The sequence below is a fragment of the Shewanella sp. N2AIL genome (assembly GCF_022690845.1).
Taxonomy (GTDB): Bacteria; Pseudomonadota; Gammaproteobacteria; order Enterobacterales; family Shewanellaceae; genus Shewanella; species Shewanella baltica.
This window is the reverse complement of record NZ_JALBYT010000014.1, coordinates 57,672-115,342: the sequence shown is the minus strand read 5'-3', so window position 1 is coordinate 115,342 and position 57,671 is coordinate 57,672. Positions and strand designations below refer to the sequence as shown.

Annotated in this window: 45 protein-coding genes, 3 tRNA genes, 1 other RNA gene and 3 pseudogenes (2 of these 52 cut by a window edge); 28 read left to right on the top strand and 24 right to left on the bottom strand. The window is 45.1% G+C overall.

Annotated elements, in window-relative coordinates:
* Positions 1 to 31 carry the 5' end (the start) of an MtrB/PioB family decaheme-associated outer membrane protein gene (locus MO387_RS10605; RefSeq protein WP_107947037.1) on the bottom strand. It extends 2,120 nt beyond the left edge of the window, so the window shows 31 of its 2,151 coding nt (coding positions 1-31); it begins with the start codon at positions 29 to 31; its stop codon lies off the left edge, out of view.
* Between the two features lie 13 nt (positions 32 to 44).
* On the bottom strand, positions 45 to 1,010 hold the full coding sequence (locus MO387_RS10600) for a DmsE family decaheme c-type cytochrome (RefSeq protein WP_107947038.1): 966 nt from the start codon (positions 1,008 to 1,010) through the stop codon (positions 45 to 47).
* Between the two features lie 435 nt (positions 1,011 to 1,445).
* Between MO387_RS10600 and MO387_RS10595 the strand changes: the two genes are divergently transcribed.
* The 3 genes from MO387_RS10595 (at position 1,446) to glnS (ending at position 5,858) form a co-directional block, all read left to right on the top strand.
* Entirely contained in the window at positions 1,446 to 1,685 is a 240-nt protein-coding gene (locus MO387_RS10595) for a FeoA family protein (protein WP_006081114.1), read from the top strand.
* Positions 1,678 to 3,972, top strand: a complete 2,295-nt coding sequence (gene feoB, locus MO387_RS10590; RefSeq protein WP_107947039.1) for a Fe(2+) transporter permease subunit FeoB — start codon at positions 1,678 to 1,680, stop codon at positions 3,970 to 3,972. The genes MO387_RS10595 and feoB overlap by 8 nt, the downstream gene beginning before the upstream one ends.
* Positions 3,973 to 4,187: 215 nt before the next feature.
* A complete protein-coding gene (glnS, locus tag MO387_RS10585) occupies positions 4,188 to 5,858 on the top strand; it encodes a glutamine--tRNA ligase (RefSeq protein WP_107947040.1) in 1,671 nt (556 codons plus the stop codon).
* A gap of 183 nt (positions 5,859 to 6,041) precedes the next feature.
* On the opposite strand, the gene MO387_RS10580 is transcribed toward glnS, so the two are convergent.
* Positions 6,042 to 6,638, bottom strand: coding sequence for a Yip1 family protein (locus MO387_RS10580; RefSeq protein ID WP_006081117.1), 597 nt, complete (start codon positions 6,636 to 6,638; stop codon positions 6,042 to 6,044).
* Positions 6,639 to 6,921: 283 nt separating this feature from the next.
* Between MO387_RS10580 and miaE the strand changes: the two genes are divergently transcribed.
* The gene (gene miaE, locus MO387_RS10575; RefSeq protein ID WP_012588031.1) at positions 6,922 to 7,692 is read left to right on the top strand and encodes a tRNA isopentenyl-2-thiomethyl-A-37 hydroxylase MiaE; all 771 of its coding nucleotides are present in this window, start codon (positions 6,922 to 6,924) and stop codon (positions 7,690 to 7,692) included.
* Positions 7,693 to 7,818: 126 nt separating this feature from the next.
* Here the strand turns inward: miaE and MO387_RS10570 are convergent, their stop codons facing one another.
* Together MO387_RS10570 and MO387_RS10565 are read right to left on the bottom strand one after the other, a co-directional pair.
* Positions 7,819 to 8,541 (bottom strand): UDP-2,3-diacylglucosamine diphosphatase, encoded by a 723-nt coding sequence (locus MO387_RS10570; protein ID WP_063883151.1) that lies wholly within the window; start codon positions 8,539 to 8,541, stop codon positions 7,819 to 7,821.
* 9 nt (positions 8,542 to 8,550) lie between these two features.
* Complete coding sequence (locus tag MO387_RS10565) at positions 8,551 to 9,045, bottom strand: peptidylprolyl isomerase (protein WP_006081120.1); 495 nt, start codon at positions 9,043 to 9,045, stop codon at positions 8,551 to 8,553.
* A gap of 140 nt (positions 9,046 to 9,185) precedes the next feature.
* Between MO387_RS10565 and cysS the strand changes: the two genes are divergently transcribed.
* Positions 9,186 to 10,565, top strand: coding sequence for a cysteine--tRNA ligase (gene cysS / locus MO387_RS10560; RefSeq protein ID WP_107947041.1), 1,380 nt, complete (start codon positions 9,186 to 9,188; stop codon positions 10,563 to 10,565).
* Positions 10,566 to 10,688: 123 nt separating this feature from the next.
* Here cysS and folD read toward each other — a convergent pair whose 3' ends face one another.
* Positions 10,689 to 11,543, bottom strand: coding sequence for a bifunctional methylenetetrahydrofolate dehydrogenase/methenyltetrahydrofolate cyclohydrolase FolD (gene folD, locus MO387_RS10555; protein WP_107947042.1), 855 nt, complete (start codon positions 11,541 to 11,543; stop codon positions 10,689 to 10,691).
* Between the two features lie 361 nt (positions 11,544 to 11,904).
* On the opposite strand from folD, the gene MO387_RS10550 reads away from it, so the two are divergent.
* The 9 genes from MO387_RS10550 to MO387_RS10510 all read left to right on the top strand — a co-directional run bounded on the left by MO387_RS10550 (position 11,905) and on the right by MO387_RS10510 (position 21,003).
* Positions 11,905 to 11,981 (top strand) — tRNA-Pro (locus MO387_RS10550).
* A gap of 117 nt (positions 11,982 to 12,098) precedes the next feature.
* Positions 12,099 to 12,175, top strand: a tRNA-Arg gene (locus tag MO387_RS10545).
* A gap of 9 nt (positions 12,176 to 12,184) precedes the next feature.
* Positions 12,185 to 12,260, top strand: a tRNA-His gene (locus MO387_RS10540).
* Positions 12,261 to 12,522: 262 nt separating this feature from the next.
* Complete coding sequence (gene tig, locus MO387_RS10535; protein ID WP_006085365.1) at positions 12,523 to 13,827, top strand: trigger factor; 1,305 nt, start codon at positions 12,523 to 12,525, stop codon at positions 13,825 to 13,827.
* Positions 13,828 to 13,916: 89 nt separating this feature from the next.
* Positions 13,917 to 14,525, top strand: a complete 609-nt coding sequence (gene clpP, locus MO387_RS10530) for an ATP-dependent Clp endopeptidase proteolytic subunit ClpP (protein ID WP_006081124.1) — start codon at positions 13,917 to 13,919, stop codon at positions 14,523 to 14,525.
* Positions 14,526 to 14,609: 84 nt separating this feature from the next.
* A complete protein-coding gene (gene clpX, locus MO387_RS10525; protein ID WP_006081125.1) occupies positions 14,610 to 15,890 on the top strand; it encodes an ATP-dependent protease ATP-binding subunit ClpX in 1,281 nt (426 codons plus the stop codon).
* A 132-nt stretch (positions 15,891 to 16,022) separates the two neighbouring features.
* Complete coding sequence (gene lon, locus MO387_RS10520) at positions 16,023 to 18,380, top strand: endopeptidase La (protein ID WP_071938997.1); 2,358 nt, start codon at positions 16,023 to 16,025, stop codon at positions 18,378 to 18,380.
* 259 nt (positions 18,381 to 18,639) lie between these two features.
* Positions 18,640 to 18,912 (top strand): nucleoid-associated protein HU-beta, encoded by a 273-nt coding sequence (hupB, locus tag MO387_RS10515; protein ID WP_006081127.1) that lies wholly within the window; start codon positions 18,640 to 18,642, stop codon positions 18,910 to 18,912.
* Positions 18,913 to 19,137: 225 nt separating this feature from the next.
* On the top strand, positions 19,138 to 21,003 hold the full coding sequence (locus MO387_RS10510; protein WP_107947043.1) for a SurA N-terminal domain-containing protein: 1,866 nt from the start codon (positions 19,138 to 19,140) through the stop codon (positions 21,001 to 21,003).
* A gap of 188 nt (positions 21,004 to 21,191) precedes the next feature.
* Here the strand turns inward: MO387_RS10510 and MO387_RS10505 are convergent, their stop codons facing one another.
* From MO387_RS10505 to pspF, 8 genes are all read right to left on the bottom strand, one after another.
* Positions 21,192 to 21,404, bottom strand: a complete 213-nt coding sequence (locus tag MO387_RS10505; protein WP_006085368.1) for a molybdopterin-binding protein — start codon at positions 21,402 to 21,404, stop codon at positions 21,192 to 21,194.
* Positions 21,405 to 21,536: 132 nt separating this feature from the next.
* The gene (gene fabV / locus MO387_RS10500) at positions 21,537 to 22,739 is read right to left on the bottom strand and encodes an enoyl-ACP reductase FabV (RefSeq protein ID WP_006085369.1); all 1,203 of its coding nucleotides are present in this window, start codon (positions 22,737 to 22,739) and stop codon (positions 21,537 to 21,539) included.
* A gap of 105 nt (positions 22,740 to 22,844) precedes the next feature.
* Positions 22,845 to 23,630, bottom strand: coding sequence for an ATP-binding cassette domain-containing protein (locus tag MO387_RS10495; protein ID WP_107947044.1), 786 nt, complete (start codon positions 23,628 to 23,630; stop codon positions 22,845 to 22,847).
* Positions 23,611 to 24,618: an oligopeptide/dipeptide ABC transporter ATP-binding protein gene (locus MO387_RS10490; protein ID WP_006081132.1), complete on the bottom strand. Its 1,008-nt coding sequence runs from the start codon at positions 24,616 to 24,618 to the stop codon at positions 23,611 to 23,613. Before MO387_RS10490 ends, MO387_RS10495 begins: the two co-directional genes overlap by 20 nt.
* A 3-nt stretch (positions 24,619 to 24,621) precedes the next feature.
* Positions 24,622 to 25,512, bottom strand: coding sequence for an ABC transporter permease subunit (locus MO387_RS10485; RefSeq protein ID WP_006081133.1), 891 nt, complete (start codon positions 25,510 to 25,512; stop codon positions 24,622 to 24,624).
* Positions 25,499 to 26,530, bottom strand: coding sequence for an ABC transporter permease (locus MO387_RS10480; RefSeq protein ID WP_006085371.1), 1,032 nt, complete (start codon positions 26,528 to 26,530; stop codon positions 25,499 to 25,501). The genes MO387_RS10485 and MO387_RS10480 overlap by 14 nt, the downstream gene beginning before the upstream one ends.
* Positions 26,530 to 28,155 (bottom strand): ABC transporter substrate-binding protein SapA, encoded by a 1,626-nt coding sequence (gene sapA / locus MO387_RS10475; protein WP_115335019.1) that lies wholly within the window; start codon positions 28,153 to 28,155, stop codon positions 26,530 to 26,532. Before sapA ends, MO387_RS10480 begins: the two co-directional genes overlap by 1 nt.
* Positions 28,156 to 28,224: 69 nt before the next feature.
* Positions 28,225 to 29,316, bottom strand: coding sequence for a phage shock protein operon transcriptional activator (pspF, locus tag MO387_RS10470; protein ID WP_242326263.1), 1,092 nt, complete (start codon positions 29,314 to 29,316; stop codon positions 28,225 to 28,227).
* 177 nt (positions 29,317 to 29,493) lie between these two features.
* Between pspF and pspA the strand changes: the two genes are divergently transcribed.
* The 8 genes from pspA to ffs all read left to right on the top strand — a co-directional run bounded on the left by pspA (position 29,494) and on the right by ffs (position 36,111).
* Positions 29,494 to 30,177 carry a phage shock protein PspA gene (pspA, locus tag MO387_RS10465; protein ID WP_006081137.1) on the top strand — a complete coding sequence of 228 codons (684 nt, stop codon included), beginning with the start codon at positions 29,494 to 29,496 and terminating at the stop codon, positions 30,175 to 30,177.
* A 17-nt stretch (positions 30,178 to 30,194) separates the two neighbouring features.
* A complete protein-coding gene (pspB, locus tag MO387_RS10460) occupies positions 30,195 to 30,434 on the top strand; it encodes an envelope stress response membrane protein PspB (RefSeq protein ID WP_006081138.1) in 240 nt (79 codons plus the stop codon).
* A complete protein-coding gene (gene pspC, locus MO387_RS10455) occupies positions 30,421 to 30,807 on the top strand; it encodes an envelope stress response membrane protein PspC (RefSeq protein WP_006081139.1) in 387 nt (128 codons plus the stop codon). Before pspB ends, pspC begins: the two co-directional genes overlap by 14 nt.
* A 113-nt stretch (positions 30,808 to 30,920) precedes the next feature.
* Positions 30,921 to 32,381, top strand: coding sequence for a YcjX family protein (locus MO387_RS10450; protein ID WP_242326262.1), 1,461 nt, complete (start codon positions 30,921 to 30,923; stop codon positions 32,379 to 32,381).
* Positions 32,378 to 33,598 carry a TIGR01620 family protein gene (locus MO387_RS10445; RefSeq protein ID WP_242326261.1) on the top strand — a complete coding sequence of 407 codons (1,221 nt, stop codon included), beginning with the start codon at positions 32,378 to 32,380 and terminating at the stop codon, positions 33,596 to 33,598. The genes MO387_RS10450 and MO387_RS10445 overlap by 4 nt, the downstream gene beginning before the upstream one ends.
* Before the next feature lie 331 nt (positions 33,599 to 33,929).
* A complete protein-coding gene (megL, locus tag MO387_RS10440; protein WP_242326260.1) occupies positions 33,930 to 35,123 on the top strand; it encodes a methionine gamma-lyase in 1,194 nt (397 codons plus the stop codon).
* Between the two features lie 227 nt (positions 35,124 to 35,350).
* Positions 35,351 to 35,719, top strand: a complete 369-nt coding sequence (locus tag MO387_RS10435) for a ComEA family DNA-binding protein (protein ID WP_006085377.1) — start codon at positions 35,351 to 35,353, stop codon at positions 35,717 to 35,719.
* 294 nt (positions 35,720 to 36,013) lie between these two features.
* An RNA gene (ffs, locus tag MO387_RS10430) (signal recognition particle sRNA small type) lies at positions 36,014 to 36,111 on the top strand.
* Between the two features lie 219 nt (positions 36,112 to 36,330).
* Here the strand turns inward: ffs and MO387_RS10425 are convergent.
* The 6 genes from MO387_RS10425 to dinG are packed head-to-tail and all read right to left on the bottom strand — an operon-like array spanning position 36,331 to position 41,807.
* On the bottom strand, positions 36,331 to 36,621 hold the full coding sequence (locus MO387_RS10425) for a late competence development ComFB family protein (RefSeq protein ID WP_006081144.1): 291 nt from the start codon (positions 36,619 to 36,621) through the stop codon (positions 36,331 to 36,333).
* Between the two features lie 33 nt (positions 36,622 to 36,654).
* On the bottom strand, positions 36,655 to 37,563 hold the full coding sequence (locus MO387_RS10420) for a histone deacetylase (RefSeq protein WP_242326258.1): 909 nt from the start codon (positions 37,561 to 37,563) through the stop codon (positions 36,655 to 36,657).
* A 29-nt stretch (positions 37,564 to 37,592) separates the two neighbouring features.
* Positions 37,593 to 38,282, bottom strand: a complete 690-nt coding sequence (locus MO387_RS10415) for a DUF2057 domain-containing protein (RefSeq protein WP_242326256.1) — start codon at positions 38,280 to 38,282, stop codon at positions 37,593 to 37,595.
* A gap of 10 nt (positions 38,283 to 38,292) precedes the next feature.
* On the bottom strand, positions 38,293 to 38,955 hold the full coding sequence (locus MO387_RS10410; protein WP_006081147.1) for a primosomal replication protein: 663 nt from the start codon (positions 38,953 to 38,955) through the stop codon (positions 38,293 to 38,295).
* The gene (locus tag MO387_RS10405; protein ID WP_006081148.1) at positions 38,952 to 39,725 is read right to left on the bottom strand and encodes a TSUP family transporter; all 774 of its coding nucleotides are present in this window, start codon (positions 39,723 to 39,725) and stop codon (positions 38,952 to 38,954) included. Before MO387_RS10405 ends, MO387_RS10410 begins: the two co-directional genes overlap by 4 nt.
* A 9-nt stretch (positions 39,726 to 39,734) precedes the next feature.
* Positions 39,735 to 41,807, bottom strand: a complete 2,073-nt coding sequence (gene dinG / locus MO387_RS10400) for an ATP-dependent DNA helicase DinG (RefSeq protein ID WP_242326254.1) — start codon at positions 41,805 to 41,807, stop codon at positions 39,735 to 39,737.
* 120 nt (positions 41,808 to 41,927) lie between these two features.
* Here dinG and MO387_RS10395 point away from each other — a divergent pair, with 120 nt between their 5' ends.
* The 4 genes and pseudogenes from MO387_RS10395 to MO387_RS10380 form a co-directional block, all read left to right on the top strand.
* Positions 41,928 to 44,357, top strand: a complete 2,430-nt coding sequence (locus MO387_RS10395) for a DNA polymerase II (protein ID WP_242326252.1) — start codon at positions 41,928 to 41,930, stop codon at positions 44,355 to 44,357.
* 223 nt (positions 44,358 to 44,580) lie between these two features.
* Positions 44,581 to 45,807, top strand: coding sequence for a porin (locus MO387_RS10390; protein ID WP_242326249.1), 1,227 nt, complete (start codon positions 44,581 to 44,583; stop codon positions 45,805 to 45,807).
* 644 nt (positions 45,808 to 46,451) lie between these two features.
* Complete coding sequence (locus MO387_RS10385; protein ID WP_063883133.1) at positions 46,452 to 49,250, top strand: TonB-dependent receptor; 2,799 nt, start codon at positions 46,452 to 46,454, stop codon at positions 49,248 to 49,250.
* Between the two features lie 211 nt (positions 49,251 to 49,461).
* Positions 49,462 to 49,719 (top strand): annotated as a pseudogene (locus MO387_RS10380) (IS30 family transposase); the annotation flags it as partial.
* Positions 49,720 to 49,928: 209 nt separating this feature from the next.
* On the opposite strand, the gene MO387_RS10375 reads toward MO387_RS10380, so the two are convergent.
* From MO387_RS10375 to MO387_RS10360, 4 genes and pseudogenes are all read right to left on the bottom strand, one after another.
* Complete coding sequence (locus MO387_RS10375; protein WP_063883131.1) at positions 49,929 to 52,559, bottom strand: TonB-dependent receptor; 2,631 nt, start codon at positions 52,557 to 52,559, stop codon at positions 49,929 to 49,931.
* Between the two features lie 905 nt (positions 52,560 to 53,464).
* Positions 53,465 to 53,835: pseudogene (locus MO387_RS10370) on the bottom strand (transposase); the annotation flags it as partial.
* Between the two features lie 26 nt (positions 53,836 to 53,861).
* Positions 53,862 to 54,785 carry an IS5-like element ISSod12 family transposase gene (locus MO387_RS10365; RefSeq protein WP_242326247.1) on the bottom strand — a complete coding sequence of 308 codons (924 nt, stop codon included), beginning with the start codon at positions 54,783 to 54,785 and terminating at the stop codon, positions 53,862 to 53,864.
* 79 nt (positions 54,786 to 54,864) lie between these two features.
* Positions 54,865 to 55,123 (bottom strand): annotated as a pseudogene (locus tag MO387_RS10360) (IS982 family transposase); the annotation flags it as partial.
* 629 nt (positions 55,124 to 55,752) lie between these two features.
* Here MO387_RS10360 and MO387_RS10355 point away from each other — a divergent pair.
* Positions 55,753 to 56,535: a DUF3450 domain-containing protein gene (locus MO387_RS10355; protein ID WP_006087403.1), complete on the top strand. Its 783-nt coding sequence runs from the start codon at positions 55,753 to 55,755 to the stop codon at positions 56,533 to 56,535.
* Positions 56,535 to 57,671, top strand: partial view of a MotA/TolQ/ExbB proton channel family protein gene (locus MO387_RS10350; protein WP_011846482.1) — the 5' portion only. It continues 219 nt past the right edge of the window; the window shows 1,137 of its 1,356 coding nt (coding positions 1-1,137); its start codon is at positions 56,535 to 56,537; its stop codon lies beyond the right edge, outside the window. The genes MO387_RS10355 and MO387_RS10350 overlap by 1 nt, the downstream gene beginning before the upstream one ends.

The window sequence follows — 57,671 nt, the reverse complement described above, 5'->3', positions numbered from 1 at the left end:
CACTAGGGTGAGACATTTTAGCTGTTCGCATGATCATTCCCTTGTTATCTCTGTAGCAATTTGCCAGAAGGATGGTTAGAACCATGCACTTGCCCGTGGCAATTCATACAGGAATTACCTGAAGTGAAGGCATTGGTTTGATTGCCAAAGTAGGCATTGCTGCTATGACCATCCGAGGCGTGGCATTGTTGACAAAGCTGCGGAGGCTTACTGTTCAGCATGGCGTCGTTTACGCTGCCATGGGGGTTGTGACAATTCGCGCAGTTGTCGGTGACGGGGGCATGTTCCCATAATTTAGGACCACGTTTTTCGGCGTGGCAGCTATAGCAATTTTCGTTGACGCTCATTTGCTTCAAGCTTGAATCGTTCAAACTGCCGTGGGGATTATGGCAGTCACTGCACACCATCTGTTGCCACTGTAATGGATGGGCTGAGCGTTTGTGCATATCGGCTTTTTGTTGGGTATGGCACTGAGTACAAATGGCGACTTCATTGGCTTTATCGCTGATAGGATCCTTGGCGGTATGAACTTGATGGCAACTTGCGCAGGCAACATCGGCGTTATCGTGGTGATTGCCTTTCCACGCGATACGTTGACTGTCATTGTGGCAGCTCATACAAACACTGTTTTGCTTTTGCGCGGGAACAGGATAGTTTTCGCCAAAGGTGATCATTGGCTCTTTGCCACCTTTGTTATGATTCCCTAACGGACCGTGGCAGGCTTCACACTGTAAATCAGCCATGGGCGAAGCGTTCACATTGGGATTACCATGAACCCCATCAAATATCGCCATGACCACGGCACTTTTTTTGTGGCACATCAGGCAAGTGTCAGCCCCTTTGGCAGAATACTTACCTTCGGCGAATTTTTTGTCTAATGTCGCGACAACGTCCTCTGGTTTTTTGTCATCCCAAGGCGTCGCCGAGGCCAAAATACTCACGATTGATAACAAAATACATAGCATAGCCTTAGCTATGCTTTTGAACTTTAGCCTTATTTCCATGTTCATCTTTTCCCGAGTGCATTTATATTTGTTATTTTTACGCTTTCGATATTGCTAATTTAGCTTATTCAAGCCGATTAATATTAGAACAAATGTGTGACACTCGCTTAACATCGGAGCGTCTTTTCACTGTAAAGAGGGATGATTTTACTGGTGATATAGAGGAAGCGTGACCTTGATCACGTTTGCTTCGGTAGGGGATTTGTTCACAGCTTTTTGACTTCTGTCGATCGCATAACCGTCTTGGGCACTTGGGCGTGAATTTTTATTTTCAGTTGGCCGTTTATTCATTGGTATTTTTGTCACATAATACCCAACACAATTGAAAACTATTATCGTTACCAGTCAAAAATCTTGATCTAGGTAAAGTTATTAGGGTCATCGCTCAGTTACAATGGGCGCAGTTTTTCGAGCTGAACCTGTTGCAAGGTGGAATACGTAATGAAGTTAAGCGAACTCAGTCCCGGTGATCGCGGTATTATTTCTGAAGTGGGACGTTTAGCGTTGCCACAAACCGTGAAGCGTAAGTTGTTGTCCATGGGGATCACGCCGAATACGCGTTTTTCATTGATCCGATACGCACCTATGGGCTCTGGTCTCGAACTGGATATTCGTGGTAGTAAACTTTGTATGCGCAGAGATTTGGCAGACATCATTGAGGTGGAAAAGGCGAATGACTAAGCAGTTTCATTGCGTCACAGTCGGTAACCCGAATGCGGGTAAATCGACGCTCTTTAACGCGCTAACCGGCGCGAATCAACAAGTCGGTAACTGGTCTGGTGTGACGGTCGAGAAAAAGACTGGTCATTTCACCTTAAACGGTGCCGATGTCTATCTAACCGATTTACCTGGTATTTACGATCTTCTGCCTGCGGGCAATAGTTGCGATTGTTCGCTCGATGAGCAAATTGCGCAGCAATATCTCGCCGAGCAACGCGTCGATGGCATTATCAATCTAGTCGATGCCACTAACATCGAACGTCACTTATACCTCACTGCCCAATTGCGTGAACTCGCGATCCCTATGGTGGTGGTGTTGAACAAAATCGATTCTGCAGTCAAACGCGGTATCAAAGTCGATTTAAAGAAAATGAGCAAAGAGCTGGGTTGCCCCGTGATTGGTGTGTGCTCTCGCGATCCTGCCGATGTGGAAAAAGTGCAAGCGCAGGTACTCGATTTACTGCAAGGCCGAGTCTCTGAAGCGCCATTGATGCTGCATTATGATGAACAAATTGAAGCGGGCGTGCAGTTACTTTGCAGCAAAGACGCGCAATTAAGCCGTGGCCGCGCATTGGCTATGTTAGGCAATGGTTCAGGTTGTGGCAGCTGTCAGAATGCTGAGCTGCAGGATGAAGTGAATACCTGTACCCAGATTATCTCTTCGCAAGGCCATGATATTGAAGTGATGGTGGCTACCACGCGCTTTAATTTCGTTGAGAAAGTGTTTCAAGGTTCAGTGAAAGAGTCGGGATTTCTCACCCTCAGTGACAAATTAGATAAACTCGTATTGCATCCGGTGCTTGGCATTCCTGTGTTCTTGTTTGTGATGTATTTGATGTTTATGTTCAGCATCAACATTGGCAGTGCTTTTATCGATTTCTTCGATGTCTTTGCGGGTGCGTTGCTTGTCGACCACTTTGGTGCATTCTTGACGAACATGGGATCTCCAACTTGGTTAGTCACTATCTTAGCGGGTGGGGTTGGCCAAGGTATTCAAACCGTTACTACTTTTATTCCGGTGATCGCTGCTTTATTCCTTGGTTTGTCGGTGCTTGAAAGCTCTGGCTATATGGCGCGCGCCGCATTTGTGGTCGACGGTTTAATGCGCCGTATCGGTCTGCCCGGTAAAGCTTTCGTGCCTATGATTGTCGGCTTTGGTTGTTCTGTGCCGGCGATTATGGCGACGCGGACCTTAGGCAGTGAACGTGAGCGTATTGTCACGGGTATGATGGCGCCATTTATGTCTTGCGGTGCACGTCTGCCAGTATATGCGTTATTTGCTGCGGCTTTCTTCCCCGATTCTGGGCAGAATTTAGTGTTTTTGCTTTACGTTATTGGTATCTTTGCCGCTATCGGTACGGGTTTATTACTCAGAAGTACGCTGTTACCGGGTACCAGCAGTGCTGTGGTGATGGAATTGCCAAGCTATGAGATGCCAAAACTCAAAGCCGTAATGGTACGTACAGGTAAACGCACTAAGAGCTTTATTTTAGGTGCGGGTAAAACCATTGTGCTGGTGGTGACGCTATTAAACTTTATCAATGCCATTGGTGTTGATGGTACTTTCGGTCATGAAGACAGCCAAGCATCTTTGCTGAGTGTAGCGAGCCAAAAAATCACGCCTATCTTCTCGCCTATGGGCATAGAGCAGGATAACTGGCCAGCAACGGTTGGTATTATCACAGGTATTTTTGCCAAAGAAGCCGTGGTCGGCACCTTAAACAGCTTGTACAGCACTGCAGCGCCCGCTGATGAAGAGCTTACGCCATTGAGTGAAAGCTTTAATGCGGCTCTGGCGACGATTCCTGCAAACTTGTTTGGAATTGATCTGGAAGATCCGCTAAAACTGTCGGTTGGTGATTTGACTAATAAAGAAGCGATAGCAGAAGAGCAAGGCGTGGCAACATCGACCTTCGGTGCCCTGCAAGCCGGTTTCAGTGGTAAAATTGCGGCGTTCTCTTACTTGCTGTTTATCTTGTTGTATACCCCTTGTGTCGCGGCGATGGGCGCTCTAGTGCATGAGTTTGGTTCCCGTTGGGCGACATTTGCGGCTACGTGGACTTTCTCTCTGGCCTATGGCTCTGCGACTGTGGTCTATCAAGCGGCAACCTTTACGCAGCATCCTGTGCAATCGAGTCTGTGGATTGGTTTCTTCCTCTTTGCGTTAGTGGCCTTTTATCAGTGGCTGAAACGTAAGGGCAGAAGAACCCAGCAGATCATTCCGGGGATCCGCATCATTACCGAGTAAGATTTACTGAGTCAGCATGACTGAGTAATAAATGTCAGCTTAGTTAGGTCAAAGATAAAAGCAGCTTTCATGGCTGCTTTTATTGCTTTACTATCGCGGCTATAACCCAGCCGGTCAAAAACCATAGTTTTTAGCACTAGGCATTGTAACTAGTAGTGATCTGTAGGATCATGCTGGTTTTCTTAAAATTGCCATTGTTCGCAAAGAGGAATTCCATGAGTCATGTGGACACTGAAGTACGTCCGAGTAACTTTATTCGTAATATCATAGATGAAGATTTACAAAGCGGTAAGCACACGAGTGTACAGACTCGTTTCCCGCCGGAACCGAATGGCTATCTTCATATTGGTCATGCTAAATCTATCTGCTTAAATTTTGGGATAGCGCGAGACTATAACGGTCTGTGTAATTTACGTTTTGACGATACTAATCCTGAAAAAGAAGACATTGATTATGTGAATTCTATTCAGGCGGATGTGCGTTGGCTTGGATTCCAGTGGGATGGCGACGTGCGCTATTCATCAAACTATTTTGATCAGTTACACCAATATGCGGTTGAACTGATCAATAAAGGTTTGGCTTATGTGTGTTTCTTAAATGCTGATGAAACCCGCGAATACCGTGGCACGTTAAAAGAGCCAGGTAAAAACAGTCCTTTCCGCGACACATCAGTCGAAGAGAACCTCGCCTTATTCGCTAAGATGCGCGACGGTGGTTTTAAAGAAGGTGAGTGTGCGCTGCGTGCCAAAATTGATATGGCGTCGCCATTCATGTGTATGCGCGATCCTATCATCTACCGTATTCGTTTTGCCCATCACCACCAAACGGGTGACAAGTGGTGCATTTACCCAATGTACGACTTTACCCACTGTATTTCTGATGCGTTAGAACATATTACCCACTCTTTATGTACTTTAGAGTTCCAAGACAACCGTCGTTTATACGACTGGGTATTGGATAATTTAAATGATTTTCAAGCGCCGAATCGTACTCGTCAATACGAGTTTTCACGCTTAAATCTTGAATATACCTTGATGTCTAAGCGCAAGCTAAACGACCTTGTGACTCGCAAATTAGTGTCAGGTTGGGACGATCCACGTATGCCAACGATTGCTGGCTTACGTCGCCGTGGTTATACGCCAGCATCAATTCGCGAGTTCTGCCAACGTATCGGCGTGACTAAGCAAGAGAATATGATTGAAGTCGGCATGTTAGATGCGTGTATTCGTGAAGAACTGAACGAACATGCACCGCGTGCTATGGCCGTATTACGTCCATTGAAAGTGATCATCGAAAACTATGCTGAAGGTGAACTTGAGTACATTCAAGCGGCCGCTCATCCAAATGATGAGAGCATGGGGACGCGTGAATTAGCCTTTGGCCGTGAAATATTGATTGATGTGGCTGACTTTAGAGAAGAAGCCAACAAACAATACAAACGCTTAGTTACAGGTAAGGAAGTGCGTTTACGAAATGCCTATGTGATTAAAGCTGAACGTTGTGACAAAGACTGCGAAGGCAATATCACGACGGTTTACTGCACTTATGATCCTGAAACCTTAGGGAAAAACCCTGCTGATGGCCGTAAAGTCAAAGGCGTGATCCACTGGGTTGAGGCATCTACTGCCAAGCCTGCTGAATTCCGTTTATATCAGCGTTTATTTACCGATCCTAACCCAGCAGCGGCTGAGACTGTGGACGAAGTATTAAACCCTGAATCATTAGTGGTTGTGCACGGTTTTGCTGAAGCAAGCCTAGTAAATGCACCAGCAGAAAAAGCTTATCAGTTTGAGCGTGAAGGTTATTTCTGTGCTGACAGCAAAGATTCATCAGTTGATAAACTCGTGTTTAACTTAACCGTAGCGCTGCGTGATTCTTTCGAATGATTTGATAGAATTGGTTTGATGGAATGAGTCAAACAGTTCAACTCAACTAAGCTAAGTTGAATTAAGCTAAGTCGTTCTGATCATTAATCAGACCCCTAAAAGAAGGCCTAAAAGGCCTTCTTTTTTATTTTATGAATCAGCGATAAAGCTATTGTCTGGTGTGGTTACAGTTAATTTGAGTTGTTATTGATACATAGGACCAAAGCCTAGGCTCCATAAGATAACGCTGGTTGCCATTAGCCCCACTAACAGCACTAAACCTGCGGTCACCATGGAACTGGCGTAGATAAAGCCTTTCTCTTCAGGGATATTCATAATGATCGGCACACCCGCGTACAGTAAGTACACTGAGTAAGCCAAACCAATCAATCCCACTATCATGATAAACCACAGCACTGGATACAATGCGGCTAAACCGACCATGAACAATGGCGTAGCGGTATAGGATGCGAGTTCTAACGCTTGGGTGTAGGTTGGGTTTGCATCGAAGGTTTTTGCCATCCAATAGGCCAAATAGGCGAGGGCAAATACGCCCGCAATCAGACCTAAATACATGCCAGCTGACATAAACATGGCGCTTTGAGGTGTGAGGTAAATCGGATCGCCAGCGCCTGGGTTCCAGCCAATATAAGCCGTAGCAATATAACTGCAAATCGCAGGGATTAAGGCGATCAGTACCACATGACTTAAGCTACTTTTTAGTGCCTCATGGTTTTTTTCAATTGTGTGCCACTCTTGTTTAGGATGAGTGTATAGCCCCATTAAGTGATTCAATATCATTATAATTATCCTTGTTCAGCATTGATGAATGGCTCGCCAAACGTCAGACGAGCTGATAACAGCTCCACAATCGAGGTTAAAATGGTGTCCTGTCCCTTTAACTGCCGATTGGTGACACATACAGAAGTGAGAAGCTGTGTGATCAGGATCTCAGTTCTTTAGAGTGTAGATTATTTATTGAACAAAAAGTTCGGCGCGTCAAGTTTACTGAAGCCTAATGCTATAGCTTATGAGTAAATATGCGTAAAATAGCGCGATATTCAGAATGATATTGAGTGAGTCCATGCAGCAACTTCTTGCCCCCATCCACGCGTTTCTTCGCTGTGAAACACCGCAAACTTGGATTGATGTCGCGATAAAATCAGATTCCTTGGATGAGTTGCTTATCGATCATTGTAACTGTGAGTTAAAAGCGGCCCAGACGGCGATATTTTTGCTACGAAAATATGCGTTAGATAAAGACAGTGGTCGAGCTCTGTTGGCGTGGGCTAAACCCTATGAAGAGTTTATCTATTCGCAAGATCATGATGTGGTGAGCTTTCTGGCGCGCGATGTGAAAAAGAATGAGCTGGTGGCCGAACTTATGCCTAAGCCAAACTTTAAGTTTGCCGCTAATTTGGTTTCACCTTTAATCCGCTTGATTAAAGAAGAGTTTCATCATTTTGAGCAAGTATTGGAATTGATGCACAAACGCAGCATTGAGTATCGTAATATTCGCGCAGGCCGTTATGCCAAAGGCATGATGAGCTATGTAACCACCCATGAGAAAGATATCCTGCGGGATAAGCTGATTGTGGGGGCGTATATTGAGGCGCGTTCGTGCGAGCGTTTTGCTAAGTTGGCGCCCTATTTAGACGGTGAGCTGAGTAAGTTTTATGTGTCACTGCTGCGCTCTGAAGCCCGCCACTATCAAGATTATCTTGCATTAGCACAGTTGGTTTCACCTGAGGATATTAGCGAGCGCGTAAAGTACTTTGGTGAGTTAGAGGCTGAGTTGATTCTGGCGCAGGATGATGAGTTTCGTTTCCATAGTGGATCGCCGCTAGCAAATTGATTTGAAGCACCTTCTTTTTAAAAATTGATGAATTAAGTCGATATAGCTAAAACGATTAACGGTTCGCTCGAACCGTTAATATAATGCGTCTTTAACCTCAAACAAGGTCAATAAAAGCAAGCTAACTTAAGTTGTATGCTCGAAGGGTAAGGACTGTAAGTTAATCCCTTCGGCGCTCACACTCAGCACACTCCCTTGCTCATACCAATCGCCAACCACAATACGTTGACAGCCATTAGCAAGTTGATGAATGGCGGGTCTATGGGTATGACCGTGGATCATATGTTTGGTGTGGGTCTTGGCAAATAACGCATCGACCGCATTGGGCTCCACATCCATGATGGTATAGCTTTTTTGCTGATTGCTGCTTTTGCTATTGCTGCGAATTTTATCGGCAATACCCTGACGGGTTTTCTTGGATAAACAACCATATAGCCAACGCGCCAGTGACAAACTGCGCAGTTTTCGAAAGCGTTGGTAGGCCTTATCCAAAGTACACAAGCTGTCGCCGTGTAAGATAACTGTGTTTACGCCGTATAAATTCAGGCACGTCACTTCGGGTAAGATTTGCATTCCTGCGGCACGCGCAAATTGCTTGCCTAACATAAAGTCACGGTTGCCGTGGATGAAATACACCGGCAGCTTTTGCGACACTTGCTTGAGTTTTTCGGCGAGTTCGAGGGCAAAAGGTAAGGCAATATCATCGCCAACCCAGACTTCAAACAAATCACCTAGGATATAGAGGGCGTCGGCATCATCGAGTTCAGTGTCGAGGAAGCGAGTGAACGCTTGGGTGATATCAAGACGATCTGCACTCAGGTGCAGATCGCCTATAAATAAAGTTCGCATTCGCAGGAATTATGCCGCAACGCTGACTTTTTCAATCACAATGGCTTCTAATGGCACATCTTGATGCATGCCACGGTTGCCAGTGCTAACGGCTTTGATTTTTTCGATAATGTCCATGCCTTCAACGATTTCGCCGAATACGCAGTAGCCCCAGCCCTGTGAGGTTTCTGATTTAAAATCGAGGAAAGTGTTGTCGTTCACGTTAATGAAGAACTGTGCAGTGGCCGAATGTGGATCAGAAGTACGTGCCATAGCGACAGTACCAGTACGGTTTGATAAACCGTTATTGGCTTCGTTTTTCACTGGCTCGTTACAACGTTTTTGGCTCATGTCTTCGTTGAAGCCACCACCTTGGATCATGAAACCGTCAATCACACGGTGGAAGATAGTGCCGTCGAAGAAACCTTCGTCAACATATTTCATAAAGTTTGCTACTGTTAATGGCGCTTTTTCAGCGTTCAGTTGCAGTTTAATGTCGCCCAAATTGGTGTGTATTGTGATCATGTTTTCATACTCTCTGTAAATAGTGGCGCGATTCTAACTTATCTCGGATTGCGCGCAAAGTGCAGTATTCAAAACCTGTCAGGCCGTGGTAGACTGACTCCTTGATTTTACACCTGAATGTATCATTGAAGAGAATATCGATGTTGAAGATTTACAACAGTATTACCCGCCAAAAACAGGAATTTAAGCCGATTACTCCCGGCAAAATCGGGATGTACGTGTGTGGTGTGACCATATACGATCTCTGTCATATTGGTCATGGCCGTACTTTTGTTTCCTTTGACATGATAGTGCGCTACCTGCGTTACGCGGGTTATGAAGTGAATTTTCAGCGCAATATTACCGATGTTGATGACAAAATCATCAAACGCGCTAACGAGAATAACGAAAGCTGTGAAGCCTTAACCGAGCGTTTGATCGGTGAAATGCATCAAGACTTCGATGCCTTAAATATGTTGCGCCCCGACTTTGAACCGCGCGCAACCCTGCATATTGCCGAAATCATCGACATGGTTGAGTTATTACTCGCCCGTGGCCATGCCTATGTTGCTAGCGATGGTGATGTGCTTTTCAGCGTGGCTTCCTATCCTGATTACGGCCGTTTATCGGGTCAGAATTTAGATCAACTGCAAGCCGGTGCTCGGGTTGAAGTGGACGAAACCAAACAAAATCCAATGGATTTTGTGTTGTGGAAAATGTCTAAACCTGGTGAACCGACGTGGGAATCACCTTGGGGACCGGGTCGTCCTGGCTGGCATATCGAATGTTCGGCCATGAACAGCAAACATTTGGGTCTGCATTTTGATATTCATGGCGGCGGCTCTGACTTACAGTTCCCGCACCATGAGAACGAAATCGCCCAGTCTTGCTGTGCCCATGACACGCCATACGTGAACTATTGGATGCACACTGGCATGGTGATGGTTGACCGTGAAAAAATGTCTAAGTCGTTAGGCAATTTCTTTACCATTCGCGATGTACTTGGTCACTATGATGCTGAAACTGTGCGTTATTTCCTGTTATCTGGCCATTATCGTAGCCAACTGAACTATTCAGAAGATAACTTGAAACAAGCTCGTTCAGCTTTAGAGCGTTTGTATACCGCCATTAAAGATGTCGACTTGACTGTCACTGCAGCGCCAGCAGAAGAGTTTATCGCGAAATTTAAAGCGGCGATGGATGATGACTTTAATACACCTGAAGCCTACTCAGTCCTGTTTGACATGGTGCGTGAGATCAATCGTTTAAAACTGACCGATATGGCACAGGCATCGGCATTAGCAGTCACCTTGAAGCAATTAGCGGATGTTTTAGGCTTATTAAGCCAAGAGCCTGAAGCTTTCTTCCAAGGCGGCGGTAGTGATGATGAAGTGGCTGAAATCGAAGCTTTAATCGTTGAACGTAACCGTGCTCGTACTGAAAAGGACTGGGCTGCTGCGGATGTGGCGCGTAACCGTTTGAATGAGTTAGGCGTTGAGCTCGAAGATGGCCCGAGTGGCACCACTTGGCGCAAGAAATAAGCTTAGTTAGTTGTTTTCTCTCATCTAGATGAAATCTTCAGCCATAAAAAAACCTGCATCATGCAGGTTTTTTTTATGCTTGCAGAACTTAGAACTTAGAACTTAGAACTTAGAACTTAGAACTTAGTCGTGATATTGCTCAGCAGCGTATAAGGTGTTTTCCAATAGACTCGCAATCGTCATCGGGCCAACACCGCCGGGGACTGGAGTGATAAAGCTGGCATTTTGCGCCGCAACGCCATATTGCACATCGCCGACTAAGGTGCCGTTATCTAAACGGTTAATGCCTACGTCAATGACGATAGCGCCGGGCTTGATCCACTCACCAGGAATGAAGCCGGGTTTACCGACTGCGACAACCACGAGATCTGCGATACGAATTTTTTGCTCAAGATTCTTAGTGAAACGGTGGCAAGTGGTCGTAGTGCAACCCGCCAACAGTAATTCTAACGTCATAGGGCGGCCGACAATATTAGACGCACCAACCACGACAGCATCTAAACCATAGGTATCAACGCCGGTGGATTTGATGAGTGTCATTATGCCCATCGGCGTGCAAGAGCGCAGCACAGGAATACGCTGGGCTAAACGGCCAACGTTGTACGGGTGAAATCCATCGACATCTTTATCTGGGCGAATACGTTCGATGACTTTTGAATCTTCGATATGGGCGGGTAGTGGCAGTTGCACTAAAATGCCATCGATGGTCGGATCATCATTCAGACTATCAATAAGGCTCAGCAACTCATTTTCACTGCAACTTGTTTCTAAATCGTATGAACGAGAAATAAATCCAACTTCCTCACAGGCCTTACGTTTGCTTCCAACATAAACCTGTGATGCCGGATCGGCTCCCACTAATACTACGGCTAAACCTGGAATGCGCTGTCCAGCCTCTTTGCGGGCGGTGACTTTTTCGCTGAGCTTAGTGCGGATGGATTGAGCAATCGCCTTGCCGTCGATTATTTGGGCTGTCATGGGTGTAGGATATCCTTTATATGGGCGATGGTTAAAACAGTAGTTAACACAGAGATTGGCAATCGCGGCTATTTTAACAGGGCACAGCTACTGTGTCATGGTTAAAGCCGTCGCCAAATGGATAAAAAAAAACGGATTAGCCTGATAATTCAGCACCTAGAGTCAATCAATAAAAAAATCGTTGACGGTTGTAAAGTGAGGGGATAAGATGCGCTCCGTTCTCAGGCAGATGTGTTCATCTAGCACTGAAAATGTTATGTAAGACCTTCGGTGATTAGCGCGTCCGGTAGTGTATCCAGTTTTTGGATGAGAGCGGACCAGAGGGAACCCTCTGAGTTGATACCAAAAAATGTAAGACTTTCGGTGATTAGCGCAGCCCGGTAGCGCATCTGGTTTGGGACCAGAGGGTCAGAGGTTCGAATCCTCTATCACCGACCACTTTATTGTCGTTTGCTTCAATGAATTTAAAGCTAATTTGAACTCAAATAAGCGAATGGTAGGGTCAGCTAAGTGCTTTCCAAAATCGGTTAGGATGCAGAAAGTTCTGTAAACCATGCGCCCGTAGCTCAGTTGGATAGAGCACCCGCCTTCTAAGCGGGTGGTCGCAGGTTCGAATCCTGCCGGGCGTACCAGTTTCAGTGGTGATTGTAGCTCAGTTGGTAGAGTCCCGGATTGTGATTCCGGTTGTCGTGGGTTCGAGCCCCATCAGTCACCCCATTTTTTAGTACTTTGAGTACAAACTAAAAAAAGCGACCTTGTGTCGCTTTTTTTATACCCCAGATTCGGCTGTTGAGGCTCGACTCTGCAGAAAACGGTGGCTATAATGTCGCGTCTTGATAGATATCAACTATGAGCGACCTGTGCCTAAAGCCAGTAGTGGTGGGCATTGTAGTCAAATTTAATGATCAAGAAACGAATACCTGAATAGTTGATGAATCGGCTATTACAAAGGACGTTAGACAAATTTCGAGGTAAAACAATGCAAGTTTCTGTTGAAGCAACCCAAGGCCTAGAGCGTCGCCTGACCATTTCTGTTCCTGCTGAACAAATTGAAAAGCTGGTTAAAGACAGTTTACAACGTGAAGCTAAGCGTGCTCGTATCCCAGGTTTCCGTCCTGGTAAAGTGCCTATTACTGTGATTAACAAACGTTACGGCGCAGCGATTCGTCAAGACATCATGGGTGAAGTGATGCAACGTAACTTCATCGAAGCAATTATTGCTGAGAAGTTAAACCCAGCCGGTGCACCGACTTTTGTTCCTGGTTCTACTGATGGCGAAAAGTTCGAATTTATCGCTACCTTTGAAATCTATCCAGAAGTTGAGCTGAAAGGCTTAGATGCAATCGAAGTAGAACAACCAAAAGCTGAAGTGACTGACGCTGACGTTGACACTATGATTGAAACCCTACGTAAACAACACGCGACTTTCGCTGCTGTTGAACGTGAAGCTGCCGATGGCGACAAAGTGAAAATGAACTTTGTTGGCTCAGTTGATGGTGAAGAATTTGAAGGCGGCAAAGCTGACGATTTCGAACTGCAATTAGGCAGCGGACGTATGATCCCTGGTTTTGAAGCGGGTATCTTAGGTCACAAAGCGGGTGAAGAATTTGTTATCGACGTGAACTTCCCAGAAGAATATCACGCTGAAAACCTGAAAGGTAAAGCAGCTAAGTTCGCGATTACGCTGACTGAAGTTCAAGCTGCTAACCTGCCAGAAGTAAACGATGAGTTTGCTGCTCTGTTCGGTATCAGCGAAGGTGGCTTAGAAGCCCTTAAAGCTGAAATCCGTAAAAACATGAACCGTGAACTTGAGCAAGCGTTAAAAGCTAACGTGAAAGAGCAAGTGATCAACGGTCTGTTAGCGAACAACGACATCACTTTGCCAAAAGCACTGATCGATGGCGAAGTTAACGTACTGCGTCAACAAGCAATGCAACGTTTTGGCAATCAAACGGCAAACATGCCTGAACTGCCAGCTGAATTGTTCACTGAACAAGCTGCACGTCGCGTTAAAATCGGTCTGTTATTAGGCGAAGTCATCAAGACTAACGAACTGAAAGCAGAAGACGAACGCGTACAAGGTTTGATTGCTTCTATGGCTTCTGCCTACGAAGATCCAAGTGAAGTTGTTGCTTATTACAACAGCAACAAAGAGCTGATGCAAAACATGCGCAACGTTGCTTTAGAAGAGCAAGCGGTTGAAGCACTGTTGAAATCTGCCAAAGTGACCGAAAAAGAAGTCGCTTTTGAAGAATTTATGAACAAGGCTACTGGTCGCGCATAAGCTAAGCTTGACTTGATTAGCTGTTCGCCATTTATAATGGCTCGTATGAGGCTCCTCATGCGAGCCATTTTTATTTAGGGAAGTGAATAATGCATAATGCGTCAGACATACAAAGTGCTTTAGTGCCTATGGTGATCGAACAGACTGCTAAGGGTGAACGCTCATACGATATTTATTCTCGTTTGTTGAAAGAGCGGATTATCTTTTTGGTAGGTCAAGTTGAAGAACACATGGCAAACCTTATCGTGGCGCAACTATTATTCTTAGAATCAGAAAGCCCAGATAAAGATATCTTTTTATACATTAACTCTCCTGGTGGCTCAGTCACCGCAGGCATGGCGATTTATGATACCATGCAGTTTATCAAACCGAATGTTAGCACTGTCTGTATCGGCCAAGCGGCCAGCATGGGCGCTTTCTTATTAGCCGGTGGTGAGAAGGGCAAACGTCACTGTTTACCAAACTCTCGCGTGATGATCCATCAACCACTGGGTGGTTTCCAAGGTCAAGCTTCTGACATCGCTATCCATGCCAAAGAAATCTTAGGCATTAAGAATAAGCTTAACCAAATGTTAGCCGAGCACACTGGCCAACCGCTCGAAGTGGTTGAACGCGATACCGATCGTGACAACTTCATGAGCGCGACTCAAGCCGTCGAATATGGCTTAGTTGATTCTGTGATGACGAAACGCGGCTGATTTTTGCTTTTGACTGAGCTATGCTCTGTAAAGGTTAAGCAAATTTAAGACAGGCAGTAGAGCAGACTGCAAATGAGGTAATTAATGGGCGACAACAAAAATAATGGTGACAGCGGTAAATTGCTGTACTGCTCTTTTTGCGGAAAGAGCCAGCATGAAGTCAGAAAACTCATTGCTGGCCCATCAGTGTATGTATGCGACGAATGTGTTGAGTTATGTAACGACATCATTCGTGAAGAGATTAAAGAAATCTCTCCAAAGCGCGATAGCGATAAGTTACCGACACCACATGAGTTGCGTGCACATTTAGACGATTATGTGATTGGCCAAGACAGGGCGAAAAAAGTGCTGTCTGTGGCAGTGTATAACCACTATAAGCGTTTAAAGAATGCATCGCCTAAAGATGGTATCGAGCTGGGTAAGAGTAACATTTTACTTATCGGTCCAACGGGTAGCGGTAAGACGCTGTTGGCTGAAACCCTTGCGCGCTCACTCAATGTACCTTTCACTATGGCCGATGCCACGACACTGACTGAAGCGGGTTATGTGGGTGAAGACGTTGAAAACATCATTCAAAAGTTGCTGCAAAAGTGCGACTACGATGTAGAGAAAGCGCAGCGTGGTATCGTGTATATCGATGAAATCGATAAAATTAGCCGTAAGTCAGACAATCCATCGATCACCCGTGACGTATCGGGTGAGGGCGTGCAGCAAGCGCTGCTTAAGCTGATTGAAGGTACTGTTGCCGCGGTTCCACCCCAAGGTGGCCGTAAGCATCCACAGCAAGAATTCTTACAAGTCGATACTTCTAAGATCCTGTTTATCTGTGGCGGTGCGTTTGCAGGGCTTGAGAAAGTGATTGAGCAACGTGCACACGTTGGTTCGGGTATCGGTTTTGGTGCTCAGGTAAAAGGCGAAAAAGAGAAGGCGACGATTTCTGAAACCTTAACTCAAGTTGAACCTGGCGATTTGGTCAAATATGGCTTAATTCCTGAGTTTATCGGCCGTCTACCTGTGGTTGCGACTCTGACTGAGCTGGATGAAGAAGCCCTAGTGCAAATTCTATCTCAACCTAAAAATGCCCTGACTAAACAGTACAGCGCGTTATTTGAGATGGAAGGCGTTGAGCTTGAGTTCCGCGAAGATGCACTTAAAGCGATAGCACACAAGGCGATGTCACGTAAGACAGGTGCCCGTGGTTTACGCTCAATCGTTGAAAGTATTCTACTGGATACTATGTACGATATTCCTTCAGTCGATGGTGTAGTGAAGGCCGTTGTCGATGAATCAGTCGTGAAAGGTGAATCTGCACCTATCCTGATTTATGAGCACAATGAAGCCCAAGCAGCCTCTGGCGAGCAATAATTGTACTGATTGCTAATAAACTGAAAAACAAGGAGTCCAATGGACTCCTTTTTTCGTATTAGCCATTGAAACTCAATAAAGCGTCCCAATATACTCCAGTATTAATCCATTTCACCAAAACGGAATCGAACTATGACCCAAGAGCGTGAAGCGCATATCGAACTCCCCGTGCTGCCACTGCGAGATGTGGTGGTCTATCCCCATATGGTAATTCCGTTATTTGTCGGACGAGAAAAATCTATTCGATGTCTCGAAACCGCAATGGCGCAGGATAAGCAAATTATTTTAGTGGCGCAGCGTGATGCCGAACTCGATGAACCATCAAAAGATGACATCTTCGAAGTGGGTACGGTTGCCTCTATTTTACAGTTACTTAAGCTGCCAGACGGCACAGTCAAAGTGTTGGTAGAAGGCGGTCGTCGCGCCCGTATTACCCGTTACACCCAAGAAACAGAATTCTTTGTGGCTAAGGCTGAGTATCTGGAATCAGAACCGCTGGAAGACAAAGAAGAAGAAGTGTTAGTGCGCAGTGCTATTGGTCAGTTTGAAGGTTATATCAAGCTGAACAAAAAGATCCCGCCAGAAGTCTTGACCTCTTTATCGGGTATCGATGAAGCGGCGCGTCTGGCAGATACTATGGCTGCACACATGCCACTTAAGCTTGAAGATAAGCAATCTGTGCTTGAGATGATCAACGTTGGCGAGCGTCTGGAATATTTAATGGCGATGATGGAATCGGAGATCGACCTATTGCAGGTTGAGAAACGTATCCGTACCCGCGTTAAAAAACAGATGGAAAAAAGTCAGCGTGAGTACTATCTGAACGAACAGATGAAAGCCATCCAGAAAGAACTGGGTGACTTAGACGAAGGTCATGACGAGTTTGAAGCCTTAAATCGTAAGATTGAAGAGGCTAACATGCCCGCCGAGGCGAAAGAAAAAGCCCTGGCTGAGCTTAACAAGCTACGTATGATGTCGCCAATGTCGGCAGAAGCCACAGTTGTGCGCAGCTATGTGGATTGGATGACGTCAGTGCCTTGGAGCCAACGCTCTAAAATCAAACGTGATTTAGCGAAAGCCCAAGAAGTGCTCGATACCGATCATTTTGGTCTGGAAAAAGTTAAAGAACGTATCTTGGAATATTTGGCAGTCCAAAGCCGAGTGCGTCAGCTTAAAGGACCAATCCTGTGTCTCGTTGGACCTCCAGGTGTGGGTAAAACTTCCTTGGGTCAATCGATCGCTAAGGCGACCGGTCGTAAGTATGTGCGTGTTGCTTTAGGCGGCGTGCGTGATGAAGCGGAAATCCGTGGTCATCGCCGTACCTATATTGGTTCTATGCCAGGTAAAGTCATTCAAAAAATGGCTAAGGTGGGCGTGAAAAACCCATTATTCTTGCTCGATGAAATCGACAAGATGAGTTCAGACATGCGCGGCGATCCGGCTTCTGCTTTATTAGAAGTGTTAGATCCTGAGCAAAATGCGACCTTTAACGATCATTACCTCGAAGTCGATTACGACTTATCCGATGTGATGTTTGTGGCAACGTCTAACTCTATGGACATTCCTGGTCCACTACTGGACCGTATGGAAGTGATCCGTTTGTCGGGTTACACCGAAGACGAGAAGTTGAATATTGCTAAGCAACATTTGCTGAATAAGCAAATTGAGCGCAACGGCTTAAAAGCGGCTGAAATTAAAGTCGAGGATAGCGCTATCGTTGGCATTATCCGCTATTACACCCGTGAAGCGGGCGTGCGTTCGCTTGAGCGTGAATTGTCTAAGATTTGCCGTAAAGTCGTGAAAATGATTTTGCTCGATAAATCAGTAAAATCTGTCACTGTGAATCAAGAGAATCTTAAGTCATTCCTTGGCGTGCAGCGCTTCGATTACGGTAAAGCCGAGTCGAAGAACCAAATCGGTCAAGTGACAGGCTTAGCGTGGACACAAGTAGGCGGTGATCTGCTAACGATTGAAGCAACGTCAGTGCCTGGTAAAGGTAAGTTAACTTATACCGGTTCCCTTGGCGACGTCATGCAAGAGTCGATTCAAGCGGCGATGACAGTTGTTCGCGCCCGTGCGGAACAATTAGGTATCAATGCGGATTTCTACGAGAAGCGTGATATCCATGTGCATGTGCCAGAAGGTGCAACGCCAAAAGATGGTCCATCAGCCGGTGCGGCTATGTGTACCGCTTTAGTATCCAGCTTAACGGGTAACCCAGTGCGTAGCGACGTGGCCATGACAGGTGAAATAACCTTACGTGGTGAAGTGTTACCTATCGGTGGTTTGAAAGAAAAACTGCTGGCAGCACACCGCGGCGGCATAAAATTAGTGCTTATACCAAAAGAAAACGAGCGTGATCTGGAAGAAATTCCTGCCAATGTGATTGCCGATTTAGAAATTCGTCCCGTGCGTTGGGTCGATGAAGTGTTAAAACTGGCCCTAGAAAGACCGGTTGAAGGCTTTGAAGTGGTTAAAAACTTGGCATAACGCAAGAAATTGCGCTATCACGTTAAAAAAAATGAAAAAAGGGGCTTAACAAAGCGTAGACCTGTGGTAGCCTAGGTCTGTGGAGAGCCAGCTGCTCCAAGCCCTTGGCGCAACTGGCTTTGAGCTGTATCCAGTTTTATTTCTTTGGTTTTCGAACTCAGCTTGAACTTTGAATTCAAGCTTGTTATAAAAGCCTCCGCAGACCGCTCTAGAGACGGATTTGGTTGCGGCGCAAAAAAATTACATTCAAGGGGATGACATGAACAAATCTGAACTAATCGAGAAAATCGCATCTGGTGCTGACATTTCTAAAGCCGCTGCCGGCCGTGCACTGGATTCTTTTATCGCTGCTGTGACCGAAGGTCTGAAAGAAGGCGATAAAATTTCTCTTGTTGGTTTTGGTACTTTTGAAGTGCGTGAACGCGCTGAGCGTACTGGTCGCAACCCACAAACGGGTGAAGAAATCAAAATCGCAGCAGCTAAAATTCCAGCATTCAAAGCTGGTAAAGCACTGAAAGACGCTGTTAATTAATCATTAATATCGTAGCCTTTGTAAGGCATTCGTAATGACAAGCACTGTTTATCAGTGCTTTTTACGAATTGAAAGTAATGGAATATGAAGCTTAATTTCTACCATTACTCGGGGTTTTAGAATTTACCAGTGGTAGCGTCTGAATATTCCCCATAAATTACAGAAAGGCGCATCTCAAACTGATGCGCCTTTTTATTTTGTTAATCGCAACAAGCGAGAAATCTGATGTTAGAAAAGATCCGCGATGGTTCGCAAGGCGTGATTGCTAAAGGCATTCTCGTACTTGTGATTTTATCTTTTGCATTTGCAGGAGTCAGCAGTTACTTAGGTTCTACAACTGATGTGCCAGCAGCAGAAGTGAACGGTGACATAATCACTAAAGCCGAGCTTGAGCAGGCTTACCAAAGCGAGCGCTCTCGTATGGAGCAACAGCTAGGTGAGATGTTTGCTGCGTTATCTGCTGACGAAAAATATCTACAAAGCATTAAGCAGAGCGTATTAGAGCGCTTAGTGGCTGACAAATTGATTGATCAAGCGGCTAAGGCTATGGGGTTGCGTGTATCTGACGAACAGATCATTGCAGCCGTGAAAACTGAACCTGCATTCCAAACCGATGGCAAATTTGATAACGATCGTTATCAAGCGATTCTACGTCAGTTAGGTTATCAACCACAGGCGTTCAGAGACATGATGCGTGTCGATATGACCCGTCGTCAGTTAACGGCAGCGCTAGTTGGTACTGAATTTGTGTTAGCTGGCGAAGCTAAGCAGTTAGCTGAGTTACAAGGCCAAACTCGCGATGTGCGTTATTTAGTTGTTGATTCTGCGCCATTCTTAGCGACAGCGGTTGTGACTGACGAGCAAGTGAAAAACTATTATGACGCAAACCAAGGGCAGTTTATGAGCCCTGAAATGGTGAGCTTAGAATATGTTGAGCTGAATGCGGCTGATTTTGCTAAAAATAACCCAGTTTCAGATGAAGAAGCGCAAGCTTATTACGAAGAACATAAAGCGCAGTACGTGTCTAATGAGAAGCGTCTTGCCGCACACATTCTGGTTATGCCAGGTAGCGATGAAGCTGCTGCAAAAGCCAAGGCTGAAGATTTAGCGAAGCAATTAGACAGCGGTGCCGATTTTGCTGATCTGGCTAAAGCGAACTCTGACGATACCTTGAGTGCAGAGCAGGGCGGTAAACTGGATTGGTTTGAACCAGGCGTGATGGACCCCGCTTTCGATGCCGCATTATTTGCATTGAACAAAGGCCAACATTCAGCGGTAGTTAAAACTGACTTTGGTTTCCACATTATCAAGCTATTAGATGTGCAACCTGGTGTGACTGTACCGTTTGCCGATGTGAAAGCTAAGATAGTAGCGCAATTGCAAGATAAGAAAGCGGTTGATCAATTCTACAGCTTACAAAGCAAATTGGCTGATACTAGCTATGAAGTGCCAGATACGTTATCTGAAACCGCTAAAGCTGTGGGCGTCGATATTAAGACGACTCCACTGTTCTCTCGCGATAACGTTCCTGCTGCGCTGAACAAGCCAGACTTAGTTAAAGCTGCGTTCTCTGAAACTGTTATGCTAAAAGGGTTAAACAGTGAAGTGATTGAGCTTGAACCTAACCACGTGGTGGTGGTTCGGGTGAAGGAACATCACGATGCGGGCACTTTGGCCTTAGCGGAAGTGAAAGCCAATATCACAGAACGTTTGAAGCAAGATCAAGCAAACGAAGCTGCCCGTGCGAAAGCACAAGAGCTGATGGCCCAAGTTAAAGCCGGTGCAACGGATCTTGGTTTAGTGGCTAAAACGAAACTAGGCCGTGGCGCGCAAGATGTTGATCCTGCGATTGTAGGCAAAGCGTTCCAAATGCCAACGCCAAGCACTTCTCCTGTTGTCGATACCGTGGGTTTAGCAAATGGTTATGCCGTGGTTGCGCTAGATAAAGTCAACGCTGCTGAAGGTGTGAGTGATGAGCTGGTTAATGCGCTTAAACAACGCCTGAACGCACAATACAGCGAAGCAGACTACCGTGGCTTGATAGATTCACTTAAAGCCAATGCCAAGGTGCTTTACCCTGTAGAAGAATGAGTTAAGTGAGGATAGCGCGTTGAACTGGCTACCCTACTTATAAACTTCGATTAAAAGGCCAAGTGATTTCACTTGGCCTTTTTGTTTTTCAATGCGATGAAGTGTGTCGATGAGTTTGAAGGGGATCTGCCACAGCAGCCCCGTCAGATTTACTCTTCCATCACATCAAGCGCGACGTTACAGTCGCGCTAATCATCAACGCCTATCATCACGCTGCTGGCTTTGATAAGTGCATAAGCCGAATCCCCCACTTTAAGCCCTAGGCGCTCACAGGACGCTTTAGTTACCACTGAGGTCAATACGACACCTGGTGCAAGTTCGATCGTTACTTCATTGTTTACCGCGCCCATTTCTATGGATTTGATCGTGCCGCTGAGCGTATTTCTTGCGCTAATTTTCATCGTCTTTCCTTATTGAGGGAGTGATTAGTGGAAATGAGTGTAGCGCATCTTAGTGTGGGCGTTGCAAATAAAAACGCCACTAAAAAGTGGCGTTTAACGGTGTGATAAGCAGTGATTAGCTATCGCAGTCGATTAGAGCTCGATAACGTCAAACTCAACGTATGGGTTAACGTCGGCATCGTAATCAATACCTTCGATACCAAAGCCGAATAATTTAATAAATTCAGCTTTGTATTCACGGTAATCCGTTAATTCTGACAAGTTTTCTGTGGTCACTTGTGGCCACAGATTACGGCAGTGTTGCTGAATATCTTCACGCAGTTCCCAATCGTCTAAACGGATGCGATTGTCGCTGTCAGTTTCTGGCTTAGCCCCATCGGCGCGGAATAGACGCTCACTGAACATGCGATAGATTTGCTCCATACAACCTTCATGGAGACCTTCCTGACGCATTTTCTTGAATACCATAGCGATATACAAAGGCATGACTGGAATAGCCGAACTCGCTTGAGTTACAACGCTCTTCAGTACCGCTACGTTAGCGCTACCGCCAGTGGCTGACAATTGCTCATTTAAGGCTTTTGCTGCGCGGTCTAAATCCATCTTGGCCTTGCCAAGGGCGCCGTGCCAGTAGATTGGCCACGTCAGTTCAGTACCGATATAGCTATAGGCTACGGTTTTGCAGTTATCCGCTAATACACCGGCTTCAGATAAGGCTTTGATCCACAGTTCCCAATCTTCGCCGCCCATAACCGTTACTGTATCGGCAATTTCTTGCTCAGTTGCTGGCTCAACGGTGGCTTCAATGATGCAATCTTTATTGGTATCAACCGCAGTCGCAGTGTAAGTTTCACCGATTGGTTTTAATGCAGAACGGATAAGTTCACCAGAATCTGGCAGTTTGCGCACAGGTGATGCCAGTGAGTAAACGACCATGTCGATTTCACCGAGATCTTGCTTAATAAGCTCGATCACTTTTTGTTTTGCTTCATGGCTAAAGGCATCGCAGTTAATGCTCTTAGAATATAAGCCTTCAGCTTTAGCAAATTTGTCGAAAGCGGCAGAGTTGTACCAACCCGCAGTACCTGGTTTCGTTTCAGTACCTGGCTTTTCGAAGAACACGCCAATCGTTGCGGCATCGCTACCGAAAGCGGCTGCGATACGTGAAGACAGACCGTAACCGCTTGATGAACCAACCACTAATACCCTTTTCGGGCCGTTAGCAATTTTACCTTTAGCTTTGGTTAGCGTGATTTGTTCTTGAACGTTTGCTTCACAACCGACTGGGTGTGTAGTGGTACAAATGAATCCACGAATTTTTGGTTTGATAATCATGTTTAAGCTTCTTCTATCAAAATGACCAATAGGATAAATATTTCGGCGGGTAAATGGCACCTATTTTTAGCCAATTCACCTGATTATTTAAGTGGTTGGAGCAGTTTAACGTTTATGGACAAACAGACTTTGCTCTTGGATCAACCTCTGGGTATATTCATGTTGTGGCGAGTTAAATATCTGTTCTGTAGGCGCTTTCTCGACCATAACACCTTTGTGCAGCACCATGATTTTATCGCTAACATGGCGAATAATATTGAGATTATGGGATACGAAGATATAAGACAAGCCGAGGTCTTTTTGCAGTTTCAGCAGCAAATTAAGAATTTGTGAGCGTACTGAAAGGTCAAGCGCGGTCAAGGCTTCGTCGGCAATAATAATTTTAGGATTGAGCATTAAGGCTCGCGCTACCGCAACGCGCTGTTTCTGGCCTTCGGAAATCATGTGCGGATAAAACTCCGCATGCTCAGGTAATAAGCCCACTTTACGCAATGTGTCGACCACTTGGGTGTGCCGCGATTTCGCCGACATTTTGGTATTAAAACGCAGCGGCTCATCGAGCAACTGGCCAATTGTCAAACGCGGGTTTAGTGAGGTATTCGGATCTTGGAAAATCATTCGAATCAAGCGGCATCTTTGCTTGATATCGCGGCTGTCTAAGGCTTCACCTTCGAAAAAAATCTCGCCGCCGCTGCGGGGCTCAGCACCGACCAAAATGCGGGCTAAGGTACTTTTACCCGAACCCGCTTCACCCACTATGGCTAAGGTTTCGCCGCGCTGGAGCTCGAAGGATACGGGCGCTAATGCATCGTTATATTGGCGGGAAAAGCCTCGATAACCGGTATCGTATCTTTTATAAAGATCGTTAACTTTAAGCAGTGGGGTCGTCATTGTGGGTTTCGCCGTGATAAGGGAAATGACAGGCAAAATAGCGGTCTTTAATATGACTTAAATTTGGCTGATTAACGCATTTTTTTTGGGCTTCGGGGCAACGAGGCCCTAAGCGGCAACCGATTGGCAAATGCTGTAAGGCAGGCGCAGACCCTGGAAGGGTAGGCATAATCGCCTTGTGGCCACCTGAGCCTGAATAGTCGGGCATGTTGTCAAGCAGCGCCTTAGTGTAAGGATGATAAGGCTGCTTAATCACTTCGTCTGTCGGCCCTGATTCCATAACCTGACCGCAATAGAGCACGGATAAGTGATCGCACCATTGGGCTAAGGTTTCAAGCTCGTGGCTGATCAATAGAATCGATACATTTTGTAATTGATTTAATTGAGATAATAATCTGAATATCTGCGCTTGAGTGCTGAGCTCCATCGAGCTTGTGGGTTCATCGGCAATCAAGAGGCGAGGCTGATTAGCAACCGCCATCGCAATCATCACCTTTTGGCATTCGCCTTCGGATAATTCCCACGCATAGCTAGACATTACCTGTCGAGGATTTTTAATCCCGACTTTATGCAGCCATTTTTGCGCTGTCAGCCGTGCATGTCGACGTTTTTGCCAAAAATAGGCATTGGGATTCTTAGGCATAGCTTGCATCAGCTGACTGCCGACGGTTTGCGCCGGATCTAAGCTGCCCGATGGATCTTGGAAGATCATCGCCATGTCTGAACCCATTAGATTGCGGCGCTCTTTTGAGCTCATAGCCATCAAGTTATTGCCATCCCACATCATGCGATCGGCTGTGATGGTCCAGTTGGGACCTGGGATCCCAAGAATCGCTCTGGCTAACAAACTTCGTCCAGAGCCTGACTCACCGACTAGGCCATGAATTTCGCCCGCATTGAGCGTTAAGCTGACTTTTTCGAGCGCCCGCACTCTACCGTGGGGCGTATCGAGTTCAATCGTGAGATTTCGTACGTCGAGTAAAGGCATAAGTTAGTTTCTGATGGGCGCAAGCGCCGACCGTAGGCCATCGCCAACCAAGTTAATGGAAAGCACACTGAAAAGAATCGCTAAGCCCGGGATAGTTACAGCCCAAGGCGCCGTTAATAAATTATCCATACCTTGGGCGACCATAGCGCCCCATTCTGGGCTTGGTGCCTGCGCGCCCAAGCTTAAAAAACCGAGGGCGGCGATATCTAAAATGGCGGCAGAAATGGCAAGCGTGGTTTGAATGATCACCACTTCCCACACGTTTGGCATGATGACATACCAAAAAATTTGCATTGAGTTCGCGCCATCTAAACGCGCCGCTGTGACATATTCTTTTTGTAACTCTTCATGCACTGACTGGTGTATCGAGCGCACAAATTGCGGGGTTAAGGCAATTCCGACGGCCCAGAACACATTTTCAAGCCCTGGCCCCATTACCGCCACCACTAAAATGGCCATCAATAATGAAGGGATTGATAACAATGCATCGAGTAAGTGCCCGAGAATACTGGATTTTAAGCCCCGCATCATGCCTGACAGCGACCCTATAATAAAGCCTGTGAATAATGCGGTGACGACGATCAGCAGCGCCATACCAAAGGTCAAATGTGCGCCGTGTAATAATCGGCTGAAGATATCGCGGCCTAAGTCGTCTGTGCCTAAAAAGTGCGCTACTGTGCCTGAAGGGTCCCACGAGGGGGGCAATAGCAAGGCTCTTGGATCTTGTGCCTCTGGCGGGAAGGGCGCAATCATAGGGCCAAATAGCGTTAGCAAGAGTAGAAATGCAATCGTCCACAGACCTGCCAAGGCGAAAGGGTTAGCCGAAAAGTTAAGCCAAACCCGCATAGTCGGGGAGGCAATCTGATCTTCTTGATAAATTTTAACTGGTGGCATAAAGGTCTTTTCTGCTCAGTGGATTAAAGACTGTATGCAGCACTTCAATCAAGATACTTAGGAAGATAATCAATAGGGCTACGGCCAAAATACCACCTTGGATGACAGTGTAGTCCCGTTGGTAAATCCCTGAAACCAGCCAAGAACCCACGCCAGGCCAAGAGAAAATCATTTCGACCACTATGGCATAACTGGCAAAGGAACCTAGCATTAACCCTAAATGTTTCAGCACGGGGATCAAGGCGTTAGGTAGGGCGTGGCGCAGTATAATAGTCCCAGTATGCATGCCTCTGGCTTCGGCGGCGCGGATAAAGGTTTGATTCATTACATTCATCATCGCCGAACGAGTGCTGCGAACCACCACAGTAAAAGGTAACACTGCGAGTGTTGTGGCAGGCAAAATGATGTGCAGCAGCGCATCTTTAAATGCCGACATGCCGTATTCAGACTCTGACAACAGGGTATCTACCAACATAAAGCCAGTGACAGGTTTGATTTCATATAACAAATTGATTTGGCCAGAAATCGGTAACCAACCGAGATCGACACCAAACCAGAGCGAAAGATAAAGACCTAACCAGAACACGGGCACAGAGTAGCCCGTTAGCGTGATCGCCATAATGGTATTTTGGGTGAGCTTATGTTGGCTCTGGGAAGCAAGCACACCTAAGGGCACACCGAAGCAAATCGCGATAATGGCCGCCATCACAGCAAGTTCGAAGGAGGCGGGTAGGACAGCGCTGAGTTCTTCGGCCACTTCTTGATGTGAGGTGACTGAAATGCCTAAATTACCGCTAAGCCTTTGTTGTAGATAAGCGATAAATTGCCACGCTTGGTTTTTATCTAATTTGTAGTCCTGCTCGATTTGAACCAGTTGACTCGCCGTCGGTGTATGTATGCCAGTGAGTGCGTGGGTGCGATCTACCGGAAATAAGCCGGTGGCGTAAAATAAGACACCCACCATGACTAACGAAGTGGCAAGAAACAAATTGAGGCGGCGCAGTAGGTATTTAAACATTAATTCGCCTCCTCTTGTGCTTGGCTAGTGTGGGCGAAGGAAATGCCACCAAAAGGCGTGAGTTGCATGTCTTTGACATCATGGCGAGTTAACGCCACACGCTTGGCATGGGCCAGACTCAGCATAGGCACTTGTTCAGCTAAAAAGGCTTCTGCTTGTTGATAAATCACTTTACGTTCGCTCTGATCTGACACTTCCCTTGCGCTATCTAAGATGGCATCAAACTCAGGGTTACACCAGCGAGAACGATTGTTGTTCGACTGCATTGCGGCGCAGCTCAGCAGAGGAGTAAAGAAGTTATCGGGATCGCTGTTATCAGCATTCCAGCCAATTAACACTGAATCATAGTCGTCGCGGCTGAGCCGCTGACTAAACACGCTCCAGTCGTAACTGACGATATTCACTTTGACGCCTATGTTGGCCAGATCCGATTGAATTAATTCAGCCGTTTTCAACGCATTGGGGTTATAGGCGCGGGCAACTGGCATAGCCCAAATATCGATACTGAGATTTTTAATGCCTGCTTCTTTTAATAGGTCGCGCGCTTTTTGCGGATTGTAATCCACAAGCCCTTTGTTGTTGTCGTAGGCCCAAGACGCTGGCGGCAGAACGCCTGTGGCTTCAATGGCAGTATTTTGATAAACCGCCCGCAGGATATTTTGTTTATCGACCGCATAGGCCAGTGCGCGGCGTACTCGGACATCATTCAGTGGCGGCTTTTGCGTATTAAAGGCCCAAAATGCTACGTTGAGTCCAGGTTGTGACTCAATATTCAATTCTTCATGTTGCTTGATAACGGGCAGCTCACCCGCTTTGGGCAGCGCAGATACACTGCAATCGCCCGCGATCAGTTTCGCGAGTCTGACGGTACTTTTTGGCGTGATATCAAATACCAGCATATCAATTTTTGCTGGTTCGCCCCAAAAGTCAGGATGACGGCGATAGCGAATATATTCGTTTTTCGCGTATTGCACTAAGGTGAACGGCCCAGTGCCAATGGCAAAGTGGTCGACGTTTTCAGGATGACCCAAGGCTAACTGCTGCTGCGCATATTCATCGGATAAGATCACCGCAAAGTCGGTGGCCAGATTTGACAGAAAAGAAGCGTCTTTGCGGGTTAAATAAAAGACCACTTCATGATCGTTTATCTTTTCTATCCCTTTAACTTGTTCAGAAAAGCCAATACTTTGGAAGAAGGGATAACCCGTGCGGGAGACAAAATGATAAGGATGCTGGGTATCGATAATACGCTTAAAGGAGAACAACACATCGTCGGCATTGAAGGGTCGTGTCGGGGTAAACCGCTTCGAATGCTGGAACTGCACGTTTTCCCTGAGGGTGAAGCGATAGCTTAAGCCATCATCGGACATAGCCCAACTCGTCGCCAAGGCAGGGACAAGCTTGCCTGACTGGGTATCATAATCCACTAAGCGACTATAAATTTGGTGCGAGGTGGCATCGATTGTCGTGCCAGATGTCACCAATTGTGGATTAAAAGACTCAGGGTTCCCTTCGGAGCAATACACCAAACCGGAAGGGAGTCGTTGGGGGCCACACGCGACCAACAACCAACTCATGCAAGAAACTGCAGTTGTTAGGCACAGGCGTCTAATTAGCACACTCATTTATAAATCATTATTTTATCGACTATGAACGGCTATTTTAGCAGTGCATCTCCCCCATGGGCAATCTGCTTATGCTTTATCAAGTAAATTGTACTTTTTAAGGATGCCACGCAGTTGGTGGTAGCTTAATCCGAGCATGTCGGCGGTTTTCTTTTGGTTGTATTGGCTGCTTGAGAGTGCCTGCTGGATCAGATCCATTTCGTACTTCTCAGTTTGCTCTTTAAAATCCAGCGGAAAATTAAAGTTATTCACTGAAGACTCAGTATTGGCGGGTACTTCAGCCTCAAGTATCGGCGCAGATTGCGGCGTGCTGGCAACGGTTGTAGGCGCGACTGAGGTGATTTGACGTTCGCGGGTCTTGATCCGAGTTTTAGGTCGATAGGGTGAAGCAAAGGGATCGAGGGTGATATGGTCGATGGGCCGATTTTCACCACCATTACGGTAAACGCTGCGCTCGACCACGTTTTTAAGTTCACGGATATTACCCGGCCAGTCGTGGGTCATTAATTGCTCGACCGCATGGGCACTAAAACCGCTGAACAGTTGCAGTTTTAATTGGCGCGCCATGCCAACGGCAAAGTATTCCGCCAGCGTCATTATGTCTTCTGGGCGGCAACGCAGCGGTGGCAGAGTGATCACGTCGAAGGCGAGTCTATCGAGCAAGTCGGCACGAAATTCGCCTGCGTCAGCAAGTGAGGGCAGATCTTCGTTGGCGGCGCAGATTAAACGAACATCACTTTGCACGGTTTTACTGCCGCCAACTCGTTCAAATTCGCCATATTCAATGACACGCAGAAGCTTCTCTTGGATAAGTCCTGAGGTATTGGCTAATTCGTCGAGGAATAAGGTGCCGCCGTCGGCGCGCTCAAAGCGACCTTCGTGTTTGCCTTTGGCGCCAGTAAAGGCACCTGACTCATGGCCAAATAATTCGCTCTCGAGTAAATTTTCACTCAAAGATGAACAGTTTAGCTTAATAAAACTTTGATCCCAGCGCTTAGACAGATAATGTAAGCGTTCGGCAATAAGCTCTTTACCTGTACCACGTTCACCAATAATCAGTACGGGTTTAGACAGCGGCGCTATTTGCGACACATGTTCTAACACTTCGAGTAGGGCGTTGGATTGACCGATAAGGTTGTCTTGCTGAAATTTATTATCCACGATATTTTTTAGTCTTTCGCGCTAAAATTTGGTGAAAATGATAATAAGTGGCTTGAAGCGTAAAAGGAAGTAAAAGTTAAGATTTTGTTTAAGTTGCTGTATTTAAATAAGAAGTAAAAGTTGGCACGGTTAGTGTATTACCTTATACGAGACCAACATCAATTTGAGGATAGGATTATGGGAATTTTCTCTCGTTTCGCCGATATCATTAACTCTAATATCAGCGCATTGCTGGATAAAGCCGAAGACCCAGAAAAAATGGTTCGACTGATTATCCAAGAAATGGAAGACACACTCGTTGAAGTGCGTTCTACCTCAGCTAAAGTGTTAGCTGAAAAGAAAGAGCTGCAACGTCGTATCAACCGCGTGTTAGAGCAAGTGCAAGATTGGCAAGATAAGGCTGAACTGGCACTGTCCAAAGACCGTGAAGACTTAGCGAAAGCCGCTTTAGTTGAAAAACAAAAAGCGACCGGTTTAGCAGACACGCTAAATCAAGAGTTAGCTGTTATCGATGAACATATCGCACGCTTGAAAGATGAAGTGGGCATGTTACAAGAAAAGCTGCTCGATGCAAAAGCGCGTCAAAAGACCATTATTTTGCGCACTCAAACAGCGTCATCACGCTTAGAAGTGAAAAAGCAGTTAGATTCAAGCAAGATCGACAACGCTATGCTCAAGTTTGAGCAATATGAGCGCCGTGTCGAAGGCTTAGAAGCCCAAGTTGAATCTTACGATCTTGGCAGCAAAAAGACCTTAGCCGATGAGTTTGCGGCGCTAGAAGCGGAAGATTCTGTGAATGCAGAACTGGCAGCGCTAAAAGCCAAGGTAAAAGGTAAAGCGCCAACTAAGTCAAAAGAATAACAATTCAGAGGTGAGTTATGGATATGGACGTGCTAATGGCGCCGATTATTATTTTCATGGTGATAGTCGCGCCAATATGGTTAGTTCTTCATTATCGCAGTAAGCGACAAGTGAGCCAGGGACTCACTGAGGAAGAGTTTTCACAACTCAATGACTTGATATCCAAGGCCGATAAAATGGCGGCGCGTATCGAGACCTTAGAGGCCATTCTGGATACAGAATCGCCCGAATGGAGGGGGAAACATGAGAGGATCTAATGGCCGTACTTTGTACCGCATTCCCCAGTCAGGCAAAATAGCGGGTGTATGTGCAGGGATTGCCGAGTACTTTGCGATTGAAACTTGGTTAGTGCGAGTACTGGCGGTGTCTATCTTCTTACTCGGCGGCTCTGGTGTAGTGTTTATCATCTATGTCGCTTTATGGGTGATTTTAGACATCAAGCCGCAAAAGCATTACGATAGAGACGATATCGAGGTGAAGAAGAAGCCGTGGCAGTCGGGAGAACCCGCAAAGCAAGCGCTGAGCGACGTGAGTCGTCAATTTCGAAGCCTAGAAGTTAGGCTACAAAATTTAGAACGTCACGTCACCTCTGACAACTTTGATTTAAAAAGACAAATCAATAGTTTGTAACCCTTCTAAAGGGCGGCCATGTCCGCCCTTGTTGCTTAATCTCTGTTTCACTCCAGTGTATAGTCAACATCACTTGACATAAGTTAACATCATTCGACATAAGGGAAGTCTCTATGGGAATGCTTGATGCCTCGCTCCATAAATTAACCCAAAAGGGACAATCCCTGTTACATCGCACCGCGGACCGGCATTTACGTTTGGCTGTGACTGGGCTTTCTGGTGCGGGAAAAACCGCGTTTATCACAGGTTTAGTCAATCAGTTACTTAATTCTGGACCAGTCTCAACCTTACCCCACGCCCGCAACAACAGCGCTTTGCCATTGTGGCAGGTGAGCCGCGATCAGCGTTTGCTCGGGGTTAAGCGTGCCATGCAGCCGGATCTGGAAATCGCCAGTTTTGATTATCAAGGCGCCATGTTAGCGCTCACTTCTGATCCTGCTACATGGCCAGCCTCCACTCGCACTATTTCTGAATTACGACTGGCGATTAAATACCGACCGCAAAAGGGCTTATTGGCCAAGTTTTCTGATACCGCCACACTGTATTTGGACATAGTCGATTACCCCGGCGAATGGCTACTCGATTTACCTATGCTGCGCCAAGACTTCGTTACTTGGTGCCGTGCTCAACAAGTTCGCATCGAGAATCTTAAAAGCTCACCCTTGTATGCTGAGTTTGAACAATCTTTGATGTCATTAGATTTAGCCGCTAGCGCCGATGAGCAGCAATTAAAGCGGATTGCCGATCAATATCAGTTATTACTCAATGATTTAGTGCACGTGCAAGGTTATTACCAAGCGCAGCCTGGACGTATGTTATTGCCGGGTGAATGGCAGGGCACTCCCTTATTGGCTTTTTTCCCCCTGTTATTGGTTAATGATGAAAAGTTCGCAGCGCTTTCGCAAAGCGATAAACACAGTGGATTCCATGCACTGGAAAAACGCTATAAAGAATATGTGGCTAAAGTGGTTAAGCCTTTCTATAAAAATCACTTTGCCGGTTTTGATCGGCAACTTGTGCTCGTTGACTGCTTTAGTGCGTTGAATCGTGGTAAAAAGCAATTTGAGGATATGGGCGCGGCGCTCAATGCCATTATGGAAAGTTTTCAGTTTGGCCAATCGAGTTATTTACGGCGTTTATTTTCTCCCCGCATCGACCGTTTATTGTTTGCTGCGAGCAAGGTTGACCATGTGACGCGCGATCAGCAGAGCCATGTTTTGTCCCTGCTGACCGATATGTTGAAACACAGCCAGCATTTTGCCAGTTTCGAAGGTTGTAAAGTGGAGACGATGGCGATTAGCGCCATCAAGGCGACTCGCCATGGCATGGTAACGACCCAGGAGGGTGAGGTTGAAGTCGTGCAGGGGACGGGACTCAATGGCAAAGCCCTGACCTTGTTTCCAGGCGAAGTGCCCACTCGCTTACCTGAGCCTGATTTTTGGCGTGACCAAGGGTTTAACTTTATCGGCTTTGCACCGCCGAGCAATGTCAATGTTGACCCATCTCAAGTGCACTTTGACCATATTCGTCTCGATCATTTGTTGCAGTACTTACTGGGAGATAAGTTGGAATGACGCTAAAGCTATCGGATAACGCTAATGAGCAGGCTTCTAATTCTTCTGCGAACTCATTTGCACACTCAGTTGAACATAAGCCGCTGAAAAAGCAGCAGCTGTTTGACTCACAAGTTGTTGAGCTCAAACCCAGCAAAGAGGAGCTCAAAGGGGCGAAAGCTTTTGATCCGCATACACCAGTGCAAGAAGTGGCTGCCGATATTGAGGAATTGATGGATGAAACGCTGTCATCCCATCCTAAAATGATCGATGCTAAATCGGTATCGCCTCAACTTGTAAAATCACGCCGTTGGTCTTGGCTCGCTCGTCTGGCGGCAACGAGTTTATTGCTGCTCGTGGTAGTTCAAACGGGATTAGGACTGAGGGATGCTTGGCTTGAGAGCCCTTGGTTGTTTAGTTTTTATGGCGTGGTGCTTGGGGTCGTTAGTGCGTGGGCATTGGCGGGGGCGTTTAGTGAGTACCGCAAACTGAAGCGACTCAAACAGGTTGCCGATACCCAAGAAACAGGTGCTAGGCTTGCGCAGAGCATGCAAATGGGTGAGGCAGACAGTTTTATCGATAACATAGTGTGCCACTATGGCGACAGCCAAGGTTTGCAGCAACTGCGTCGCTCATTAAAAGATGAACATAATGATGCCGAGAAAGTTTTGTTATTCGAGGACTTAGTGCTGACGGAGCGAGATGAACTGGCCAAAAAAGTCGTGCGACGCTATGCGGCTGAGTCGGCAGTGTTACTGGCGGCCAGTCCGTTAGCTGTGCTCGATATGGCAATCATCCTTTGGCGTAATCAACGTATGCTGCGTGATGTCGCCCGCTGTTATGGCATAGAGCTGGGTTATTGGAGCCGGATTAAACTTATCCGCAGTATCATCATTAATATTATTTATGCGGGCACCAGTGAGTTAGTTACCGATTTAGGAACACAGCTGTTATCGGTTGAAATGACAGGTAAATTATCTGCTCGCTTGGCCCAAGGCTTAGGTGGCGGTATGTTAACTGCGCGCCTTGGATATCAAGCCATGGCGCTGTGTCGGCCGATTGTGTTTAGGGAAGAGCAAAGGCCTAAATTGTCTAAAGTGCATCAGGAATTGTTGATCGAACTGAAGCAGTTTTCAGGGAAGCTGTTTACCAAGGAAGGCCGCGACGCATTAAAAGGCCAGTTCGCCGATGTTGATGACAAAGTACCTCGGGCAGCTAAAGAGAAGACTAAAGAGTAGATATTATTTAATATCAAACAATTAATCGATTTAAATCGGCCGAAAGTAGATGCGCTAATGGACTTGTTCCTTAGCGCATTTTTTATGATTTTTTGCAGGTACCGAGTATGGCCAAGTGCGGCTGAAAAGTGCTATGTAACAAGTTAATTACACTTTGCGCGCTGCTATTTTCGCCACACTACTGGCTTAAGTGCTTGGCCGCGTTATGGTAGGGCTTATTCGATAGGGCTAATGTTATCCATTGAATAGTCCATAACGCAGGCATTGAGCATCCCAAACGAACAATCAATCAAGAAGGGATCAGTTCAATGCCAATTACAAGGAGCTAGGTATGCAAGATGAGTCAGGCAAGATGTGGAAAGCGGCAACACAGGTTATTCATGGAGGCCATGAGCGTGAGGCCTTTGGCGCCTTAGTGACGCCGCTATATCAAAGTGCGACTTTTGTGTTTGAGTCCGCACAGCAAGGTGGTGAGCGATTTGCGGGTAATGAGCCGGGGTATATTTACACGCGCTTAGGGAATCCGACAACCGCCGAGCTTGAACGTAAAATGGCGATTTTAGAAGGGGCAGAAGCCGCCGCTGCAACCGCATCTGGTATGGGCGCAGTATCCGCCGCATTACTGGCTAACTTGCAGATGGGCGATCACTTAGTGGCATCCAATGCCGTATACGGCTGTACTTATGCGCTAATGACGACTCAGTTCGTTCGCTTTGGTATTGAAGTGTCCCTAGTAGACTTTTCATCGGTAGCAGAAATAGAAGCGGCAATTAAATCCAATACTAAGGTCATTTTCTGTGAAACCCCAGTGAATCCCCATTTACAGGTGTTTGATTTGGCAGCAATTGCGACTATTGCCAAACGTCACCAGTTGGTCAGTATTGTTGATAATACTTTTATGACCCCATTACTGCAGAGGCCGCTGGATTTTGGTATTGATTTGGTGATCCACAGTGCGACTAAATATCTGAATGGTCATGGTGATGTGATTGCGGGGATAGTGTGTGGCAGTGAAGAGCAGCTCCATAAAGTGAAGTATGAAATCTTAAAAGATATTGGCGCTGTGATATCACCACACGATGCTTGGCTGATCTTGCGCGGCCTTAAAACCTTAGATGTACGTTTACAGCGCCATTGCGATAGTGCCCAGCGCGTGGCCGAATTTTTAGCCGAACATCCCAGTATTAACCGCGTGTATTATCCCGGACTTGCCTCTCATCAAGGGCATAAATTCATTGGTCAGCAGATGAAACGTGCTGGTGGGGTGATCGCGTTTGAACTGGCGGCAAATTTAGAGGAGGCTATGGCCTTTGTGGGGCATTTAAGCTTGTTCTCTATTGCGGTGAGCCTAGGCGATGCAGAATCCCTCATTCAACATCCAGCGTCGATGACGCACTCTCCCTATACGCCAGAGGCGAGAGCGGCGGCTGGCATTGGTGATAATCTGCTGCGAATTTCTATTGGCTTAGAAGATTGTGACGACATCATCGCTGACTTGAGTCAAGCGTTAGCGCGTTTGGCTTAACGAGTGTCACTAATTTAAACCACCAACTATTTGAATGATAAAAGGGATGCGATTTAGCATCCCTTTTTCTATGGCTAAGTTTAGGTTCATCGGGTTAAGAGGTGAAGTTTAGCTAGGGTGAATATTTGTGGCGCCGATTTGGTATTTCATAACAGCTTGGACTATTTTTGATTTGAGGCCACGGAAGTAGGAAGAGAGGCCGCAATTCATGGAATAGAGGAAGAGTTATGAACATCACCAAATGTATACCTGCGATTATGAGCGCCATGGCATTAACGGCTTTTTTAACAACGCCAGCAATCGCCGCAGACACCCCGACTAAAGCCGCCGCTAAAATGCAGACTCAGGCTAAAACTGAGGCGAGCGATATGGCATCGGATGCGAAGAAAGCTATGCCAGATGCTGCTCAAGTCAACATCAATACGGCTTCCGCCGAGCAGTTACAAGTGCTAAAAGGGATTGGTGCCGCTAAGGCGCAAGCGATTGTCGATTATCGCACCAAAAATGGTAAGTTCAATGCAATTGATGATTTAGCCAATGTCTCGGGTGTTGGGGCTAAGTTGATTGAGCAGAATCGTCATTTGATTAAGTTGTAATTATCTCAGGCGATGATTGAGCGTCATTATGTATTGAGTTTTACTCTTGTTGGATTTTCTTTATACCAAGTTTGACACAGTGAAACTCAGGGAAATGTCTATAAAAGTCTGCATTTGCAGGCTTTTATCATTTCAATCACTGCACTTGCTTATAGATTGTGCAGTTAGGCGGGATATTAAGAGATCTTGTCGATTAGCGCTTGATCCCATAGGAGGCATGGGGGATAATCCTCGGCGTTCAAGCAAGCGCTTTGGTTTATATCTTTCAAAGCAATGCTCGAAGTTATGGTGACCCTAGGGTCCCCCCGCAATGATAACTTGTGAACTCGGCCAGGCCCGGAAGGGAGCAACCGCAGCAAGCGACTCGTGTGCCGGGGTGTCGGCTCTAGGGGAACCTCCAATTCTGCAATATCTCTGTTTTATTCTCGTTTTACTTCTCTCTATCTACTCAATTTATTTTATTCAATATACTGGCTAACTGACTATTTCTGTTTTCTGCCGTTAATCATTTATAGCGTGAATACTTTATACGCAATGGGATAATCCATTGTTTGCCTCTTTCCTGCCACTGTAACGGCTAAAATACCCTAAAAAGTCAGACCTTAGCGAGATTAACGATTGGCTTCGGCTTCTTCCTGCAATCTTTTTTGCAGATTTTGTTTAAGGAAGGCGCGGGACTTTTCGAGTGCGGTTTGGATCTCACGCTTTAATGCTTGCAGCTCGTTATAGTCTTCAAAGAAGTAGGTATCGACGAGGTGGCGTATGTAGCGCACTGGCAGTTGATTTAAGGTCACACAACATAAGTCGGCGAGATAGTCCTCAGGAAGCTCGTCCATAAGTCCTTCATCTGACAATATTTCCATTAAAAGAACTTCGTAGTAATTACGGATTTCGAGTTGCATCGTTATGCTCCATGACGGTTTTCATTGAGTTTGCTACCACAAATGGTTTGCCGCAATAAAAAGTTGGCTGTGTCTTTGGCTTAATTGTAGTGCGTCTCTGCTGTAGCCGCCGCCTATCACGGCAGCAATTGGAATATTTTCCGATTTTGCCATTGATAACACAGTTAAATCCCGTCTGAACAGCCCTTCTTGGCTGATATTGAGCAAGCCGAGATCATCATTTTGATGGATATCGACCCCAGCATCATAAAGAATGAGATCTGGCTGATGGATGCGGATGAGTAGGGCGAGTGTTTGCTCCACGGTTTCGAGATACAGATTGTCATCGCTGCCTTTGGTTAGCTCAATATCATGGTGGGAATGCTGCTTCCGACTCGGGAAGTTCTCTTTGCAGTGAATCGAGCAACTGATTATCCCTTGATGTCGCTGGCTGAGTGTTGCACTACCGTCACCTTGATGCACATCGCAATCAAAAATCAGTACCTTGTGTACTTGCTGGCTCGCTATGGTATTTTTGGCCGCGAGGATAAGGTCGTTGAAAATACAATAGCCACTGCCAAAATCGTAATGGGCGTGATGATAGCCACCCGTTAGGTGCAGGCCAATACCCTGATTTATGGCCAACGAAGCCGTGAGTGTGGTGCCAGCCACAGAATGCAAGGTGCGCTCGACTAAGGCTTCACTCCACGGAAAACCAATCCGCCTGAGCGCCGCTGTTGGCAAAGTGCCCGCGATAAACTGCTCTACGTACTCGCGTTGATGCACTTGCATTACATCCTGCGCTGTCATCGCCGTTGGCGTGCAGAACTGGGCTGGTGTGGCAAGCTGATTATCGAGTAAGTACTGCCGTAGATGCGCGTACTTGGTCGTGGGGAATCTGTGGTGAGGAGGAAGCGCCAGCTTGGAATAGCTGGCGTGATAAACCAGTGGGATCAGAGTCAATATTGACTAAACCTCGTTATCGTAAGTCGTTATAGCTGTGAAATTGCCCAGCTCATAAATTCTTTACGTGTTTTCTCATCCGCTTGTAACCACCAGTATTGCAACATTTGTTGTGGATTAGCAGCTGTTGCTTTAGAAGTGTCTACGGGAGCTGTGAGTGACGTCGCGCTAACGGTAGCCGATGTTGCCACGGGTGCTGGTGCAACGGCAACCACTGCGTCTGCTGCACCGGTTGCTGCTGCGGCAGTTCCCGAAACGTCAACGGCTTGATTACCACTGAAAAGGCGAGAGACAAAGCTTTCTTCTTCTAAATTGGTATTTACCACTTGGAAATTGACGTCGCCTTTGTCGCCACGGGTCAATTTGATTTGTGGGTTTTGCGCGTAAACTTTTGGCTTTTTAACGACTTTGCCTTCGGCGGCTTGGAGGTAATATTGATAGTCGCCATCAACGTCTAAGGTCACGATGAAAGGGGCTGATTTAACAAAGGTTTGGCTATCGCTAAAATCGTCTTCTACCATCTCATGGTAACGAATGGCGATTTTATGAGTGCCAGGTGTCAATTCTAAGCTGCTTTTATGATTGAACACGCTAGACTCGACTTTTTTACCATCGAGTGCAAGGTACTCAAATGACATCGGAATGTTGAGATCTGCGGCGAAGGCTGAAGCAGAACCGAGTAATACTAGCAGGCTGCTGATTGGCAAAAGTGATTTCAATTGTTACTCCTTAACGATTATTACTCTGATACGGACGTTCGAATATTTGAATGCGATCTTCTATATAACTAATAGCTTGCCTGCATTTTCCTAGACGACGATGCATCAAAAGGATGTCATTTTGCAATTTTATTTTGTCAGCACTATGACAGTTTTCAAGTTTTGATTCCATTTCTTCAATTTTTTGTTCAAATTTTTTCGCCCAATTCAGATGTTTGTTCAATTCTTCATAGATCTCGTGACTATTTTGCATCACGTTATTGGCGATCCAATCGAAACCACTGGCTTGGTGAGACTGATTCTGACGCTGAGCAAAACGGGCGCGGCTACTGGCACGTTGCTGAGTCTTGGACTTAATGTCGATAGAGGTCGTCAGCAAGGCCCGTTTGACGGCGGTGAATCTGTCTTGGATGCGCTCACAGCTCAGGGCAATCGTCTGGGGTGCGAGTTTGAGCTTAATTTGTTTTTCGAGCTGTATAATGCTGCTACGAATTTGTTCAATACAGGGGCCGAGTTGGGCGCCGTGTTGGACAAACAGCGAATGATTAAAGCGCTCCGTTTCTTGCAGAAGTTTACGTTGCGGCGGCGCGAGTCGATTATCGTGCTGCAGTACTTCTTGCTCTAGGGCTTTGAGCTGATTTTTCAGCATCACCAATAATTGTTGGGTGTTCACAACCATGCGCTCCATGCCAAATTTGCTGCAATCATTAGCACGATCAAAATAAACAGTGGACGAATAAAGGGCATGCCAAATTTAATCGCACAGCGGGCGCCGATAAATGAGCCTAACATCATGCATAATCCCATCCACAAACCTATTTGCCACTCTACCTGCCCAAGCCAGCCAAAGATAGTCAATGCGGTCAAGTTGCTGGTGAAGGTCATCGCACGGGCGAGGCCGCAACTGTGCAGTAAAGGTAGTTTATACAAAGAGCCGGATGTGACAGTCCAAAACGCGCCAATGCCAGGGCCGGCAAAACCATCATAAGTGCCTAAAGCAAGTCCCTGTAGCCATTGTTGCTTGGCGGGTGGTTTGCTGGTTGGGGCTTGGCAGTTAACGTCCGATATCGCATTGGGGCTGACTAAACTGTAAATGGCGATGCCAATGATCAGCAGTGGCAGGACTTTTTCGAGCCATTGGGTATCGACTAAATAGACTAAGAAACTGCCCAATACGGCGCCAATAAAGGTGGCAATAAAGGCCATGTACCAAAACGAGGGTTTAAAAAGGTGCTGGCGATAATAGGTCCAAGCCGCCATTGAAGAGCCAAAACTGGCGGCTAACTTATTGGTACCTAATACGGTGTGCGGTGCAATGCCTAAGGTTAACAGTGCGGGGATCGACAATAGGCCACCGCCGCCAACAACAGCATCGATGAACCCAGCGATAAGACCTATAACTGCCAACAGGGCCCAATGACTGGGCTCGAGTAACAATTCCAAATTTTAATCCTACTCTATGACACGTCTAAAGGGCGGTAAGGCGTCCAGCAAGGACTTGCCATAGCGTTTAGTAACTAACCGCCTATCTAAAATGGTGACTCGGCCATAATCTTGCTCTTTACGCAGTAATCTACCACAACTTTGAATAAGCTTACGTGAAGCATCTGGGATAGTCAGTTGCAAGAAGGGATTGCCGCCTTTGACTTTGACATATTCCGCATGGGCTTGTTCAACGGGCGAGGTTGGCACCGCAAAGGGCAGTTTAGTGACGATCAAGTTCGTCAGATAATCGCCGGGTAAGTCGAGACCTTCAGAGAAACTGCCGGTGCCGAATAATATGCTCGGTTCGCCTTTATCGCACTTAGCTTTATGATGTTCGAGTAACTGTTGCCGTGGCGCATTGCCTTGAATAAGCAGCTCTGTGGTGAGTTTACCTTCAAGTAATTCAACCACTTTTTCCATCTGCCAGTAGGAGGCGAATAACACTAAGGTGGCCATTTCTCCTTCAATCAGAGTAATGATTTGCTCGGCAAGTTCTGCCGTATAGGCATCATCCGTCGGCTCAGTGCGCATTTTAGGTAAATAAAGTGTCGCGTTATTGGGATAATCGAAGGGCGATTGTAAGGCTAAATAACGGCTGCCATCATTGAGTGACAACCCAACTTGATGCACAAAATGGTCAAAGTTATTGAGTGCGCGCAGCGTGGCGCTACATAAGACTACGCCTGCGGCCTTTTGCCACAGCATGGATTCCAGCATAAAACCGACTTCAATGGGCGAGGCGCTAAACAGATAATCCGCTTGCTTACCTGTGATGAGCTCGACCCAGCGCGCCATAGGGGCACCTTTATGTTTATCTTCCTTGGCCATCATCTTCCACAATTTTTGCAGATTCTCGAGTCTTTGCAGCATAAAACCAGTTTCGGCCAATAGTGCTTCGGATTGATGTTTAGGAATGTCGCCATCTTTAATCGCTTCGGCCAGCAGTGATAGCATTTTATTAAACTGCTTGAGGGCAAGATTAGAGGTCACAGCAAGGTTTTCGGCCAGAATAAGTAATGAGTCCGGCAGTTTGCCGTGCTCAAAACGCAGACGGTTTTCAGGATTAGCAAAGTGCTTAGTCTGGGTATCGCAGTAGTGGGCCACTTGATTGAGCTGGGCGATAAGATCGCCTAAGTGATCCTGCATCGCCTGCGCAGGGGCAATGATGTTGTTGCTCTTTATTTGGTTTTGTAACTTAGCGCAGGTTTTGCCAATTTTTTCGAGCCAGTCGCAGGCGCCCCTCAGCGTGGCCTGTGCGCTGGAGAAATCCCGCGCCACAATGGGTAAGTGATGTGCCTCGTCGATAACATAAAACACGTCTTCGGGATCGGGCAAAATCACGCCGCCACCTAATTCTAAATCGGCAAATAACAAGCTGTGGTTGGCGATGAGCACGTCCCAGGTATCGACATCTTCACGGGCCTTATGGAACGGGCAATTTCTGTGGCTGGCGACTTGGCGATGACAGCTGTGTTTGTCGCAGGCGATTTGTTGCCACAGGTGATCGGGCAGCGGCACGGCTAAGGTATCGATTTCGCCGTTCCAGCGACCTTCGTTATAGTCTTTTAACAGGCCATGCATCATAGCCACTTGGCTATTGTCAGGCTTAGTTTGCCACATGGCCATTTGTGTACTGTTGTCGTCACCGATGAGCATCGCCAGTTTCGATAGACACACATAGCGTTGTCGACCTTTGACTAGGCCAAAGCGGAAATTTAAACCGGATTGCTCAAGGAAGAAGGGCAAGTCTTTATGTAGTAATTGTTCTTGTAAGGCAACGGTCGCGGTGGCGATACAGACTTTTTTCTTGCTCGCTAATGCCAGTGGAATGGTACCGAGAATATAAGACAATGATTTACCAATACCAGTCCCTGCTTCGACCACAATAATGCGCCTATCTTTGTCATAGTCGCCGGCGAGGGTCTTAGAGATTTCCGCCACCATATAGTTTTGTTCGCGGCGCGGCCTAAAATGAGGCAAGGCGGTAGCGATATCCTTATAGATGGCGCGGATCTGGGTTTTTACATTGTCAGGTAACATGCGTCACTACTTTATCGAATTAATGCTGTACATAATAACAGTGATTGCATAGCCTAAGAAACTTTTCTGCCATTTGGTGGCATTTAAATTGAGTAGCTATACGATTTGGGAACCAATGCGATGAAGCCTGAGGCAACAGCGGCCGTTAGTGTACAAGGTCGAGTCTTAACACGCCATGCGATTCATCGTCATGGGAGTTTAGTGTTGCAGTATTATCTGGCGACCGCCCAAGGCCCTGTGCTGGTGGAAGTGCAAGGCACTGAACACATTTGTTTTTGTCATCAAACGGATGTGGCGGCTTTACAGTTACAAACGCCGGGTCAAGCATTACGGTTTGTGCCGTTAGCGCTCAAAAGCTTTAAAGGCGGCTCCGTCAGTGGAGTTTATGCAAAATCCAGCAACAGCTTACGTACCTTACAGCGCATCGCAAAAGATGCCGATATCCCTTTATTTGAAGCGGATATTCGCCCTGAACAGCGTTATTTAATCGAGCGGTTTGTGGCGCTGGATGTGGCATTTTTAGGGCATTTCTCTGCGCCGACTAGCGACAGTCTTGAGGCTAACTCGCTGCCCGTGTTTATCGCCGAGCGGGCTAAGAGTATTGCCCCTTTAACGGCGGTGAATTTACGCTGTATCTCACTGGATTTTGAATGCAGCTTTGAGGGCTTACTCTATTCGGTGGCGCTATATGGTCAAGACAGTGGCCGAGACGTGGGGCAAGGCAGCCTCAAGCAGACTTATGAAAAAGTGATTATGGTGGGCGAAGCTGAATCAAACGCCCCCGAATATATTGAATGGGTGGCCGATGAAGCGGCGCTGATCCATCGATTAATTGCGTGGTTCCATGAGTTTGATCCTGACTTTATTATCGGTTGGTCAGTGGTGAGTTTCGATCTCGCGCTGTTGTCACGCCGTGCATTATTACACCGTATTCCGCTCACCATTGGCCGCGGCGGCGCCAAGCTTGATTGGAAAGTTGACAATAAGTTTCGCCCAGAAACCTTAGTCTTACCGGGCCGTGTGGTACTCGATGGTATCGATTGGCTTAAAGCCGCTTTTTACCACTTTGAGCGTTTCTCGTTGGAATTTGTGTCGCGGCAACTATTAGGTGAAGGCAAGGCCATTCATAACGTCGATAATCGCGTTGAAGAAATTGACCAGCTGTTTAAGACCGATAAACAAGCCTTAGCGCATTACAATCTTACCGATAGCCGCCTAGTGTGGGATATTTTTACTCACACTCAATTGTGGGATTTTGCCCTCGCGCGTGCCGAACTGACAGGTTTAGAACTGGGACGGGTAGGGGCTTCGGTGGCGGCGTTTAATCATTTGTATTTACCACATTTACATCGCGCGGGTTATGTCGCTCCAGCAGAGCCTGTGAGTCAGGGCATTGAAAGTCCTGGTGGTTACGTGATGGATTCTGTGCCGGGTCTTTATAAACATATCTTAGTGTTCGACTTTAAAAGTCTGTATCCCTCCATTATTCGAACCTTTTTGATCGATCCTAAGGGATTGATTGAAGGCTTGCAGTTGCCCGAGTCTGAATGTGTTGCGGGGTTTCTCGGTGGCCGTTTCAGTCGGCAACAGCCTATTTTACCTAAGCTAATTCAAACCTTATCTGAGCAGCGCGAAAAGGCCAAGCGTGAGCACAATGCACCGTTATCCCAAGCGATAAAAATTATTATGAACTCGCTGTATGGGGTTTTAGGCTCTCAAGGCTGCGTGTTCCATGATGCCAAGTTGGCAAGTTCGATCACGATGCGCGGCCATCAAATCATGAAACAAACCCGCGCATGGATAGAAGAGATGGGCTATCAAGTGATTTACGGCGATACGGATTCGACCTTTGTGTGGCTTGGCAGCGAGCCTGATCTATCAGACATTAACGCCTTAGGTAACACTCTGGCGCAGGATATCAATGCTAAGTGGCAGGCTAAGATCTGTGCTGATCACCAAGTTGAGAGTTTTCTCGAGTTACAGTTTGAGCGGCATTACGAGCAGTTCTTTATGCCAACCTTAAGAGGCTCATTAGAAGGCAGTAAAAAACGTTATGTTGGCGCGTGGCGCAATGCGAGCGATGAACTTGAGCTCACCTTTAAAGGTATGGAACAAGTGCGTAGTGATTGGAGCCCCTTAGCGCGCAAAGTCCAAGAGTCACTCTATGAGCGAATGTTTAACCAAAGGGATATCAGTATTTATTTAGCCAGCGTGTTTGAAAAACTGCTTGATGGTCAGTTGGATAATGATTTGGTATTTCGTAAACGCATGCGGCGCAATATTGAAGATTACACGGCTAAATCTTCACCACATGTTAAAGTCGCCCAGCAACTATGCGGCCTAACAGGTGATGCCTCTTTTGGCAAGCGTGGGGCGCAAATTGACTACCTGATTACTGTAAATGGACCGGAACCCTTACTGTACAGAACGTCACCAATTGATTACCAATACTACATTGATAAGCAAATTGGCCCTATTGCAGAACCGGTATTTTCGATAATGAAACTAAACTACATGGATATTGCGTCAAAGCAGTTGCTGTTAATTTAGTGTTTTTAATGTTCCTTATGTGTTGCGATAGGTGGCGAATGTAGCGTTTTAACCTGTTTTGTAGAGGTTAACTGGTTTGTTTTTGTGATGTTAATCGACATATTCTTTAGGTTTCGCTTTGAGGGGATATTGAAAATTTGCTACCCTTTAAGCGGAAATTGTAAGGAAATATAACAACGGAATGACGTTGGCAGAACATAAACAAAAAAAGGTTAAGCACCAAATGAACAAGACGTTAGTAGCAACTGCGCTTGCAGCAATTTTTTTAGTACCATCAGTCTCGGCTATCGAGATCTATAAAGATAATAAAAATGCCGTAGAAATCGGTGGTTTTATTGATGCACGCGTGATCAACACTCAAGGGGAAACTGAGGTTGTTAACGGCGCATCTCGCATTAATTTTGGTTTTAATCGTGAGTTGACTGACGGTTGGAAAGCCTTTGCTAAATTAGAGTGGGGCGTAAACCCAGTGGGTAGCAGCGATATCGTCTATAACAATCGCTTCGAATCTGTTCAAGAAGAGTTCTTCTATAACCGTTTAGGTTACGCAGGTCTATCCCATGACACTTATGGAACACTCACTATCGGTAAGCAGTGGGGTGCTTGGTACGATGTCGTTTACAACACTAACTACGGTTTTGTGTGGGACGGCAACACTGCAGGTGTTTACACTTATAACAAAGATGACGGCGCGGTAAACGGCGTGGGTCGTGGTGATAAAACGGTCCAGTATCGCAATGCCTTTGGCGATGTTAGCTTCGCAGTTCAAGCGCAGTTGAAAAACAGCAGCTTCTATACTTGTGATCTTAGAAAATTAGATGGCGGAAAATATGAGCCAGAAGTAAGTCAGGAAGAATGTGCTGAACGTTGGGGAAATGGTGCTGATGATGCTCAGCAAGTCGAGTTTAACTATACATACGGCGCTGCACTAACATATAAAGCTACTGACATGTTGACGTTGACTGCCGGCGTTAACCGTGGTGAATTTGAAGTGAGCTATGGTAACGGCGAACAAACCACAGCGGTTGATCTTATCTACGGTGCAGGTATCACTTGGGGTAACTTCGATAATAATGGCTTATATGCTGCTGCAAACGTTAACAGACAAGAAAACCATGATACTGACAACATTGGTCGTTTGATCAAAGATGCCTATGGTATTGAAAGTTTAGTTTCTTACAAGTTTGACAATGGCCTACGTCCATTCATTTCTTACAACGTGCTTGATGCCGGTAAAGATTATGTTATCCAGCCAAACTTCAATGCCAAACCTACAGATGAGTTTAAGCGTCAGTTTGTCGTTGTCGGTTTGCACTTTGTGTGGGATCCAAACACAGTTCTGTACGTAGAAGCACGTAAAGATTACAGTGATTTTTCTGGGGAACATGAAGCCAGAATGGCACTTTCTGAATCTGACGGCGTTGCAATCGGTATCCGTTACACGCTCTAAGTTTCAGGTTCTTTGAAGTAAGAACCTTTTCAGATATTACCCAAAAAGCCAGTCAGCAATGACTGGCTTTTTATTGAAAAAATGACCCGTCCCGAATAGCGTTGACACTTTTCAAATTCATTTTGGAGAGTGTATTTATTGATACAGCAAATCTTTAGTCCTTGTGCAACATTTAAATTTTTCATAATCCTTCGGCAAAAATCAGTGTTCACTTTAAAAGTTCTGTAAGCCGTAAAGGAGCGTTTTGAAGTTTTTTCGCTCTCAAATATTTGATTTAATTTAATTATTAATTTTTCTTGTATCAAGACTTTATGATTTTTTCTCCTTAGCTGTATAGAGCATGACAGCACTATGCAAGTGCTAAACTTATGGTTAGGAAGGCATTTTTTTTAGCAAAAATTAAGTATTAAGACTTACTGTTGCATTTGTTGTTTTTTTTGTCTATTCCTTAACGATGTGTAAGCTATTGTTATTTGTTGTTTTTATTGTTTTTTGCGATTATTTTGGTGTAATACTTTTGTTTTATTTTTGTTGATACTTTCTTGGGCATGTGTTTCTATTGTTGCAACTTGTTTAGCTGTGGTCTTTTAGTGCCTCAGAAACAGTTTAAAAATAAAAACAACTAGTACATCGGGAGATAGTCAATGCATAAAAACAATTTTTTAGCAAACTCAGTACGTTTGGCTCTTGTTGGTGGAGTTGCTGCGTTAGCATTTACATCAGTAGCAGCTATTGCCGCGGAAGCTCAGGGCGAGAAGATCGAGCGTATTGAAGTTACTGGTTCAAGTATTAAGCGCACGGATATGGAAGGCTCACTTCCGATCACTGTAATTTCAAGAGAGGATATTGATAGAACTGGCCTGACTAGTGCTGGTGATTTAGTCCAATCTTTACCATCAATGCAAGGATTTACAACTGACGCAGATTCAGTTGGTGGTGGTGGTGGTGGTGTAAAATCTGCTTCTTTACGTGGTTTGGGTTCAAGTTACACACTCGTCTTAATGAATGGACGCAGAATGGCGCCCCGTGGTTCAGGTTCAACAATTGATTTAAATAGTATTCCTCTTGCGGCAATTGAGCGTGTAGAGGTATTAACTGATGGTGCTTCTGCATTGTATGGTTCAGATGCTATTGCGGGTGTTGTTAACTTCATTACCAAAAAAGATCTTCAAGGTTTCAACGTAGCAGCGCGTTACAACAAACCACAGGAATCGGGAGGTACAAGCAGTAATCTTTCATTCACTGGTGGCTTTGGTGATTATGAAAAAGATGGTTTTAACATTTTATTTTCTGTTGGACATGACGAGCAAGAGCAACTAAAAGCAACGGATCGTGATTTTGCTAAAACTGGGATTATTAACTTTAATCGTAATAATCAAGAGTATTATTACGTTAAGGGATCTCCGAATGCTATTCCTGGTAACGCCAGAGTCACTTATATGGAGAATGGTGAAAAGAAGACCACTGTTTTCAACCCATATTTGAAGACAAATGGCAATTGTGCGCCTGACAATTTCCAAGTTGTGGACTCATGTCAATTTGACTACACTACAACAGTTGAAATTTTGCCAGAAAGTTCACGTGACTCTGTTATTCTAGGTGCCGATTTTGCTTTAACCGATGACATTAAGCTTTTTGCAAATATGATGTATTCTGATTTTTCTCAAACTACTCGTATTGCACCCAATGCAACAGGCTTCTTTACCATACCAACTGATTCGCCGTTAGTTGATCAATGGATTATTCCAAATTTGAATCCAGCCCAGCAAGATAATTTAGTGAAGGTGGATGCACAGTGGCGAGCATTACCACTTGGCGGACGTGCTACTGAATGGAATACAAAGTCTACGCACATAGTGACGGGCATTGAGGGACTTGCGGGCGAGATTGATTATTCAGCTGCTTTTACATACTCTAAAAATGATACTGATGAGAATGTGGCCGGTGGATATCCTCTTTTCGACGATTTCATGGCCTTAATGGCTACAGGTAAAGTAGATATTTTTGCAACGCCAGATCAAATTAGCCAAGAAGGCAAAGATCTGTTGAGTCAGACGCAATTTAATGGCAACTGGAGTAATGATACAACTGAAGTCAAAGCGTTTGATGCTAAAGCCTCTATGCCTATTTTTGAAACATCCGCAGGTACTGCATATTTAGGTACGGGTGCTGAGTTCCGTAATACTCATTATGTGTCTTCAATAGCAGAAGCAAATAAGCAAGATTTGTTATTGGGTTCTAATACTGGCACGGAATATGATTTAGCGCGTGACAGCTATGGTGCATTCGTTGAGTTAATTGTTCCTGTTATTACGGACTTAGAACTTACAGGCTCGCTGCGCTATGATAATGTTGGCGCTATCACTAATGATTTTGCTTATGATGACGCAGGAGTTGCCATTCCAGGTTCAAGTACAGTAAATGATTCTGAAAGTGCTGTTACTTATAAAATATCTTTACGTTATCAGGCAACAGAAGATCTATTATTAAGAGCTTCAACTGGAACCGGTTTCAAAGTTCCTTCAATGCTGTCAATTGCTAACCCTAGAGTTGATTATGGTGTCACAAGTGGTTCGTATGAAGTATGTCCTTTTGCAGGCACTTCTGATCCTCTAGCACCACTATGCCCTACAAGTTCACAGCAGTATGAAGCCTTTAGCGAAGGTAATGCTAAGTTAAAACCTGAGACATCTAAACAGTATTCTCTTGGTTTTGTATATGCTCCTGATTCCGATTTCAGTTTTTCATTAGATTACTGGAATATTGAATTAAGTGACATGGTCGCTAGTGTGACTGAATCTCAAATAATGGCAGATCCTACTCGTTATAGAGATTTGTTTACAACTAAGTTAAACAAAGGAACTGGCGAAGAAGAAATTGCAATTGTTTACTCTGATCTTAACGTCGGCAAATCCAAAAATGCAGGATATGACTGGAATTTGACGTTAGGACATGATCTTTCATTTGGTCGTTTAAATAACACATTGTCAGGAACTTATATTACTAATAGTGAGTATACTCGTCCAGGAACAGATAATGATTGGATTTCTAGCTTAGGTAAATTTGGCGATGATGACGCAGTTGTCTTCCGCACTACAGCACAGTTAGTTAGCACTCTGAAAACTGGCGATTTTGATAACTCAGTTACAATTCGTTATCGTTCAGGTTATGCAGACCAAGAGAACAACGTTCGTGTGGGAAGTATCTCCGGTAGTAACAAATTGATCCAGTTAGCGGTACCATCTTATACAACTGTTAACTTCCAGTCTCAATACACTATTATTGATGATTTAAAGCTATCAGTTGGTATTAATAATTTGTTTGACGTCGCTCCACCATTATCCTTACGTGCAAGTGGTGCTGGTCACCAAGTTGGCTATGACCCAAGATATACTGATTCCTTAGGACGTACTTTCTATGCTTCAATAGATTACAAGTTCTAGAAAACTAAATTTAAAAATGTTTTAAAAAATAAAATGACAAATCCAAATTAATGGGTTTGTCATTTTTTTTGCTTGTAATTTAAATATTCAGGTAAAGCATCTTGCAACTGAGATTGATAATCCAGAATTCAGTTAATAACTGCGACACACAAATTGAGGTGTAGAAGAAGCCTACTGCTGGAAAGTGGTACGCTTTATCTCGCCAAAGTCCATGTTAACGATAACCGCGGATAATGGTCGAGAGTTTGCTAAGCATGAAGAGATAGCAAACGCACTGGATACTAAGGTGTATTTTGCGGATATTATCGTTCTTCTGAAAGAGGCGCAAATTAATATGCCAACAGTTTACGTGACAGTATGTCAAAAAAGAGGGGATGAATTAATCGAATTTGCTCAGAGCAGGATTAACTATCGATCTAAGAAATGTTTGAATTTTAAGCCAGCGGTAGTGTTTAACCAATTAGCTTAATTAGCGAGTTTCGCACTTCGAAGTTTTTACCATCCTAGTTTGTGCATCTAAAAAATGATTGAAATTTTAAGAGTTGAAAAAATACAAGAACTTTATTTACTTACGCTCGTATTGATTTTATGGCAACTTGAATATAATCAAATTGATAAAAATAAGCCCTAAAAATTAGGGCTTATTAAAGAACTCGAAATTTGAACTTCGAACTGATATTAGAACGAATGGCTCAATGATAAGTACATGTAACGACCCATATTGTCATACAGAGCTTGATCATAGAAAGGCCAACCGCCACCAGCTTCTTCTGAGTACACCGGTGCTTCGTCAAACACGTTACGTAAACCAACCGTTAACTTTGTTCCTGTTGGTAAGAAGTAGAAAGCTTGAAGATCGATTTGAGTATAAGAGTCAGCGGTTACAATTCTGCTTGGATCTTGAGAATTACAAGTTCCTGTTAGCTTACCAGCTGGATTATCTGTAGTTTCACCTATATATCTAGCATTCGCACTTACACCGTAATCGCTGGTTTCCCAACTAGCGCGCAGGTTTTGACGCCATTCTGGTTCACTAGTCGTTCCTGCATCATCACAAAGAGGTTGAGTGGCAGAAGACTGACGCAAATGCTCAATTAAATAAGAACTTTTCAGACCTAGGCTCATAGTACCGCCAGCTAAGTCAAAATTATAACCAATATCGAAGTCAACACCGCGACCTTTTTCAGAGCTTAGGTTCTGTAAGTTGGTTGCAACATATGCATCAGGATGGTACAAATTTCCACCTACACGATGCACTAACTGTGGGTATTTGTCTTCGTTGTTGATGATTTCTTGAACACCAAGTGAGCCGATTTTTCCATCAACTTCAATATTCCAGTAATCTGTCGTAATACTTAACCCTTCAATAGCTTCCCAAGAGAAACCGAAGTTGTAAGAAGTTGACTCCTCAGGATCTAACTGTTTATTACCACCACTTTTAGATTGAAGTTCACGTTTACTACAGCCATTTACTGGATCTGCTTGGCAAGCCTTAGTATCAATAGCACTTGTTACACCAAAGCTCTCGCCTAAGAAAAGTTGACCTAAAGCTGGGGCTTTGAAGCCTGTTGCGTGAGATGCTCGAAGCAGCAAGCTATCCACCGGGCGCCATGATGCGGCTAACTTGTAGGTTGTTTTACTGCCGAGATCAGAAACAGAAGTTGTGATATCGTCATAACGTAGAGCACCTGAAAGCTCTAACGATTCAATTGGAGTAAACGCAATTTCTGCATATGCAGCTTTCATTTCGCGGTCACCGATACCATAAGATGCAGCACCACCAGCAACATCAGCAGTAATTTGAGCTATATCAGTATAATCGTAATAGGTTTCTTTACGAGTTTCATAACCTACTGCATAACCTAAGCCTTCCATCACTTCGAAGTCACCATTCATACCAATGTTGGCAATCTCTTCAGTTAATGCCGCCTGACGATGAGTCGGAATTGAAATCCAATATTTTTTGCCATTCGCTGCAGTATGTGGTTCTGTGGTCCATAGTTCAGCAGGGTTCAATTCTGTTAGCTTAATTAGACCTGCAGCAACCGCATCTGAAAGACCTTTCTTTGAAATTTGGCCATTAAGCCCCATTTGATTCTGATTCACCCAGCTTTTTGCGTAATAACCAGAAACCGTATGGCTGTCATTTAAACGATAATCTAATCCAAAAGCTAAGTTTGTTGCTGTGTTAACGCCATCACGTGAGCGTGGTCCAGCGTCAACTGTTCGACGATAGATAAGCATATCTCGACCGAAAGTATTTTCTGGTGATGATGCTGGCACTTCGAATAAACCAGGCGCCGCACCGTTGCGCACTTCTGTTTTAGCGCGAGAGTAACGAGCTTCAAAGAAACCGCTTAAATTATCTGAAAACTCTTGATGATGAGATGCAAATAAGTTGAAACGTTCTGATTTAGGAACCGCTTGATATAATGGCGCAACATCATACGCACACTCGAAGCCTGCATCAGTTACTGTAGTTGGACGTTTACTCGATTCAGGACAATCAGCTACAGGATAAGCAGTAGAAAAATCTTCTTCTAACCACGTACCTGGGAAGCCTGCAGGAGAGCGGCCATCAGCACCAGTTGGGCTAACTGCTGAATTAATCAAAGGACGATTTACCGCTTCCACCACTTCTTGCTTGAAATAGTCAAAAGCAACTAAAGTACTGTGTTTTTCACCTGTACTGCCGGCAACTAACTCATAAGAGGTGCGCTCGCCATCACTGTGTTCAAGGTTCTGTCCATACTGAGCTTTAACAGACAAACCATCAAAATCTTTCTTAGTGATAATGTTAATAACACCCGAAATCGCATCTGCACCGTAAATAGCCGATGCACCATCAGCCAAAAATTCAATACGCTCAACCGCAGCCATTGGAATGTTATTCAAGTCAGTTGCGGCTGAACCTCCCACCGGAGACCCTGGCAAACGGCGACCATTTAGTAAAAATACGGTATAGTCATCACCAAAACCACGAGCATCGAAGTTTGCAGTTCCTGCACCTTGAGCTAGAGTCGCATTTTCTGAGGTTAAGCCAGGGCCTGCGAAATTTGATTGAAATAAAAAGTCTGCAACAGTTTGTGTTCCGGTTGCTTCAATAAACGCTTTGTCAAAAACTTGAACTGGACTTGGACCTTCCATATCAACACGTTTAATACGTGAACCTGTAACTTCAATACGTTCAACTTTGTTTGCACCATCTTCTTCAGCTGCAAATGCAGTTGTAGAACTAAGTGCTGCAACTGTGGCACCGCCAATCAGTGCTAAGCGCACAGATTTAGCTAATAAGCTATTCATAAGCATTGTCTATCTCCCTGGACATATGATTTTTTTTCTTAATTTCTTTCAAGCCGTTTGAACAAGAAAGTTATCTTTGTCTGTGATTCGAAAACTATTTAGTTTCCTAAATCTCCGTCTGAGATCTAGGAACAATATAGACTCCTGGATCACTCTTCCAGCGCAATACAATCATATTGCAAACAGTTAATCAACATTTTAAACCAAAATTATAACAGGTGTTGCACTCTGGAATCAGTAAAGAAACTAAGAGGAATACAGCTGTAGACTGTGTTTCGGGGCTCTTTCTTCAAAGTCGATGCTACAAAAGTTTAGTCTTTAACTCTAAGGTTAAAATGGTGGGTCGTAAGTCTTAAGTATTATCTTTTAGAATTGTTTCGTTTATTTCAGTTGTTGTGATGGTGTTTGTTTTAAAAGTGGCAGTATCAATTAAAACTAAACAATCATTCATTGGATAGTAATCAACTGGATAAAGTTTTGCGCAGAAGGGTAAGTGTTACGAACGTAATTTAAAATCAAATATAAAAGTGTTTTTGAACTGTTCATTTAGATATTTTCAAATGATACTCATTATGTACATTTATTCTATGTTAGTTTTATAAAGTAAATATTATCTTAAAACAGCGACTAAGTGGCTGGTATAGCTTCCCTAGGAGGCATCATGTAATCGCAGATTTGTATAGATACTCACCAATGCTAATAGTACACATGCTCTATGTGAGAGTGGACTTTTTTAAGTTCATATGAATTTTTCAGGAAAGATGAAGAGTGGTTTTTGCTTTCATGTCTGCAGAGAATTAATGTGTAACAATTGCGTTGACCCGAATTCAACTCCGAAGTGCGACACTCGCCTTCGCTTTCATATTCTTACGCACGTTTGTCACTAGTGTGACGCCTTTCTCCAGCAATTAAGTGGACAGTGCTTTACTGATATACCCTTTATCTGCATAGAGTTTATTTATATCACTGTGCACCATCTAGTTCACCTGTTTCGTGTCATGTATATTCGCAGGGGTGACTTTGGCCGCCACTATTCCGCCTTGATGATCCACAATCAAATGCAGCTTAAAACCATAGAACCAACCCATCGTGCCTTTATCTCTGCACGCCAGTCCATCCAAGGTTTTATGGCGATTAATACGTAGGTTATGACACACTTTGATGCTGGTTGAATCAGCAAATTCGATGCCAGTAGGGTCACTCTTGAGGCTGGCAAAGTAGCTGCAAAGCGGCACTAAAGCAGTGGGTATCACCGGCTTTGTTTCCTAAATCGAGTCAGCGAACAAAACTCTCATCATTGTTCAAATATCAAGCTACATAGTGGGTTTCAGGCATACCTAGCCCAGTAAGCTTGTTCAAAGCCCTAATCATCGCGTAAGTTTCTCCCACCTGAGCGTTATAATTCCGCATGCTTAACGTGCCTCCTAGCAGTTGTTTTATCCTGTACATGGCGGTTTCTGAGATTGAACGGCGATGATAACCATACCTTTTTTTCCACTGCTTATTTGAGCCATGAAGCTGTTGCCAACTGACGGCTAAGTTTCGTGGATGCCCTTGTTCCCATAGCGCAGCACCTTCCCTAGGTGGAATAAGCACTAAAGCGCGTTTTCGACGAACGGCTTCGTGACAGGCTTTCGTGTCGTAAGCACCATCACCCGAGATATTGCGGATTTTTCGATGGGTTTGCTTAAATAAATGAGGCATCACTTCAGCATCTGTGACACCTGATAAACTGAGTTCTGCGGCAATAATTTCATGGCTATGTGTATCTACGGCAATATGCAGTTTACGCCACACTCGGCGCTTCCCATCTGTGCCATGTTTCTTCACTTTCCACTCACCTTCGCCATAGACCTTCAAGCCTGTTGAGTCGATAGCTAAGTGCTCAATGGCGCCGCGAGTCTTGGTTTTAAAAGCAATATTGACCGTTTTCGCGCGTTTACTGATGCAGGTGTAATGCGGGCAAGATAATGGGATGTCACCCAGTTTAAACACCGAATTGATGAAGCCCTGTAAGGCTCGCAGTGGCATAGAGAAAATACGCTTAACCATCAACGCAGTGGTAATGGCTAAGTCGCTAAACACTTGAGGACGACCTTTCTTGGGCTGCTCGACCTTGGCTTTCCACTTAGCAATTGCATCCTCATCAATCCAGAAGGTAAGTGAACCGCGGTTGATTAAGGCTTGGTTGTATTGCTTCCAGTTGGTTGTTTTATAGCGAGGTTTTGACACGGTTAATGGGTAAGTTGATAGACGATGCCGATCAGATCAGCGGCTACGGTTTTAGTTCAACCTATTTAGGAAACAAAGCCGGTATCACCTCAAGAAAGCGGGTATAGCTGAGTGAATTAGGAAAAGCGGATTTGTATAAATGAGCCAGATAGCCGATGAAGAAGTTCTTGAAATCACGGTGGTGAGACATCTGAAAAGTATGATGATGGTCATCACTTCGCTCATCGTCATACGGCCAGCGCGTTGACACTTGCGTGTGCCATCGGTTAACAGCGATTTTTCCCATTCAGGAATGAAAACAGCGCAAAATCATCGACATCGAAAACACTTCTACTAATTTATGCATAGACCCTCCGGTGTGATGGGGTTTCTCTTGGTCGAAAGATCCGATCACTTGGAGGGCTATTAGTTCAAATTTTCTTATCCCGAGTTCAGGTTAGATAAGCGATCTTTCGATGACAGCTACATAAAGGTTGCCTTGATTAATGAATCCGTGCTCTACATCCTCTGCAAAATCCTCTATTCCAAAATCAATATGCAAGTAAAGATTACCTGCTTGAGTTCGTTTCATGTTGAAAGATGTTAATTGACAAAAATCTATTGAGTGAAAGGGGTTGGCATTAACTTGCTGATTATTATTGTTTTTTATTTGATTTGCATTTTGGTAACTCCATTTAATTAACTTTATTGGTGATATTTTGTTTAAAAAAACACCTTTCGTAAAATTTTTTATTCATAGCGCCTCTTTACAGCAGTTTTTAGTCGGCTGAAATGTTGACACAGGTCAACATTTTGTGAAATGATGCCAGCGGGTCTATGCCTGTAGGGGCGTAGGAAAGGGAAGAAAAAACTAAGAATCACAAGAGAAAGACGAACTTACAGTAATTTTTTCGGCGAGCATTAATTGCTTCTCGTTTTGTTGCTGGTAAGTTAAACCTTTTTATTCACTTCAAATTGGTTGGGAACTATGTCCAAGGTAAGCAATAGAACAAAAATCGCTACTGCACTTGTTGGCGTGCTGGCATTAGCGAGCAGCAACTTCGTTGTTGCAGATCCTCTTACCGACGTGCAGAAAGCGGATAGTATGATCCATGCTGATGCTGCTGCGTCGCAAAAGAACGTTGATAAGTATTTCGATCAAGCACAAGACATGCTTTTTGAGTATGGTTCTGTCGCAGATGAGCGCGAATCACTGAAATCATATAACGATTACGTTGCCAGCTTAGTCGCTGATCAACAAAAGACAATGGACTCAGTGCAAGGCGACATCAATGGTGTTGATAAACTTCGCCAAGGCGTAGTGCCATTAATGTTTAAAATGGTTGAGTCATTAGAACAGTTTGTTCAATTAGATTTACCTTTCAACTCTGAAGTACGTACTAATCGTGTTAATGAGCTGAAAAACCTTCTTAATACTGCTGAAGTTACCTTAGCCGAAAAGTACCGTTTAATTCTTGATGCTTATAGCATCGAGCGTGAATATGGTAGTGCGGTTGCAGTTAACCAAGGTAAGTTAAACCTAGATGGTAAAGAAGTGTTGGTTGACTTCTTTAACTTAGGTCGTGTTGCTCTTTATGCACAGAGTTTAGATCAAAAGACTGGCTGGATGTACAACCCAGAATCTAAGGGTTGGGATAAGTTAGATGACAGCTATTTGCGTGAACTGACTAAAGGTATCCGCATTGCCCGTAAACAAGGTGCTCTAGATCTATTTGCGTTACCAATTCCTGCTGCGGAGACTGCACAATAATGAAGAAGTTAATTACTACAGCTGTGTTGGCTGCAAGTTTCTCTTTAACTGCTGGTATGGCTAGCGCTGCAGATGCGCCTAAGTCGATTGACCAATTATTGCAACAAGTTAAAGTTGAACGCGCTGCAGAAGGCAAAATCAACAGCAAACGCGAGCAAGAATTCCAAGCAGAACGTGGTGATAAAGCTGCACTGTTAAAGCGTGAAAAAGATGCTTTAGCTGCTGAAAAACAACGTGGCAAAGATTTAAACCAAGCGTTCTTGGATAACGAGCGTAAAATTGCTCAGTTAGAAGAAGATCTGAAAACTGCTCAAGGTGACTTGGGTGAGATGTTTGGTGTGGTTAAAGGTGAAGCCGGTGATTTCGCGGGTAAACTGGCAAGCTCAAACATCAGTGCTCAATACCCAAATCGTGATAAATTTATTGCTGATTTAGGTGCGCGTAAGCAATTACCTAAAATCGAAGAACTAGAGCAATTCTGGCAAGAGCAGCTGTTTGAAATGGCGCAATCTGGCAAAGTTGTTAAGTTCGAAGGTTCTGTTACCGGTATCGACGGAAGCGTTAAAACAACGACTATTCACCGTATCGGTTCTTACAACTTAACAGCCGATGGCAAGTATGTTGTATATAACTCTGAGTTAGGTTTAATTCAGCAGTTATCTCAGCAACCAGAAGGTTACCAAGTTAGTGCGGTTGCTGACTGGGAAAAAATCACTTCAGGTACTGCACCATTTTATGTTGACCCTGCACGCGGTGTATTGCTAAACATCTTCACTAACAAAGCTAGCTTTGAAGACCGTTTAGAAGCCGGTGGCACTATCGGTTACATCATTATTGCTCTGTTAGCACTGGGTTTATTAATCTCTATCGAACGTCTTGTCACTATGACTATCATTGGCGCTCGCGTTAATAGCCAACGTAAGAACGTCGATAAGCCTGGTAACAACGCTTTAGGTCGTATCTTAAAAGTTTACCAAGAAAACAAAGACGTTGATGTTGAAACGTTAGAGTTAAAACTTGATGAAGCGATTCTGAAAGAAACTCCAGCATTAGAAGCGCGTATTTCAATCATTAAAGTACTGGCCGCTATCGCACCTATGATGGGTCTGTTAGGTACAGTAACGGGTATGATTGCA

Bases quoted from the DNA above. Each gene is read 5' to 3' on its own strand.
- MO387_RS10600 (WP_107947038.1), bottom strand. From the start codon at position 1,010: ATGAACATGGAAATAAGGCTAAAGTTCAAAAGCATAGCTAAGGCTATG.
- MO387_RS10595 (WP_006081114.1), top strand. From the start codon at position 1,446: ATGAAGTTAAGCGAACTCAGTCCCGGTGATCGCGGTATTATTTCTGAA.
- feoB (WP_107947039.1), top strand. From the start codon at position 1,678: ATGACTAAGCAGTTTCATTGCGTCACAGTCGGTAACCCGAATGCGGGT.
- glnS (WP_107947040.1), top strand. From the start codon at position 4,188: ATGAGTCATGTGGACACTGAAGTACGTCCGAGTAACTTTATTCGTAAT.
- MO387_RS10580 (WP_006081117.1), bottom strand. From the start codon at position 6,638: ATGATATTGAATCACTTAATGGGGCTATACACTCATCCTAAACAAGAG.
- miaE (WP_012588031.1), top strand. From the start codon at position 6,922: ATGCAGCAACTTCTTGCCCCCATCCACGCGTTTCTTCGCTGTGAAACA.
- MO387_RS10570 (WP_063883151.1), bottom strand. From the start codon at position 8,541: ATGCGAACTTTATTTATAGGCGATCTGCACCTGAGTGCAGATCGTCTT.
- MO387_RS10565 (WP_006081120.1), bottom strand. From the start codon at position 9,045: ATGATCACAATACACACCAATTTGGGCGACATTAAACTGCAACTGAAC.
- cysS (WP_107947041.1), top strand. From the start codon at position 9,186: ATGTTGAAGATTTACAACAGTATTACCCGCCAAAAACAGGAATTTAAG.
- folD (WP_107947042.1), bottom strand. From the start codon at position 11,543: ATGACAGCCCAAATAATCGACGGCAAGGCGATTGCTCAATCCATCCGC.
- tig (WP_006085365.1), top strand. From the start codon at position 12,523: ATGCAAGTTTCTGTTGAAGCAACCCAAGGCCTAGAGCGTCGCCTGACC.
- clpP (WP_006081124.1), top strand. From the start codon at position 13,917: ATGCATAATGCGTCAGACATACAAAGTGCTTTAGTGCCTATGGTGATC.
- clpX (WP_006081125.1), top strand. From the start codon at position 14,610: ATGGGCGACAACAAAAATAATGGTGACAGCGGTAAATTGCTGTACTGC.
- lon (WP_071938997.1), top strand. From the start codon at position 16,023: ATGACCCAAGAGCGTGAAGCGCATATCGAACTCCCCGTGCTGCCACTG.
- hupB (WP_006081127.1), top strand. From the start codon at position 18,640: ATGAACAAATCTGAACTAATCGAGAAAATCGCATCTGGTGCTGACATT.
- MO387_RS10510 (WP_107947043.1), top strand. From the start codon at position 19,138: ATGTTAGAAAAGATCCGCGATGGTTCGCAAGGCGTGATTGCTAAAGGC.
- MO387_RS10505 (WP_006085368.1), bottom strand. From the start codon at position 21,404: ATGAAAATTAGCGCAAGAAATACGCTCAGCGGCACGATCAAATCCATA.
- fabV (WP_006085369.1), bottom strand. From the start codon at position 22,739: ATGATTATCAAACCAAAAATTCGTGGATTCATTTGTACCACTACACAC.
- MO387_RS10495 (WP_107947044.1), bottom strand. From the start codon at position 23,630: ATGACGACCCCACTGCTTAAAGTTAACGATCTTTATAAAAGATACGAT.
- MO387_RS10490 (WP_006081132.1), bottom strand. From the start codon at position 24,618: ATGCCTTTACTCGACGTACGAAATCTCACGATTGAACTCGATACGCCC.
- MO387_RS10485 (WP_006081133.1), bottom strand. From the start codon at position 25,512: ATGCCACCAGTTAAAATTTATCAAGAAGATCAGATTGCCTCCCCGACT.
- MO387_RS10480 (WP_006085371.1), bottom strand. From the start codon at position 26,530: ATGTTTAAATACCTACTGCGCCGCCTCAATTTGTTTCTTGCCACTTCG.
- sapA (WP_115335019.1), bottom strand. From the start codon at position 28,155: ATGAGTGTGCTAATTAGACGCCTGTGCCTAACAACTGCAGTTTCTTGC.
- pspA (WP_006081137.1), top strand. From the start codon at position 29,494: ATGGGAATTTTCTCTCGTTTCGCCGATATCATTAACTCTAATATCAGC.
- pspB (WP_006081138.1), top strand. From the start codon at position 30,195: ATGGATATGGACGTGCTAATGGCGCCGATTATTATTTTCATGGTGATA.
- pspC (WP_006081139.1), top strand. From the start codon at position 30,421: ATGAGAGGATCTAATGGCCGTACTTTGTACCGCATTCCCCAGTCAGGC.
- MO387_RS10450 (WP_242326262.1), top strand. From the start codon at position 30,921: ATGGGAATGCTTGATGCCTCGCTCCATAAATTAACCCAAAAGGGACAA.
- MO387_RS10445 (WP_242326261.1), top strand. From the start codon at position 32,378: ATGACGCTAAAGCTATCGGATAACGCTAATGAGCAGGCTTCTAATTCT.
- megL (WP_242326260.1), top strand. From the start codon at position 33,930: ATGCAAGATGAGTCAGGCAAGATGTGGAAAGCGGCAACACAGGTTATT.
- MO387_RS10435 (WP_006085377.1), top strand. From the start codon at position 35,351: ATGAACATCACCAAATGTATACCTGCGATTATGAGCGCCATGGCATTA.
- MO387_RS10425 (WP_006081144.1), bottom strand. From the start codon at position 36,621: ATGCAACTCGAAATCCGTAATTACTACGAAGTTCTTTTAATGGAAATA.
- dinG (WP_242326254.1), bottom strand. From the start codon at position 41,807: ATGTTACCTGACAATGTAAAAACCCAGATCCGCGCCATCTATAAGGAT.
- MO387_RS10395 (WP_242326252.1), top strand. From the start codon at position 41,928: ATGAAGCCTGAGGCAACAGCGGCCGTTAGTGTACAAGGTCGAGTCTTA.
- MO387_RS10390 (WP_242326249.1), top strand. From the start codon at position 44,581: ATGAACAAGACGTTAGTAGCAACTGCGCTTGCAGCAATTTTTTTAGTA.
- MO387_RS10385 (WP_063883133.1), top strand. From the start codon at position 46,452: ATGCATAAAAACAATTTTTTAGCAAACTCAGTACGTTTGGCTCTTGTT.
- MO387_RS10375 (WP_063883131.1), bottom strand. From the start codon at position 52,559: ATGCTTATGAATAGCTTATTAGCTAAATCTGTGCGCTTAGCACTGATT.
- MO387_RS10355 (WP_006087403.1), top strand. From the start codon at position 55,753: ATGTCCAAGGTAAGCAATAGAACAAAAATCGCTACTGCACTTGTTGGC.